Annotated in this window: 51 protein-coding genes and 6 pseudogenes (1 of these 57 only partly in view); 24 read left to right on the plus strand and 33 right to left on the minus strand. The window is 69.9% G+C overall.

What is annotated here, in order from left to right:
* Positions 1-31: 31 nt before the first annotated feature.
* From ACWDO5_RS07025 to zapE, 4 genes are all read right to left on the minus strand, one after another.
* A complete protein-coding gene (locus ACWDO5_RS07025) occupies positions 32-1,444 on the minus strand; it encodes a nucleobase:cation symporter-2 family protein (RefSeq protein ID WP_450529086.1) in 1,413 nt (470 codons plus the stop codon).
* Between the two features lie 84 nt (positions 1,445-1,528).
* Positions 1,529-2,890: an alkaline phosphatase PhoX gene (locus tag ACWDO5_RS07030; RefSeq protein WP_450529088.1), complete on the minus strand. Its 1,362-nt coding sequence runs from the start codon at positions 2,888-2,890 to the stop codon at positions 1,529-1,531.
* A 143-nt stretch (positions 2,891-3,033) separates the two neighbouring features.
* Positions 3,034-3,459 (minus strand): OsmC family protein, encoded by a 426-nt coding sequence (locus ACWDO5_RS07035; protein ID WP_450529089.1) that lies wholly within the window; start codon positions 3,457-3,459, stop codon positions 3,034-3,036.
* A gap of 41 nt (positions 3,460-3,500) precedes the next feature.
* Entirely contained in the window at positions 3,501-4,610 is a 1,110-nt protein-coding gene (gene zapE / locus ACWDO5_RS07040) for a cell division protein ZapE (protein WP_450529091.1), read from the minus strand.
* Here zapE and ACWDO5_RS07045 point away from each other — a divergent pair.
* The 4 genes from ACWDO5_RS07045 (at position 4,609) to msrB (ending at position 7,921) form a co-directional block, all read left to right on the plus strand.
* A complete protein-coding gene (locus tag ACWDO5_RS07045; protein WP_450529093.1) occupies positions 4,609-5,433 on the plus strand; it encodes a pyrimidine reductase family protein in 825 nt (274 codons plus the stop codon). The two genes, zapE and ACWDO5_RS07045, sit on opposite strands and share 2 nt — an antisense overlap.
* Positions 5,434-5,549: 116 nt before the next feature.
* Complete coding sequence (locus tag ACWDO5_RS07050; protein ID WP_450529095.1) at positions 5,550-6,020, plus strand: indole-3-glycerol phosphate synthase; 471 nt, start codon at positions 5,550-5,552, stop codon at positions 6,018-6,020.
* A 70-nt stretch (positions 6,021-6,090) separates the two neighbouring features.
* Entirely contained in the window at positions 6,091-7,500 is a 1,410-nt protein-coding gene (gene murC / locus ACWDO5_RS07055) for a UDP-N-acetylmuramate--L-alanine ligase (RefSeq protein WP_450529096.1), read from the plus strand.
* Positions 7,501-7,513: 13 nt separating this feature from the next.
* Entirely contained in the window at positions 7,514-7,921 is a 408-nt protein-coding gene (gene msrB, locus ACWDO5_RS07060) for a peptide-methionine (R)-S-oxide reductase MsrB (protein WP_450529098.1), read from the plus strand.
* Between the two features lie 398 nt (positions 7,922-8,319).
* On the opposite strand, the gene ACWDO5_RS07065 is transcribed toward msrB, so the two are convergent.
* Both ACWDO5_RS07065 and ACWDO5_RS07070 read right to left on the minus strand, forming a co-directional pair.
* Entirely contained in the window at positions 8,320-8,454 is a 135-nt protein-coding gene (locus ACWDO5_RS07065) for a hypothetical protein (RefSeq protein WP_450529100.1), read from the minus strand.
* An 11-nt stretch (positions 8,455-8,465) separates the two neighbouring features.
* Positions 8,466-8,855, minus strand: a complete 390-nt coding sequence (locus ACWDO5_RS07070) for a VOC family protein (protein ID WP_450529102.1) — start codon at positions 8,853-8,855, stop codon at positions 8,466-8,468.
* A gap of 135 nt (positions 8,856-8,990) precedes the next feature.
* Here ACWDO5_RS07070 and ACWDO5_RS07075 point away from each other — a divergent pair, with 135 nt between their 5' ends.
* Together ACWDO5_RS07075 and ACWDO5_RS07080 are read left to right on the plus strand one after the other, a co-directional pair.
* On the plus strand, positions 8,991-9,944 hold the full coding sequence (locus ACWDO5_RS07075; protein ID WP_450529103.1) for a hypothetical protein: 954 nt from the start codon (positions 8,991-8,993) through the stop codon (positions 9,942-9,944).
* Positions 9,945-9,981: 37 nt separating this feature from the next.
* Positions 9,982-11,103 (plus strand): aminopeptidase P family protein, encoded by a 1,122-nt coding sequence (locus tag ACWDO5_RS07080; RefSeq protein ID WP_450529104.1) that lies wholly within the window; start codon positions 9,982-9,984, stop codon positions 11,101-11,103.
* Here the strand turns inward: ACWDO5_RS07080 and ACWDO5_RS07085 are convergent.
* The 6 genes from ACWDO5_RS07085 to treZ form a co-directional block, all read right to left on the minus strand.
* Complete coding sequence (locus ACWDO5_RS07085; RefSeq protein WP_450529106.1) at positions 10,995-11,474, minus strand: hypothetical protein; 480 nt, start codon at positions 11,472-11,474, stop codon at positions 10,995-10,997. The genes ACWDO5_RS07080 and ACWDO5_RS07085 overlap by 109 nt on opposite strands.
* Positions 11,474-11,992: a hypothetical protein gene (locus ACWDO5_RS07090; RefSeq protein ID WP_450529108.1), complete on the minus strand. Its 519-nt coding sequence runs from the start codon at positions 11,990-11,992 to the stop codon at positions 11,474-11,476. The genes ACWDO5_RS07085 and ACWDO5_RS07090 overlap by 1 nt, the downstream gene beginning before the upstream one ends.
* On the minus strand, positions 11,989-14,286 hold the full coding sequence (locus ACWDO5_RS07095) for a hypothetical protein (protein ID WP_450529110.1): 2,298 nt from the start codon (positions 14,284-14,286) through the stop codon (positions 11,989-11,991). Before ACWDO5_RS07095 ends, ACWDO5_RS07090 begins: the two co-directional genes overlap by 4 nt.
* Before the next feature lie 14 nt (positions 14,287-14,300).
* Positions 14,301-14,780, minus strand: a complete 480-nt coding sequence (locus ACWDO5_RS07100; RefSeq protein ID WP_450529111.1) for a hypothetical protein — start codon at positions 14,778-14,780, stop codon at positions 14,301-14,303.
* A 218-nt stretch (positions 14,781-14,998) separates the two neighbouring features.
* On the minus strand, positions 14,999-16,003 hold the full coding sequence (locus ACWDO5_RS07105) for an aldo/keto reductase (protein WP_450529112.1): 1,005 nt from the start codon (positions 16,001-16,003) through the stop codon (positions 14,999-15,001).
* Positions 16,004-16,047: 44 nt separating this feature from the next.
* The gene (treZ, locus tag ACWDO5_RS07110) at positions 16,048-17,793 is read right to left on the minus strand and encodes a malto-oligosyltrehalose trehalohydrolase (RefSeq protein WP_450529114.1); all 1,746 of its coding nucleotides are present in this window, start codon (positions 17,791-17,793) and stop codon (positions 16,048-16,050) included.
* Positions 17,794-17,882: 89 nt separating this feature from the next.
* Here treZ and ACWDO5_RS07115 point away from each other — a divergent pair, with 89 nt between their 5' ends.
* Positions 17,883-19,244 (plus strand): GH1 family beta-glucosidase, encoded by a 1,362-nt coding sequence (locus ACWDO5_RS07115; protein WP_450529115.1) that lies wholly within the window; start codon positions 17,883-17,885, stop codon positions 19,242-19,244.
* A 27-nt stretch (positions 19,245-19,271) separates the two neighbouring features.
* Positions 19,272-19,442, plus strand: a complete 171-nt coding sequence (locus ACWDO5_RS07120; RefSeq protein ID WP_450529116.1) for a hypothetical protein — start codon at positions 19,272-19,274, stop codon at positions 19,440-19,442.
* Positions 19,443-19,457: 15 nt separating this feature from the next.
* Here the strand turns inward: ACWDO5_RS07120 and ACWDO5_RS07125 are convergent, their stop codons facing one another.
* The gene (locus ACWDO5_RS07125) at positions 19,458-20,354 is read right to left on the minus strand and encodes a GNAT family N-acetyltransferase (RefSeq protein WP_450529118.1); all 897 of its coding nucleotides are present in this window, start codon (positions 20,352-20,354) and stop codon (positions 19,458-19,460) included.
* A gap of 323 nt (positions 20,355-20,677) precedes the next feature.
* Between ACWDO5_RS07125 and ACWDO5_RS07130 the strand changes: the two genes are divergently transcribed.
* Both ACWDO5_RS07130 and ACWDO5_RS07135 read left to right on the plus strand, forming a co-directional pair.
* Positions 20,678-21,226, plus strand: coding sequence for a DUF1707 and FHA domain-containing protein (locus ACWDO5_RS07130; protein ID WP_450529119.1), 549 nt, complete (start codon positions 20,678-20,680; stop codon positions 21,224-21,226).
* 12 nt (positions 21,227-21,238) lie between these two features.
* Positions 21,239-21,457, plus strand: a pseudogene (locus ACWDO5_RS07135) (IS256 family transposase); the annotation flags it as partial.
* 150 nt (positions 21,458-21,607) lie between these two features.
* On the opposite strand, the gene treY reads toward ACWDO5_RS07135, so the two are convergent.
* Complete coding sequence (gene treY / locus ACWDO5_RS07140; protein ID WP_450529121.1) at positions 21,608-23,941, minus strand: malto-oligosyltrehalose synthase; 2,334 nt, start codon at positions 23,939-23,941, stop codon at positions 21,608-21,610.
* A 305-nt stretch (positions 23,942-24,246) separates the two neighbouring features.
* Positions 24,247-26,367, minus strand: coding sequence for a glycogen debranching protein GlgX (gene glgX / locus ACWDO5_RS07145; protein WP_450529123.1), 2,121 nt, complete (start codon positions 26,365-26,367; stop codon positions 24,247-24,249).
* A 298-nt stretch (positions 26,368-26,665) separates the two neighbouring features.
* Here glgX and ACWDO5_RS07150 point away from each other — a divergent pair, with 298 nt between their 5' ends.
* Both ACWDO5_RS07150 and ACWDO5_RS07155 read left to right on the plus strand, forming a co-directional pair.
* Positions 26,666-27,898 (plus strand): SAV2148 family HEPN domain-containing protein, encoded by a 1,233-nt coding sequence (locus ACWDO5_RS07150; RefSeq protein WP_450529125.1) that lies wholly within the window; start codon positions 26,666-26,668, stop codon positions 27,896-27,898.
* 178 nt (positions 27,899-28,076) lie between these two features.
* Positions 28,077-28,790 (plus strand): exonuclease domain-containing protein, encoded by a 714-nt coding sequence (locus tag ACWDO5_RS07155; protein ID WP_450529127.1) that lies wholly within the window; start codon positions 28,077-28,079, stop codon positions 28,788-28,790.
* A gap of 166 nt (positions 28,791-28,956) precedes the next feature.
* Here the strand turns inward: ACWDO5_RS07155 and ACWDO5_RS07160 are convergent, their stop codons facing one another.
* A complete protein-coding gene (locus ACWDO5_RS07160; RefSeq protein ID WP_450529129.1) occupies positions 28,957-29,808 on the minus strand; it encodes a phosphotransferase enzyme family protein in 852 nt (283 codons plus the stop codon).
* A 123-nt stretch (positions 29,809-29,931) separates the two neighbouring features.
* On the opposite strand from ACWDO5_RS07160, the gene ACWDO5_RS07165 reads away from it, so the two are divergent.
* From ACWDO5_RS07165 to ACWDO5_RS07195, 7 genes and pseudogenes are all read left to right on the plus strand, one after another.
* Positions 29,932-30,891, plus strand: a complete 960-nt coding sequence (locus tag ACWDO5_RS07165; protein WP_450529213.1) for a carbohydrate ABC transporter permease — start codon at positions 29,932-29,934, stop codon at positions 30,889-30,891.
* Entirely contained in the window at positions 30,888-31,730 is an 843-nt protein-coding gene (locus ACWDO5_RS07170) for a carbohydrate ABC transporter permease (protein WP_450529131.1), read from the plus strand. The genes ACWDO5_RS07165 and ACWDO5_RS07170 overlap by 4 nt, the downstream gene beginning before the upstream one ends.
* Positions 31,730-33,025 (plus strand): ABC transporter substrate-binding protein, encoded by a 1,296-nt coding sequence (locus tag ACWDO5_RS07175; RefSeq protein ID WP_450529132.1) that lies wholly within the window; start codon positions 31,730-31,732, stop codon positions 33,023-33,025. The genes ACWDO5_RS07170 and ACWDO5_RS07175 overlap by 1 nt, the downstream gene beginning before the upstream one ends.
* A 166-nt stretch (positions 33,026-33,191) precedes the next feature.
* A complete protein-coding gene (gene mgt / locus ACWDO5_RS07180) occupies positions 33,192-34,397 on the plus strand; it encodes a macrolide-inactivating glycosyltransferase (protein WP_450529134.1) in 1,206 nt (401 codons plus the stop codon).
* A 409-nt stretch (positions 34,398-34,806) separates the two neighbouring features.
* Positions 34,807-35,202: pseudogene (locus ACWDO5_RS07185) on the plus strand (S8 family serine peptidase); the annotation flags it as partial.
* A 77-nt stretch (positions 35,203-35,279) separates the two neighbouring features.
* Positions 35,280-35,828, plus strand: a complete 549-nt coding sequence (locus ACWDO5_RS07190) for a DUF1697 domain-containing protein (protein ID WP_450529136.1) — start codon at positions 35,280-35,282, stop codon at positions 35,826-35,828.
* Positions 35,821-36,209: pseudogene (locus ACWDO5_RS07195) on the plus strand (nuclear transport factor 2 family protein). Before ACWDO5_RS07190 ends, ACWDO5_RS07195 begins: the two are co-directional and overlap by 8 nt.
* A gap of 91 nt (positions 36,210-36,300) precedes the next feature.
* Here the strand turns inward: ACWDO5_RS07195 and ACWDO5_RS07200 are convergent.
* Positions 36,301-37,146 carry an aldo/keto reductase gene (locus tag ACWDO5_RS07200; protein WP_450529138.1) on the minus strand — a complete coding sequence of 282 codons (846 nt, stop codon included), beginning with the start codon at positions 37,144-37,146 and terminating at the stop codon, positions 36,301-36,303.
* A gap of 103 nt (positions 37,147-37,249) precedes the next feature.
* On the opposite strand from ACWDO5_RS07200, the gene ACWDO5_RS07205 reads away from it, so the two are divergent.
* Positions 37,250-37,834, plus strand: a complete 585-nt coding sequence (locus tag ACWDO5_RS07205; RefSeq protein WP_450529139.1) for a TIGR03086 family metal-binding protein — start codon at positions 37,250-37,252, stop codon at positions 37,832-37,834.
* Between the two features lie 7 nt (positions 37,835-37,841).
* Here ACWDO5_RS07205 and ACWDO5_RS07210 read toward each other — a convergent pair whose 3' ends face one another.
* The 14 genes from ACWDO5_RS07210 to ACWDO5_RS07275 all read right to left on the minus strand — a co-directional run bounded on the left by ACWDO5_RS07210 (position 37,842) and on the right by ACWDO5_RS07275 (position 51,333).
* A complete protein-coding gene (locus ACWDO5_RS07210; RefSeq protein ID WP_450529140.1) occupies positions 37,842-38,588 on the minus strand; it encodes a sirohydrochlorin chelatase in 747 nt (248 codons plus the stop codon).
* A gap of 8 nt (positions 38,589-38,596) precedes the next feature.
* The gene (locus ACWDO5_RS07215; protein WP_450529142.1) at positions 38,597-39,502 is read right to left on the minus strand and encodes an ABC transporter permease; all 906 of its coding nucleotides are present in this window, start codon (positions 39,500-39,502) and stop codon (positions 38,597-38,599) included.
* Positions 39,489-40,289: an ABC transporter ATP-binding protein gene (locus tag ACWDO5_RS07220; protein ID WP_450529144.1), complete on the minus strand. Its 801-nt coding sequence runs from the start codon at positions 40,287-40,289 to the stop codon at positions 39,489-39,491. Before ACWDO5_RS07220 ends, ACWDO5_RS07215 begins: the two co-directional genes overlap by 14 nt.
* A 33-nt stretch (positions 40,290-40,322) precedes the next feature.
* Complete coding sequence (locus tag ACWDO5_RS07225) at positions 40,323-41,438, minus strand: aliphatic sulfonate ABC transporter substrate-binding protein (RefSeq protein ID WP_450529146.1); 1,116 nt, start codon at positions 41,436-41,438, stop codon at positions 40,323-40,325.
* A 219-nt stretch (positions 41,439-41,657) separates the two neighbouring features.
* Complete coding sequence (locus ACWDO5_RS07230; protein ID WP_450529147.1) at positions 41,658-43,004, minus strand: sulfate adenylyltransferase subunit 1; 1,347 nt, start codon at positions 43,002-43,004, stop codon at positions 41,658-41,660.
* Between the two features lie 2 nt (positions 43,005-43,006).
* Positions 43,007-43,942, minus strand: coding sequence for a sulfate adenylyltransferase subunit CysD (cysD, locus tag ACWDO5_RS07235; protein WP_450529149.1), 936 nt, complete (start codon positions 43,940-43,942; stop codon positions 43,007-43,009).
* Positions 43,939-44,523: an adenylyl-sulfate kinase gene (gene cysC / locus ACWDO5_RS07240; RefSeq protein WP_450529151.1), complete on the minus strand. Its 585-nt coding sequence runs from the start codon at positions 44,521-44,523 to the stop codon at positions 43,939-43,941. The genes cysD and cysC overlap by 4 nt, the downstream gene beginning before the upstream one ends.
* The gene (locus ACWDO5_RS07245) at positions 44,505-45,200 is read right to left on the minus strand and encodes a phosphoadenylyl-sulfate reductase (protein ID WP_450529152.1); all 696 of its coding nucleotides are present in this window, start codon (positions 45,198-45,200) and stop codon (positions 44,505-44,507) included. Before ACWDO5_RS07245 ends, cysC begins: the two co-directional genes overlap by 19 nt.
* Complete coding sequence (locus tag ACWDO5_RS07250; protein ID WP_450529154.1) at positions 45,197-45,376, minus strand: hypothetical protein; 180 nt, start codon at positions 45,374-45,376, stop codon at positions 45,197-45,199. The genes ACWDO5_RS07245 and ACWDO5_RS07250 overlap by 4 nt, the downstream gene beginning before the upstream one ends.
* The gene (locus ACWDO5_RS07255; protein WP_450529156.1) at positions 45,373-47,070 is read right to left on the minus strand and encodes a nitrite/sulfite reductase; all 1,698 of its coding nucleotides are present in this window, start codon (positions 47,068-47,070) and stop codon (positions 45,373-45,375) included. Before ACWDO5_RS07255 ends, ACWDO5_RS07250 begins: the two co-directional genes overlap by 4 nt.
* Before the next feature lie 115 nt (positions 47,071-47,185).
* The gene (locus ACWDO5_RS07260) at positions 47,186-47,269 is read right to left on the minus strand and encodes a putative leader peptide (protein WP_450529215.1); all 84 of its coding nucleotides are present in this window, start codon (positions 47,267-47,269) and stop codon (positions 47,186-47,188) included.
* A gap of 96 nt (positions 47,270-47,365) precedes the next feature.
* A complete protein-coding gene (locus tag ACWDO5_RS07265; protein ID WP_450529157.1) occupies positions 47,366-47,932 on the minus strand; it encodes a GNAT family N-acetyltransferase in 567 nt (188 codons plus the stop codon).
* A gap of 51 nt (positions 47,933-47,983) precedes the next feature.
* On the minus strand, positions 47,984-49,246 hold the full coding sequence (locus ACWDO5_RS07270; RefSeq protein ID WP_450529217.1) for a GAF domain-containing protein: 1,263 nt from the start codon (positions 49,244-49,246) through the stop codon (positions 47,984-47,986).
* A 422-nt stretch (positions 49,247-49,668) separates the two neighbouring features.
* A complete protein-coding gene (locus tag ACWDO5_RS07275) occupies positions 49,669-51,333 on the minus strand; it encodes an acyl-CoA dehydrogenase family protein (RefSeq protein ID WP_450529159.1) in 1,665 nt (554 codons plus the stop codon).
* Positions 51,334-51,350: 17 nt separating this feature from the next.
* Here ACWDO5_RS07275 and ACWDO5_RS07280 point away from each other — a divergent pair, with 17 nt between their 5' ends.
* Both ACWDO5_RS07280 and ACWDO5_RS07285 read left to right on the plus strand, forming a co-directional pair.
* The gene (locus tag ACWDO5_RS07280) at positions 51,351-52,541 is read left to right on the plus strand and encodes a YihY/virulence factor BrkB family protein (protein WP_450529161.1); all 1,191 of its coding nucleotides are present in this window, start codon (positions 51,351-51,353) and stop codon (positions 52,539-52,541) included.
* A 157-nt stretch (positions 52,542-52,698) separates the two neighbouring features.
* Complete coding sequence (locus tag ACWDO5_RS07285; RefSeq protein WP_450529162.1) at positions 52,699-53,436, plus strand: DUF6597 domain-containing transcriptional factor; 738 nt, start codon at positions 52,699-52,701, stop codon at positions 53,434-53,436.
* Here the strand turns inward: ACWDO5_RS07285 and ACWDO5_RS07290 are convergent.
* Positions 53,376-53,818: pseudogene (locus tag ACWDO5_RS07290) on the minus strand (VOC family protein); the annotation flags it as partial. The gene ACWDO5_RS07285 and the pseudogene ACWDO5_RS07290 sit on opposite strands and share 61 nt — an antisense overlap.
* 96 nt (positions 53,819-53,914) lie before the next feature.
* Here ACWDO5_RS07290 and ACWDO5_RS07295 point away from each other — a divergent pair.
* A pseudogene (locus tag ACWDO5_RS07295) lies at positions 53,915-54,088 on the plus strand (DNA-binding response regulator); the annotation flags it as partial.
* On the opposite strand, the pseudogene ACWDO5_RS07300 reads toward ACWDO5_RS07295, so the two are convergent.
* Positions 54,020-54,298: pseudogene (locus ACWDO5_RS07300) on the minus strand (sensor histidine kinase); the annotation flags it as partial. The pseudogenes ACWDO5_RS07295 and ACWDO5_RS07300 sit on opposite strands and share 69 nt — an antisense overlap.
* Positions 54,299-54,398: 100 nt before the next feature.
* On the opposite strand from ACWDO5_RS07300, the gene ACWDO5_RS07305 reads away from it, so the two are divergent.
* Positions 54,399-54,876 carry the 5' portion of a helix-turn-helix transcriptional regulator gene (locus ACWDO5_RS07305; RefSeq protein WP_450529164.1) on the plus strand. 431 nt of this gene lie beyond the right edge of the window, so only the first 478 of its 909 coding nucleotides appear in the window; the start codon lies at positions 54,399-54,401; its stop codon lies off the right edge, out of view.

Here is a 54,876-nt window from a genome sequence, read left to right on the forward strand (position 1 = left end):
GCCGCTTCCCACATCGAAGTCGCCCAGCAGCTCACGGAGTTGAACGTGCTTCCTCCACCTCTTCGCCTTCTTCTTGGCCACCCCGCGCCCCTTCCGGGTCCGATCCGTTCCCCCGATCGTGCGACGGAACAGCTGCTCCCGCGAGCGTGCTGTGGTGGAAGAGGAGATTCAGCGCGAACGCCGTCACCGCGGCGCTGGTGATGCCGCTGCCGGTGCTGATCTGCGCCCAGGACGGGAAACCGTCGTAGATGCCGTTCGCGACCTCCGGCAGCAGGCCAACACCCAGCGAGACCGACGCGATGGTCAGGTTGTGGCCGTCGGTGAGGTCGACCCGGCGCAGCGTATTGATGCCGACCATCGTGACCGTGGCGAACAGCACGAGCCCGGCCGCGCCGACGACCGGCCCCGGCAGCGCGGCCACCACCTCGCCCAGCTTGGGGACCAGTCCGAGCGCGACCAGAATGCCGCCCGCCACGGCGGTGACGTACCGGCTGACGACCTTCGTCATGCCGATCAGCCCGACATTCTGGCTGAAGACGGTGTCCATGAAGGAGTTCATCGCCCCGCCGAGGACACCGGAGAGACCGTCGGCAGCCAGGCCCCGCGCCAGGTCCTTGTCGCTGACGGGCCGTCCGGCCGCCTCGCCCACCGCAAGCATCGACGCCGTCGACTCGGTGAAGATCACCAGCATCACCACGCACATCGCGATGACGGCGGTCGGCGGGAACTGCGGGGCCCCGAAGTGGAACGGCGCAGCCAACCCAAGCCAGTTCGCGTCCGAGACTCCGGAGAAGTCGGTCAGACCCATCGGTACGGCCGCCAGCGTGCCGACGACCAGCGCGAGCAGGACGCCTATCTGCCCCAGATAGCCGCGGGTGAACCTGGCGAAGATCACGATGAATGCCAGCACCCCGCCCGCCAGGGCGAGCCGTGAACCCGACGCGTAGTCCGCGGACTTGGGGTCGTTGCCGGTGATCAGCCCGGCGGCGACGCCGATCAGGGAGAGCCCGATGACCGTGATCACTGTGCCGCTCACCAGCGGTGGGAAGAACCGCACCAGCCGCGCGAACGGCACGGCTATGAGCAGTCCGAAGAACCCGGCCGCGAGCATGGAGCCGTACACGGCCTGCATGCCGTACTCCTGCTCGATCAGGATCATCGGGGTCACCCCGGCGAACGTCGCGCCGGTGACGATGGGGAGCCTGATGCCGAAGATCTTGCCGATGCCCAGGCTCTGGACCAGCGTGATCAGACCCGCGACGAGCAGATCCGCGTTGATGAGAAGGGCGATCGCCGAGGAGTCCAGACCGGCTGCCGCGCCGAAGATCAGCGGCACGGTGACACAGCCGGTGTACATGATCAGCACATGCTGGATGCCGAGCGCGGCCAGCCGGGCGGACGGCGGCCGGCTGTCGACGGGGTGGCGGGACACAGCGGCATCCATGGGCAGACCTTCCGGTGCGGGGACTGCCCAGCATTCACGCAGGTGATCTTTTGCTGAGCGCGGCGGGCGCGTTACGCGTGTGTATCAGCGCCAGGGGCCGGTCACCGCGAACGTCGTGCCTGGCGTATAGCAGTTGACGTACATGGTCTCCCCGTCCGGCGAGAAGGTGACTCCCGCGAACTCGCCCCACTCCGGGGCCTCTGGCGTGCCGATGTTCTGCCGCCCGCGCGCCATCGGATAGACCTCGCCGCGCTTGGTCAGCCCGTACACATGTTGCGCACCGCCGCCGTCCTCGCACACCATCAGCCCGCCGTCGGCCGCGAGGCAGATGTTGTCGGGGGACTCGCCGGGCAACTGGATGTCCGTACTCGGCCCGAAGGCGATCACCAGCGTGAGCCGGCGCCGGTGCGGCTCGTACTTCCACACCTGCCCGAAGTGGTCGGCCGCCGAGCCCTGCGCGCTGTGCGCGAAGCTGGAGACGAAGTACACCGAACTCCCGCCCCAGTAGCAGCCCTCCAGCTTCTGGGCGTGGGTGATGCCCTTCGGGCCGAAGTCCTGCAGCCTGATGGGCGTTTGCTTCGCCTGGCTGTTCGGTACGGGCGCCCACTCGATCCGGTCGAAGCTCGCGCCCGGCTCCTGGATCGCGGACAGGTCGGGCACGCCCGGTACCCGCATCGCCTCCAGCGTCCCGCCCGCGCGCAGCGAGCCCGTACCGCCGAGCGGCTTGCTGGGCAGGAAGCGGTAGAAGAGCCCGAAGGGCCGCTCGAAGGCGTCCTCTGTCTCGTACACGATCCCGCTGCGGGGATCGACGGCGATCGCCTCGTGCTGGAAGCGGCCCATCGCGGTGAGCGGCACGGCTCCGGTACGGCGCGGATCGGCGCCGTCCACCTCGAATATGAAGCCGTGGTCCTTGGTGTAGCCGTTGGTGCCGGCCTTGTCCTCGGTCTCCTCGCAGGTGAGCCAGGTGCGCCACGGGGTGGGCCCGCCGGCGCAGTTGACGGCGGTGCCGGCGATGGCTACCCGCTCGGACAGGACATTGCCCTGGCTGTCCAGCTCCAGCGCCGTACAGCCGCCCTTGCCCACCGGGTCGTAGGTGAGGCCCTCGACCGTGGGGACGCCGATCGCGGCGGTGACGCGGTTCTCGTGGTTGCGGACGAGATTGACGCGGCCGCGGCGGCCCGCGAAGGCCCCCATGCCGTCGTGGTTGCTGGGGACCCGGCCTTCGCCGGAGCTCAGCGGCTCGCCCTCCCGGGAGAGGACCCGGTAGCGAAAACCTTTCGGCAGATCGAGCAGTCCCGCGGGGTCGGGGACGAGCGGGCCGTACCCGCTGTGCCCGCCGGCGGCGGCGGCGGTGCCCGCGAAGAGTTCGGAGAAGGCGCCGGTGAAGGCGATCCCGGCGCTCAACGCACCGGTGCCGGCCAGGACTTGACGTCGTGTTGCGGACATGAGGCAACTCCCTGTTGGGGGCACCTCCCATGCCGAAGGCTATGGGGGGAGGACAGGAGATGTGACGTGACCCGCACGTGTGTATCACGCACACTGGTGACGCGTGAACCGTGCGGGCCACTATGCCTCAGGGGGTTTCTGTGTCAGGCGAGCGATGCGGTGAGCGTGATGCTCGTACCCGTAAGGGCCTGGCTGACGGGGCAGTTCGCCTTCGCGTCCTCGGCCGCCTTCACGAAGCCGGCCTCGTCGAGACCGGGGACCTCGCCCTGCACGGTGATGTGGATGCCGGTTATGCCCGTGCCCGGCTGGAAGGTCACTTCGGCCTGGGTGTTCAGCCTGGTCGGCGGGTTGCCGGCCTGGGCGAGCCCGTGCGAGAGAGCCATGGAGAAGCAGCTGGAATGAGCGGCGGCGATCAGCTCCTCCGGGCTGGTCTTGCCGTTCGCCTCCTCGGCACGCGACGGCCAGGAGACCGGGTACTCGCCAATGCCGGAGGAGTCGAGGGTGACAGCCCCCTTGCCCTCGAGCAGGTTGCCCTCCCAGACGGTGTGCGCCTGACGCGTGGTAGCCATGATGGGTCCCTTCAGATGGATTGGTACCAACCAGCCCCAACCTACTTGGACAACAAGCCCTTTGCGTCCCGGGCCAGCGCAGTGAGGCGGGAGATCGCCCGGAAGTACTTCTTGCGGTAACCGCCGTTCAGCATCTCTTCGCTGAACAGTTGGTCGAAAGGCATGCCCGAGGCGAGCACCGGAACCTCCCGGTCGTACAGCCGGTCGGCGAGCACGACCAGCCGCAGCGCCGTCGACTGATCCGCAATGGGCTGCACATCGGTGAGGCAGACGGCGCGCAGACCGTCGGTGAGCGCCCCGTACCGGCTCGGGTGCACCTTCGCGAGGTGCTCCAGCAGATGTGGGAAGTCGTCGAGGGACGCGCCGTCGGTCGCGTACGCGGTCTTGGCGACCTGTTCCTCGGAGTACGGGGGAGGGGCGTCGGGCAGCCCGCGGTGGCGGTAGTCCTCGCCGTCGATGCGCAGCGGACGGAAGTGCGCGGAGAGCCCCTGGATCTCGCGGAGGAAGTCGACGGCGGCGAACCGGCCCTCGCCGAGCTTGCCGGGCAGCGTGTTCGAGGTGGCCGCAAGCGCGACGCCCGCGTCGACCAGCTTGCCGAGCAGCGTCGAGACGAGGACGGTGTCGCCGGGGTCGTCGAGCTCGAACTCGTCGATGCAGAGCAGCCGGTGCCCGCTCAGGGTCTGCACGGTCTGCTGGAAGCCGAGCGCTCCGACGAGGTTCGTCAGCTCCACGAAGGTGCCGAAGGCCTTCAGCGACGGGTCGGCCGGGGTGGCGTGCCACAGAGAGGCAAGCAGATGCGTCTTGCCGACGCCGTAGCCGCCGTCGAGGTAGACGCCGCGCGGTCCGGTGGGCGCCGCGGGCTTCCTGGCGAACCACCTGCGCCGGCCCGAGCCGCTCGCGTGCGCCCCGCCGAGGCCCGCCGCGAACGAGGCGAGGACCGTGACCGCCTCGCTCTGGCTGGGCTGGTTCGGGTCGGGGACGTACGTATCGAAGCGCACCGAGTCGAAGCGCGGCGGCGGCACCATCTCGGCGACCAGTCGGTCGGCGGGGACATGCGGCTCGCGGGCGCACAGGGACAGCGGGGACGCTTCGGTTATGGCACTGGTCGACACAGTTCCCAACTGTAAGGGCCGTGCCAGACTGCACGACATGCGACGTCTGCTCCCTGTGACCGACCAGACAGCCGCCGTGGACCGGGAGTGGTCCCTGGACGAGCTGGCCGAGGCCTACGCGTATCCGGCGGACGGGACCGGATCCGGGGGCGGGGCGGGTGCCGGAGCCGGTCCTGGGGGCCGGGCCGGCGCCGCGGGCCGGGCCTGGCTGCGGGCGAACATGGTCTCCTCGCTGGACGGGGCCGCCCAGCACGAGGGCCGCTCGCAGCCCATCTCGTCCGACACCGACATGCGGATCTTCGGCATGCTGCGGGGGCTCGCCGATGCGGTGGTGGTGGGCGCGGAAACGGTACGCCTGGAGGGCTACCGCCCGGCCCGCGCCCGGGAGGCCTTCGCGGAGCGGCGGGCCGCGGCCGGCCAGGGCCCCGCGCCCGCGATCGCGGTGGTCAGCGCCTCGCTCGACCTCGACTACTCGCTCCCGCTGTTCGCCGAGCCGCTCGTCCCGACGATGGTGCTGACGGGGGCCGCGGCGCCGCCGGACCGTATCCGCGCGGCGGAGAAGGCGGGCGCGGAGGTGGTGATCGCTGGGGACGGCCCCGGGGTGGAGCCGGTCAGAGCGGTACGAGCACTGGCGCAGCGCGGTCTGGTGCGGCTGCTCACCGAGGGCGGGCCGCGGCTGCTGGGTCAATTCGTGGCGGCCGGGGTACTCGACGAGCTGTGCCTGACCCTGTCGCCGACGCTGACGGCGGGGGACGCGCAGCGGATCGCGGGCGGACCGGCGCCGGCCGTTCCTTCGAGGTTCGCCCTGGCTTCTGTACTGGAAGAGGCGGGGTTCCTTTTCACCCGCTACCGTCACATCTGACAATCAGCGGAATTTGTCGTTCCGGCTAGCCCCGGCCGGTGCTCCGGCTGGGACAATTGGTCTCGCAGACCCCGTGCGGTCACGGGGAAGGACGGTTCCGCAGAAGGGCTCCGGACGTGTTCACAAGCGTATTGATGATCGAGAAGCCCCTGACCTCCGAAGACGTGGAATTCGTCACCACCCTGCACGGTGATGACGCTGTCTCGTTCGTCGTGCTGATGCAGCCCCGCGGCGATCAGGCCGATCTGCTGCTGAGGGCCATCGACGACGTCGCGATCGGCGAACTGAAGGAAGCCGTCCGCGAGGGCGAGGAGCCGGAGGGCCACGCCGCCAAAGCTCCCGCCGAGCGCGCCCTGGACCACTCGCTCGCCGCGCTGAGAGCCGCCGGCTCCGAGGCTGTGGGCCAGGTCGTCGAGGACCACCCGCTGGACAGACTGAAGGCCGCCGTCGATGAGTCGGACGCCGACGAAGTGATCGTGCTCACCGCACCGCACTATGTGGAGGAGTTCTTCCACCGGGACTGGGCCTCAAGGGCCCGCCACAAGGTCGGCGTACCGGTGCTCAAGCTCTTCGCGCACAGCGAATAGGCTGGACCCTCGCACGTACTCGTGCGCCTCGCTCGCTGATCTTGCTCGTACATCTTGGGGAGAGACACGCATGGCACCCGCCGTCCCTAGCGCCATGGAACGCCCGCACTTCATCGGCATCGGCGGCGCCGGAATGTCGGGCATCGCGAAGATCCTCGCCCAGCGCGGAGCGAAGGTCGCGGGCAGCGACGCCAAGGAGTCTGCGACGGCCGAGGCCCTGCGGGCGCTGGGCGCCACCGTCCACATCGGGCACGCGGCCTCGCACCTCGCGGACGACGCGACCTGCGTGGTCGTCTCCAGCGCCATCCGCCCCGACAACCCGGAGCTGGCGCGCGCCGCCGAGCTGTCCGTCCCGGTCGTCCACCGTTCCGACGCGCTGGCCTCGCTGATGACGGGCCTGCGCTCGATCGCAGTCGCCGGCACGCACGGCAAGACGACCACCACCTCCATGCTGGCCGTGTCCCTGACCGAGCTGGGCCTCGATCCCGCGTACGCCATCGGCGGTGACCTCGCCGGACCGGGGACGAACGCCCGCCACGGCGAGGGCGACATCTTCGTGGCCGAGGCCGACGAGAGCGACCGCAGCTTCCAGAAGTACGACCCCGAGGTCGCGATCGTCCTCAATGTGGAGCTCGACCACCACGCCAACTACGCCTCGATGGACGAGATCTACGACTCCTTCGAGACGTTCGTCGGCAAGGTCGTTCCGGGCGGCACGCTGGTGATCTCCGCCGACCAGCCCGGCGCGGTCGAGCTCACGTCCCGTATCCGCGACCTGTCCACGCTGAAGGTCGTCACGTACGGAGAGTCGCAGACGGCCGACGTACGGGTCCACAAGGTCACCCCGCGCGGCCTCACCAGCGAGGTCACGGTCCTGCTGGGCGACCGCTTCCTGACCTTCACCGTCTCGGTCCCCGGCAACCACTACGCGCACAACGCCGTGGCCGCACTCGCCGCCGGCGTCGCTCTCGGCATTCCGGCGCACAACCTGGCGTCCGCGATCGGCAAGTACACCGGCGTCAAGCGGCGCCTCCAGCTCAAGGGCGAGGCCGCGGGCGTCCAGGTCATCGACTCGTACGCCCACCACCCCACCGAGATGACCGCCGACCTCGAAGCGATGCGCGGCGCGGCGGCGGACGCCCGGCTGCTGGTCGTCTTCCAGCCGCACCTCTTCTCCCGCACCCAGGAACTCGGCACGGAAATGGGCGAGGCTCTCGCACTGGCCGACGCGTCCGTGGTCCTCGACATCTACCCGGCCCGCGAGGACCCGATCCCGGGCATCACCAGCGCCCTGATCATCGACGCGGCGCGCGCGGCGGGCGCGGACGTGACGGCCGTCCACGACAAGGTGACCGTGCCCGACGTGGTCGCGGGAATGGCGAAGCCCGGTGATCTGGTTCTCACCATGGGCGCGGGCGACGTCACGGACCTCGGTCCGGACATCCTGAGGAAGCTCGGCCCGGCCCGCCTGTCGAACTGAGGGAGCCGTTCTCATGTCGTACGACATCGAAAAGCCGGACGAGCAGTGGCGCGCGGAGCTGTCCCCCGCGGAATACCAGGTCCTGCGGAAGGCCGGCACGGAGCCCGCCTTCGTCGGTGAGTACACGGACACCAAGACGGCGGGCGTGTACTCCTGCCGGGCGTGCGGCGCCGAGCTCTTCCGCTCGGACACGAAGTTCGAGTCGCACTGCGGCTGGCCGAGCTTCTACGACCCGAAGGACACGGACGCGGTCGAGCTGATCGAGGACCGCTCGCACGGGATGTCCCGCACGGAGGTGCGGTGCGCGAGGTGCGGGTCGCATCTGGGCCACGTCTTCGAGGGTGAGGGCTATCCGACCCCGACGGACCAGCGGTACTGCATCAACAGCATTTCGCTGCGGCTGACGCCGGACGAGGGCTGAGTCCGCCCAGCGTCAACCGATGCAATTCCGACTGCCGAGGCCCGCTATGACGAGTACCTGGCCGAGGTGCGACGCGTAGGCGAGGGCAGGGGTGCCTGATGAGCCGGCACACCAGCTGGGCCGATGTGAAGCGTCGGGTGCGCGAGGCTCACCCCGAGGTGTCCGACGCCGAGTGGGAGGCCCGCAAGCAGGCCGCCGCACGGCGACCGAGGCATACGTGCTCGGGACGCCAGGCCGGGGAGGCTCACGCGTGGTCGGGGGGACCTTCACACGGAAACCGAGCAACTGCGGCTGCGCGCCTACGAGTTGCTGGGCGCCTCGGCTGTTACGCGCTCGGTGGACGTGGGCTGCGGCAGGCGCCGCGCCGCACGGCCGCCCGACCAACTCGACGGCATCGCCTACAGCGCGGCGCCCGAGGCGAGCCGGACCTCCTCGCCGTGCCGGGCGCGCTCCAGGTCGAAGTCGAAGGCGAAAGCGGCGAGTTGCGCCAGTCGCGGCCGCCGGCGCAGGGCATCGAGGGCATGTTCGGTCATGCGCCCGGACGTTACTTGGGCTGCAGCAGGTCCCACCGGTTGCCGTACAGATCCTCGAAGACCGCGACCGAGCCGTACGTCTCGTGCCGCGGCTCCTCCAGGAAGCGCACGCCCGCCGCCGTCATCCTCGCGTGGTCGGCCGCGAAATCCTCGGTGTGGAGGAAGAAGCCGACCCGGCCGGCCGTCTGCGCGCCCACACTCGCGCGCTGGACCTCGTCCTTGGCGCGGGCCAGCAGCAGCGCGGTGCCGTCGCCCGACCCGCGCGGGCGGACCACCACCCAGCGGCCGCCGTCCCCGCGGTCGGTGTCCTCGATCAGCTCGCAGCCGAGCGCGTCGGTGTAGAAGGCGATTGCCTCGTCGTAGTCGCGGACAACGAGGGTGACCAGGGCGATGTACGACATGTGCTCCACGTTATACGTATGACGATGATCGATCAACGCGATGGAACAATCCGCCCCGGCCCGCGGTGAAGGAACCGGGCGGGGTCGGTACGCTCGGAGCCCTGGCACGCGAGCGAACGAGTGAAGGCGGTTGACGTGGGGTTGTTCCGGCGAGGGCCGAAGCGTGACGGACGCGATGCACCCCGGGACCCCGAGTTCTCCTTCTTCTCGGCCGACGAGGGCACACGCTTCCGCGCCCAGGTGCGGGAAGCCTTCGCCGAATCGGGCCTGGAGGTGACTGTCTACGCGGACGTGGTGTCCGACAGCGCGGGCCGCCAGTTCGGCCTCGCGAACCTCGCCGCCGTCTGCCACAACGACGAACGCGGGCCGCGGGGCTGGCCCGAACTCGTCCGCCAGCACGTAGGGATGGTGCTGCGCACCATGGACGCTCCCTCCGCGCTCGACACTCTGCCGACCGAGCAGATCCGTGCCCAGCTCTACCCTCGCGTCGTCGGCCGTGACGGCTTCAACCCGGAGAACTTCGGCTACGCCCGCAACCTTGCCCCCGGCCTGTACGAGATCATCGCGCTCGACCTCCCGGAGAGCGTCATGATGCTGACCGACGAGGCCCTGGAACCCCTCGGCGACCTCCAGTACCTGCGCGACCAGGCGCTCTACAACCTCAGGGGGCTGCCCCTCGAGGGACACGAGACCGTCAAGGACGCCGAGGGCATGCGCTTCGAAGTGGTCCTCGGCGACTCGTTCTACACCGCCAGCCAGGTCCTGGCGCTGGACAACGTCGTATGGCAGGTCACCGGGCAGCAGCTCACCGCCGACGGCGCGCTGGTGGCCATGCCCTTCCGGCACCAGCTCGCCTTCCACGCCATCCACGATGCCGGCATGATCCCCACCCTCAACGCCATGGCCTCCTTCGCCGCCTCCAGCTACGCCGACACCCCCGGCGCCATCAGCCCGTACGTCTACTGGTGGCGCGACGGCACGCTCACCCAGCTCAGCGACCACGACGAGGACGGCGAGGGCCTGCGGATCGTGGTCGGCGACGAATTCCAGGAACTCCTCGAGCGGCTGGTGGCCAAGGGCCAGGACTGAGCTCGCGCGCCCCACGAGCTGCGGGCAGGATGGCCCCATGTCCACGACGCCCGCGCCCTTCACCGCCGCTGACTACCAGGCCCGGATGGTCCGCGCCGCCGACTCCGCAGCCGACGCGGGGCTCGCCGGAGTGCTCGTCGCGCCCGGCCCCGACCTCACATACCTCACCGGCTACCGGCCCGCGGTCACCGAGCGGCTGACCCTCCTCGTCCTCGCCGCGGGCCAGGACCCGGTCCTCGTCGTCCCCACCCTGGAGGCCCCGGACGCCGAGCGGGCCCCGGGCGCGGCCACGCTGACCCTGCGGGACTGGACCGACGGCAAGGATCCGTACGGCGTCACCGCGCCGCTGCTCGATGTGGACGGTCGTTTCGGCATCAGCGACAACGCCTGGGCGATGCATCTGCTCGGCCTGCAGAAGGAGCTGCCGGGAACCTCGTACGTATCGCTCACCGAAGCGCTGCCGATGCTGCGGGCGGTCAAGGACGAGGCCGAGCTGGAGCGGCTGGCCGCGGCGGGCGCGGCCGCCGACGCGGCGTACGAGGAGATCCTCAAGGTCCGCTTCTCGGGGCGGAAGGAGACGGACGTCGCGGCTGATCTCGGCGCGCTGCTCAAGCACTTCGGCCACTCCCAGGTCGACTTCACCGTCGTCGGCTCCGGGCCGAACGGCGCCAATCCGCACCACGAGGCCGGCGACCGCACCATCGAGCGCGGCGACATGGTCGTCCTCGACTTCGGCGGCCTCAAGCACGGCTACGGCTCCGACACCTCCCGTACCGTCCATGTCGGCGAGCCGGGCCCTGCCGAGCAGCACATCCACGATGTCGTACAGGAGGCGCAGCGGGCCGGGGTCGAGGCCGTAGAACCGGGCGTGGCCTGCCAGGAGATCGACCGCGCCGCCCGCGAGATCATCGACGAGGCCGGGTACGGCGATCTGTTCATCCACCGCACCGGCCACGGCATCGGCGTCACCACGCATGAACCGCCGTACATGATCGAGGGCGAGGGGCGGCCGCTGGTGCCGGGGATGTGCTTCTCGGTGGAGCCGGGGATCTATCTCCCCGGGCGCTTCGGCGTCCGCATCGAGGACATCGTCACGGTCACCGAGGACGGGGGCCGCCGCCTGAACACCACATCGCGCGAGATGGCGATCGTGGAGTAGCCGGCGTACGTGATCGTGCGGTTCGCCGCGGTCTTCGGCTGCTTGACGGAGATCTGGTTGACAGCGATGTCTCGTGCCGAGGCGCCCGCCTCGCGGCGTTCACGTTCGATGGTGAGCACCTGATCGCCGTCCACGGTCAGCTTGCAGGTCGTGATCGCGTCCGGGACCGGGGTGTCCTCCTGCGTGGTGAGGTCCTTGCCGGGCGGCAGGAGCGGCGAGAGGGACTTCTCCGGGACCGAGACTCCGCACAGGGCCTTCGGCACGGCGTACTCCCGCTTCGGATCGTCCGAGCAGCCCGCCGCCGTGACGGCGATCGCGGTCGCGGCGGCGGTGATGCAGACGATGCGCGGCAGACGCCTCCGGCTCGTCATTACTCGCAGGGCAGGGTGCTGCGATAGGACTCGGAGAACGCGTCGAGGAAGCGCTCCATCTTGTCGCCCATCCCCTCCTGCTCGTCGGCCATTTCCAAATCGATGGAGAACCGCTCGGCTTTGTACTTCGAATTCTTGCAGTCGACCACGGTGATGGCGTGCTGGTTTCCGATGGCGAACCGGCCGCTCTGCGTGGACTGTGTGTTGAACACCAGGCTCTTCTCGGCGGCGTCCTTCGCGCTGACTCCGCTTGGCTGCCAGCGGCCTTCGGTCATGAGCTCGATGTTCCCGTCGACGATCAGCGTGCAGAACTGGCGTGGGGACGAACTGTTGGACTCCGACTCGTTGACTTCAAGTTTGTTCCCCCCAGGCAGCAGATCCTTGGTGAGTTCCGGCTTCACGGATGCGCCGCACAGTTTGGCGGGAATCGCATAGTTCTGCTCCTTGCCGTCGGAGCAGCTCGCCAGTGCCAGCAGGGTGAGGGCGCCGACGGCGCCGGCGAGGACTCGCTTGATCATGACCCGTCCCCCGAGCTCTCCATCGCAGCGCCTGCTGTGTGGCCGTCGTCGGCACCGTTCGCCGCCGAGTCCTTGAGGTCGTTGATGGTGTCGAGACTCAAGTCACCGCTGCGTGTGGCGGCCTCCACGGCTGTCCGTGCGGACTCCATGAGAGCTGAACGTCCTTCGTGGTATGAGCGGGTCGCCTCGCCCTCGGCTTGGTTCGCGGAGTCCTGTTCGATGCTCTTCATGATGCTGTCCTGGATGTCCTCGGAGGCCCACCCCACGACATCACCCACAATCGGAACCTTTCCGGCCGTGTTGTCGATGCCGACGCTCAGGATGCGATCAACCCACTTCTGTTTGTCGGCGGCGGCTTCATTGAATTCCTTGTCGGCCGCGGAGTGGTAGTCCAGTACGGCATCTGCTCGCGATTCGCTCATGATGCCCGCGACGATGCCACCGGGGCGGGTGGCGTTTCGCAGCCTTTCGGCGTCCGACACGGTGGACGTGCTGTCTCCATTGACCACGTCGTTCACGACATTCGCTGTGTACGCCTGCTGTGCGCTGGTGATCGAAGCGTAGGCGTCCGGGTCCTGGCCCACCTCGGCGAGGAAGCGGTGTGCGGTGTCCGCCCGGAGATCTGCTGATGCACCGAAAGATGAGAACTGATCTCCATCGGACTTGGCGAAGGCGCTCTGGAAGTCGGCCATGTACTCGGCCGTGATGTCGCCGAGGCTGCCACGCATCGCATAAAGAGGGCCGCTTTCCGTGTCGAGAGCACCATTCTCGTTGTGCCGGATCAGCTCAGGATGCTGACCGAACTTGTCGACGATGGCGTTGACCAGCTCCGCACGCTCCGGTGTGTGACGAATCGCCTCGGCCGTGTCGTCACTGTCGTACGGCCGCCCGGTCGTCGCGGCCTCCAGCGCATGCCCGAGAGCCTCGGGGCCGTACCCCAGTGCCCTCTTGGTCTTGTCCTCGTCGGCGAGGACGTTGGTGTCGTTCGTGTCGATCGTCCACTCGAAGTCCTCTTTGGTGAAGAGGTCGAGGTAGGAGCCGAAGTCCACCTTGCCGTCAGACTTGACCGTGCCGTCCTCGTTGTACGCGGTCGGCGGCTGCGTGAAGAACTTCTCCGAGGACTCCGGGCTGTGGCCCAGGGCCTCCAGGACGCTGTTGAGCGGGTCATTGCCCGTGCCGAGCTTCCCGGAGGGGTTGAAGCCGTAGATGTCCTCGCTGCCCGCGGGCTTGTTCGTCAGGAAGCGCCACGGGTCTTCCTTGTGGAGCTGGGTGACGTGCTCCGCAATGGGGGTGAGGAAGCGCGGGTCGTAGTTCCCGTACCGCAGCAGGCCGCCGAGGACCTGATAGCCGTACGGCTTGCTCCACTGGCCCTTCTCCCACCCGATCTCCTGGGTGCCGAGGCGGCGGAAGTCCGAGCCCCAGCTGGCAGGGAGATGGTGCCTGGTGTCCGGGTCGGTGGCGTTGGCGAGCGCCAGGCCCATGGTGCGCTGGAGGTCCTTGACGCCGTCCAGACGGGTCTGCGTGTGGTCCGTGCCGGTGCCGTTGATGGACATCTCGGCGTAGAACTCGAGCGTCTTCTCCGGGCCGCCGAGGCCCTCGTAGAACTCGGTCGCGAACTCGCCGTCCTTCTCGGTGCCGTTGTAGCGCAGCAGCCGGTTGAGCTCGCCCAGCTCCTGGTCGGACATCTCCTTGCCCTTTTTCGCGAGCTCCAGGGCCCGCTCGACCTGGGCGTCGTTGAGGGATTCGTACGAGCTGTGGCCGGCGTTGTGGGGGTCGCTGCCGTGGCTCTTGCCGAGGGCCCGGGCCACCGAGGCGTCGATCTCGTCCGCGTGGGCCAGGATCCCGTTGATCCGGCCCTCCAGCTCGTTCTTGGCATCGAGCTGATCCTGGGTGCGCTCGTCGGTGTCGCCCCTGATGTGCGGGAAGAAGCAGCGGACCTTGCCATCGCCGATGTCGTCGACGCGGACGCCGAGGCTCCTGGCATCGGTCTCCACCGCCGTCTGCAGTTGCTTCTGCAGCGCGGTGAGCTCCGTGTGGCCGTCCTCGAGGACCTGGAAGATGCTGTTCGCCTCGGTGTGGAGGTCCGCGAACTCCTTCGTCGTCTTCGTGACGAAGCCACGGGTGACCGTGGCGTTGAGACCGGCCCAGCGCGCGTGGTCGGACTTGGCCTTCATGCCATCGCGGGCGTCGTCGGCCAGGGTCTTGAGATCGTCGACCGTCTTCTTCCAGTCGGATACGGCAGTGCCGAGCTTGCCGAAATCGATCTGCAGGAGGTCCGTGTACTCAAAGCTCACCGCGTTCGCTCCGTCTACTTGAACAGCTCGTTGAGCCTGGAAACCGAAATGGCGGAACCAGTACGGGTGTGGACCTCGACGCCGAGCTTGGCGTCGTCCTCGGCGTGCAGCTTCTTGCTGTAGTCCAGGTGGTTGGAGATGTGCGCGCAGGCCTGGAGGACGGACTTGACCTGGGACGTCCAGATCTCGACCGTCGTCTCCAGGGCGCTACCCGTCGCGAAGTTGCGGCTCTTGAGCGCGGCAGCGGCCTGCATGGTCGAGCCGGCGCCCTCCTTGTTCGCGCCGGCGCCCGCGATGTCGGCCTGCTTGCGGAGGCGGTCCTGGAGGATGAAAGCGTCGTGGCCGACCGCGCCGAGGTCGTCCTGCTGGACCACGAGATCGCCGTCGCCGCCTCCGCCGCCGCCCGGGTCGGCGGGGTACTGGTTCAGCTGCATCCGCGTCGATTGCCTGTCGGCCGCCTGACCCTTCAGCTGCTCCCACTCGTCCCACGCCATGCCCGGATCCCTTCCCCCCGTCGCCCCGCCACCGGTTCGGGCGGGAACACTCCGTCAACTTACCAACCCGCCATAATCGTCCCGCCGGATCAAGAGGGTTCACCGGATCTGCACACCGGGGACCAACTGCATACTCAGTTGCCCCGGCTGACGTGCAGGGGCAACGGACCGCTACGCGTCAGTACACTCGGCACCTTTTTCCACCGACTCACACCCGTCTAGCGCGGGTCGTGGTGGTTGTGGCGCGCCAGCATGTCGTACGGATACGGCAGCGGGCGCGCGCTCGCCGTGTCCAGCTTCCCGGTCTGGTCCGCTGTCAGCTCCCAGCCGACCGCGCCCAGATTGTCCGTCAGCTGCTCGGCCGTCCGCGGCCCGATGATGGGCGCGGTTACCGCCGGCCGCTCCGCCAGCCAGCGCAGCGCCACCTGCGACGGCGTACGGCCCGCCTCGTCGGCCACCTCGTGCAGCGCGTCCAGCACTCGCCAGGTGTCCTCGGTGTCCCGCTCGCGCCAGCCCTCGTTCCCCGACCGCTCCTGGAACCGGGCCTCCCGGGAGTCGGCCGGCACGGACTCCATGCCGCGCCGGTACTTGCCGGTCAGCCAGCCGCCGGACAGTGGGCTCCACGGAATGACGCCGACGCCCTCGGCCTCGCACAGCGGCGCCAGCTCCCACTCCAGCTCACGGCGCAGCAGGTTGTAGAGCGGCTGGAGACACACATAGGGCTCCCACCCACTGTGCCGGGCCGTATCGAGGGAGCGCTGCAACTGCGAGGCGGACACATTGCTGGCGCCCACGTAGCGGACCTTGCCGGCCTTCACCAGGGTGTCGAGCGTGGCGAGGGTCTCCTCGATCGGAGTCGTCGGATCCCACACATGCGTCTGGTACAGATCGATGTAGTCCGTGCCGAGACGGCGCAGGCTCGCCTCCACCGCCGCGACGATGTGCTTGCGGCTCAGTCCGCCGTCGTTGGGCGCGTCGCCCATCCGCCCCCACACCTTGGTCGCGACGACCAGGTCGTCGCGCCTGCGCCTCTTGAGCCAGCGGCCCAGGATCTCCTCCGAGCCGCCGCGCCCGTACATGTCGGCGGTGTCGATGAAGGTGCCGCCCGCCTCGGTGAAGGCGTCGAGGACGCTATGTCCGCTCGCGTCGTCGGCGAAGCTCATCGTGCCGAGGCAGAGCTCGCTGACGCGCAGACCTGTCCTGCCCAGATTCCGTTGCCTCATAGCAGCGACAGTAGGAGCTTGAGCGCGCTCGAGGACAAGGGTTTTCAGTCGTCTGCCAGGACGACGCAGGACTCCGGCGGCAGGTGCAACAGGCCATCGGCGCCCGGCGCCTCGACCGGCTCCCAGGCCGCCAGTACCCGGCCGCCGCCGCCCAGCGGGATCGCGGCCGGATCCTTGGCGAGATTGACCGCGACCCGCAGATCGCCGCGCCGGAAGGCCAGCCAGCGCGCCTGTTCGTCGTACGCCACCTTCACCGCGGCCAGATCGGGGTCGGCCAGGTCGGACTGCGTACGGCGCAGCGCGATCAGTTCGCGGTGCCAGGCCAGCAGCCGGGCGTGCGGCTCCCGCTCCCGCTCGGCCCGGTCCAGACAGGAGTGCTCCCTGGTCAGCGGAGACTGCGGGTCGGGGATCTGTTCGGCCGCCCAGCCGTGCGCCGCGAACTCCCGCCGCCTGCCGACCCGTACGGCATCGGCGAGCTCAGGGTCGGTGTGGTCGGTGAAGAACTGCCAGGGCGTGCGGGCACCCCACTCCTCGCCCATGAAAAGCATCGGCGTGAAGGGCCCGGTCAGCACCAGCGCGGCCGCGCACGCCAGCAGCCCGGGGGAGAGGGTGGCCGAGAGCCGGTCGCCCAGCGCCCGGTTGCCGATCTGGTCGTGCGTCTGCGCATAGCCGAGGAAGCGAAGTGCGGGGGTGCTTGTCACATCGACCGGACGGCCGTGCGTACGGCCGCGGAAGGACGAGTACGTGCCGTCGTGGAAGAAGACGCGGGTGAGGGTCTTGGCGAGGGCCGCGAGGGGGGCGGCGGCGAAGTCGGCGTAGTAGCCCTGGGACTCGCCGGTCAGCATGGTGTGCAGGGCGTGGTGGAAGTCGTCGTTCCACTGCGCGTGCAGACCGAGGCCGCCCGCCTCGATCGGACTCGTCGTCCGCGGGTCGCACAGATCCGACTCGGCGATCAGGAACAGCGGCCGTCCGATCTCGCCGGAGATCTCGTCGACCGCGGTCGAGAGTTCCTCCAGGAAGGTCAGCGCTCGGCTGTCGGCGAGGGCGTGTACCGCGTCCAGACGCAGCCCGTCCAGACGGTGGTCGAGCAGCCAGGCCAGCGCGCTGCCCAGCAGATACGCACGCACCTCGTCCGAGCCCGGGGCGTCGAGGTTGACGGCCGAACCCCACGGAGTGTGGTGGGTGTCGGTGAAGTACGGGCCGAAGGCGGGCAGATAGTTCCCGGACGGGCCGAGGTGGTTGTGGACCACGTCCAGTACCACCCCGAGGCCGTGCCCGTGCGCCGTGTCGACAAAGCGCTTGAGCGCCTCGGGGCCGCCATACGGCTCGTGCACAGCCCACGGCGACACGCCCTCGTAGCCCCAGCCGTGCACCCCGGGGAAGGGGCACAGTGGCATCAGCTCGACATGGGTGATTCCCAACTCGGCCAGCTCGCCCAGCCGTTCGGCCGCCGCGTCCAGGGTGCCCTCGCGGGTGTACGTGCCGATGTGCATCTCGTACAGCACCGCGCCGCCGAGCCCACGCCCCGCCCACGCGTGCCGCCACTCGTACGCACCCTGGTCGACCACCGCGCTCGGCCCGTCCGGCCCTTCCGGCTGGCGCCGCGAGCGCGGATCGGGCAGCACGGGACCGCCGTCCAGCGCGAAGCCGTACCGCGCGCCGTCGCCCGCGTCGGCCTCCGCGTGCCACCAGCCCGCACGCCCCTCGGCGCGCACCATCGAGCGCTCCTCGCCCTCCAGCCACAGCGCCACCCGGTCCTTGGCCTGCGGCGCCCACACCTCGAACAGCACTGGCGGTCCCCTCGTCGTCTCTGCCGACCTCCATCCTGGCAAGATCGGGGTCTAGAGGCGGTGACGTTGGGGCTTTAAGGTCACGAACCATGTCGCTGCCGCCGCTGCCCGAGTTCCCGCCCGGCTTCCTCTGGGGCGCGTCCGCCTCCGCCTTCCAGACCGAGGGGGCAGCCGACACCGACGGCAAGGGCCCCTCCGGATGGGACGCCTTCGCCGCCCAGGGCCGGATCAAGGACGGCGCCGACGCCTCGCGCGGCACCGGCTTCCACGCCCGCTACCGCGAGGACGTAGCCCTGCTCGCCGGGCTCGGCGCGGACGCCTTCCGCTTCTCGGTCAGCTGGCCGCGCGTCGTCCCCGGCGGCACCGGACAGGTGAGCGCCGCCGGGCTCGACTTCTACGACCGGCTCGTCGACGAACTGTGCGCCCACGGCATCACGCCCGCGCCCACCCTCTACCACTGGGACACCCCGCTCCCGCTGGACGAGGCGGGCGGCTGGCTCAATCGCGACACGGCGGCCCGGTTCGCCGAGTACGCGTCCGTGGTCGCCGAACGGCTCACCGACCGCGTACCGATGTGGATCACCATCAACGAGCCGGCCGAGGTCACCCTGCTCGGCTACGCCCTCGGTGAGCACGCGCCCGGCAAGCAGCTCCTCTTCGACGCGCTGCCGGCAGCCCACCACCAGCTGCTCGCCCACGGCCTCGCCGTCCAGGCACTGCGCGCGGCGGGCGTGGCGAACATCGGCATCGCAGTCTCCCACTCGCCCGTGCGGACCGCGGGGACGAGCGAGGAGGACCGATTCGGCGCGGAGCTGTACGACACGATCACCAACTGGATGTTCGCCGACCCGATCCTTACCGGCCGTTACCCCGACGAGAACTTCGCCGCCCTGATGCCGGGACCGGTCGCCGACGATCTCGCCGTCATCTCCGCTCCCCTCGACTGGTACGGAGTGAACTACTACCACCCGATGCTCGTCGGCGCCCCTTCGAACGACGCCCTCGGGGACTTCGCGGGCGTCGGCATGCCCGCCGAACTCCCCTTCGGGGTACGGGACATCGAGAGCGACGAGCGCACCGACTTCGGCTGGCCGGTCGTCCCCGACGGGCTCCGCGAGCTGCTCGTGCAGCTGAAGGACCGGTTCGGCGACGGCCTGCCGCCGCTGTACATCACCGAGAACGGCTGCTCGTACGACGGCCTTGACGACCCTCGTCGTATCGCCTTCCTCGACGCCCATCTGCGCTCGCTGCACGAGGCGATCGGCGCGGGAGTCGACGTACGCGGCTATTTCACCTGGTCGCTCACCGACAACATCGAGTGGGTCGAAGGCGCGTCCCAGCGCTTCGGTCTTGTCCACGTCGACTACGAGACGCTCAAGCGCACGCCGAAGGCCTCGTATGCCTGGTACCGGGACGCCATCGCCGCCCAGCGCTCAGCGCCGGAGAAGTGAACTCGCGGCACTGAGCGGATCTTCCAGATGAGCACCCCGCCGAGGACCGTCACCACCGTAGAGGTCGGATACAGCCCGGCGTACACGACGGTCAGCGGATATCCACCCGCCGCCGACGCGGATCCGTGGCTCGAAGTGCAGCTCTTCCGTCGTCATGGGCGGCTCGCCGTCAGCTCGGGGGTGTCCGGAGCTTTCTGACACCCCCGAGCTTGCTCAACGCTGCGAACCGGGAAGGAAGTGGATCCGCTCCTGGACCACCGGATGCCCGGCCTTGGCGAAGTTCGCGGCCATCGGGACGTTGCCCTGATCGGTCGCGCCCGCGATGAACTCCGTGCCCTGCTCCGCCAGGAAGTTGGTGCACTCCACGAGCAGGTCGTACGCATAGCCGTTGCCGCGCTGCTCCGGCACGACACCGATGAAGCCGACGCACGGTCCCGATGGGTTGTGCGCCGGGACCTGGATGCCGACCAGATCACCGGCCGGCGTGTACGCCAGCTGCAACCACTCGCGCGGCGACGGGCACCAGTGGAAGAAGTCCAGCTCCTCCTGCGCGGCCTGGTCCAGGCCTCCCTCGGCGATGGCGAGCAGCGCGTGCGCGTCGAGCGTCGCGGAGTGGACTCGGCGCAGGACGTCGAGGATCACTGCGTCATCGGGCTCCGGCCGGAACTCGAGCCGCCCGGGCCGCTCGGGCAGCCCGCACTCCGGCGTCCAGCGGTACTGGTACCGCTCCACCAGGACCTTCATTCCCGCCGCCGTCGCGGCCCGGATCCTGGCCTCACCGGCCGCCAGGGCGGCCGGGTCATCGCGCCAGCCGGCGGGCAGGATCAGTACGTACTCGACCTGGAACGGGGAGGTGCGCAGCAGCTCGGCGCCTGCCTCCTCCTCGCCTTCGGCGACGTCGAACCAGTTGACGTTGATGGGGGATTCGTCATTGGGGCCGCCCCACCAGGCGGCCCGCGCGACGGGCTTGCCTTCGCGCAGCGCGACCCGCTTCCAGCCGGGCCGGTGCGTGGAACGGGCCAGCGCGCGGCCCACGCCGAGCGGGTCGGGCAGGGCGTCGAAGAGATGTGCGTCGCTCTCGGTGAGCGCGCGGATGACCAGTTCGGTCATGGGAGAAGCCTCCGGGAAGATGTGCGGCATGCGCTCCCGGTCAGACAGCGAACGCGCGGTGGACGGGGCGGGAGCGCGGGAGTTGTGTGGTCTGCACTGCTCTCGCCTCCTTCCGTCGGTCCGTGGCGTCGCGATGACGCTAGACGGCTGGATGGGGAGGCGTCCAGCGCTTTTCCGTCCCCGAGGGATGATCGGCTGCGGCCGGGCAGTAGCGGCCGCCCAACGGAACGAAAGCTTCCGCGCAGGTCAGCAATGTCGCGACAACGTTCGGGAAAGCCGCTTCATCTGGACACCCCGGGGTCTTCGGCCCGACAATCTCGTATGTGACGTCCTCCTACGAGTTCCACACGTATCCCGCTCGGCTCTCGGATGCCGAGCGCGACCGTGTCCTCGGTGTGCTCAGAGAGGGCGCGGTCCAGGGCAAGTTGTCGCACGACACCTTCATGCGGCGGATGGAACTCGCCCTGGTCGCCCGCCGTCCCGACGAACTTCAGGCGCTCACCGCCGACCTCGGCAGCGAGAGCCGCTGGTCGCGGCGGCTGTACGCCGCGGTGGGCCGCGTATCGGCCTTCTCCGTACGGCTGCGCAGGGCCTGGCAGGCCGAGAAGCTGCCACCGCTGCTGCTGCCCGAACCCGGCCCGTACCCCCTGCGGATAGGCCGTGACCCGGCCAACGGACTGCGGCTGAGCCATGACACGGTCTCGCGACTGCACGCGGAACTGAGCATGCAGGGCAGCCTGTGGATCCTGCGCGACCTCGGCTCGACGAACGGCACCACTGTCAACGGGCAGCGGGTCACCGGCTCGGTCGTCGTGCACGACGGGGACATGGTGGGCTTTGGCCGGATGAGTTTCCGGCTCACCGCGCGCTGATCCTCCCCGAAGAACACGCGCAGCAGCACAAGCGTGACCCCGATATGGCGGACCAAGGTGACCAAGGGGCCCGGCAGTCGGGCCGCCGGCCTGGCCATGGCCTTCAGACTGATCCAGTCCGCACAGACCCGCCGGCGCGCGGTCAACGCAGCCCACCAGGTCGCCCTCGTCCGCGCCGGCGCCCGCTTCGAGGCCGGACGACTCGTCGAGCGATCCGACGCGGTGGCCTGAGCGCCAGGACTGAAGCGTGGGACGGTCTCCCCGGCCCCGGCGTGTCCGCGGCGCGGCCGCGGTGGCGGGGCTCGACCAGGTCAGTCGGACGTCTGACGCAGGACCATACCGGAGCTTCCGCCAGTCTCCTTTTGTACTGGGTGGTGGAGCTCATGCCGCCGCGCGGCCCAGCAGCGCCACCGGGCGGTCCGCGAACAGTTCGGCCAGCAGCACAGGCCCGCTTCCGAACTCCCGTTCCGGGGCCAGCAGATCAGCCCAACGGCCCTCCGGCAGCGTCAGCTCCGTACCCGCCCAGCCGCCCGTCTGAGCCAGTCGCAGCGACAGCCGGGTGACCGCCGTGACCACTTCGCCCGTACGGCAGAACGCCACGCAGTGGCCGGCCGCGGGACCGCTCGCGGTCAGCGGTGTGTACGTCCCCGACTCGCCGAAGACCTCCGGCCGCTCCCGCCGCAGCCGGAGCGCCGCCTGCGTGACCGCCGTCTTCTCGTCCGGCGGGCCCTGGCGGAAGGGCCCCCGGTTGTCCGGGTCCACCAGGGCCAAGTACTGGCGCTCCGTGCCCTGGTACACGTCAGGCACCCCCGGCATCGTCAACTGCACCAGCGTCGCCCCCAGCGCGTTGGCGCGTACATACGGATCCAGCTCGCGGGTGAAGAGCGCCACCGAGTACAGCGGCGGCCCCGCCGGACCCGCGCCCACGAACGCGGTGACCGCCCGCTCGTACGCCGGATCCGGCTCCGTCCAGCTGGTGTGCAGCCCGGCTTCCCGCACCGCCTTCAGCAGCGCCGTCCCAAGCCTGTCCTGGTAGGGGATGCCGAAGCCGACCGCGGTCTGCCAGGCCACCCACGCCAGGTGCGCATCGGGTGCGTGCCCGCCCTCGAGACGGGCCGCCTCCTCCGTGATCCGCGCCAGGAAGTCCGCCCACTTGTCCGGGCATTGGGACAGAACGGCGATCCGGGCCCGTACATCCGCGCTGCGCTTGGTGTCGTGCGTGGTCAGCACGGTGCCGGTGGCGGGCCAGTCGCGCGCGAGCCGTGCGCAGTACGCATGGAAGTCCTCCGGATCCACCGCCGGCCGCCCCGGATCCCCGCCCACTTCGTTCGCCGAGATCAGCGGCGCGTAGCGGTAGAACGCCGTGTCCTCAACGGACTTGGCGCGCAGCGCGGCCGACGTCTGGGCGAAGCGCGCACGGAACGCGGCATGGTCGGGCCCCTCGCCGAGCCGCCCGAGCGCCAGGTCCCGCACCACGTCGACGGCCGCGGCCTCCTCGGCCACCGCGAAAGCCCCCTTCGCCGCGGCCGCCGCCCCCACCGGCAGTGCCTCCTCGCCACCGATGCGGTAGGGGCGGTAGAAGGGCACCCGCACCAGCAGCTCGCGGACCGCCGCCCGCAGCGCCCATGGGGCGTGGTCGCGCAGCGCGGGGTCCGCCGCGCACACCCGCTCCGCCAGGCGGGTCAGCGCCGCGGTCTCGGCGGCCAGCTCATGCGTGACCACCCTGTACGCGGCGCGGCGCGCCGTCGCCTCCCAGTAGCCGCCACGGTCCCCCGCCGGTCCCGTGAACTCCCGGTACTGACCGACGAGTTCGGCCGCGCCCGCCGGATCGGTGAACAGCCCGTCGACCTGCCGCAGCGCGTCGTACCCCGTCGTCCCCGCCACCGGCCAGCCGGCCGGCAGCCGCTCGTCCCCGGTGAGGATCTTCTCGACGACCGTCCAGCACGCCCCGCCCGTCGCCTTGTCGAGCCGCCGCAGATACGCCTCGGGGTCGGCGAGCCCGTCCGGGTGGTCGATGCGCAGGCCCTCGACGACCCCGTCCCGCACCAGCTCGATGATCTTGCCGTGGGTGGCGTCGAAGACCTCCGGGTCCTCCACCCGTACCCCGATCAGATCCGAAATGGTGAAGAACCGCCGGTAGTTGAGCTCGGTACGGGCAAGCCGCCACCAGCCCAGCCGGTACCACTGCGCGTCCAGCAGCTCGGGCAGCGGCAGTTTCGAGGTGGACTCGCGCAGCGGGAAGCGCTGCTCGCCGTAGTGCAGCACGTCCCCCTCGACCCGCATCGCGCCCAGCTCGTCCCCGATCCGCCCCGCGAGCACCGGCAGCAGCACCTTCCCGCCGCCCGCCTCCCAGTCGATGTCGAACCAGCGGGCGTACGGCGACAGGGGACCCTCGCGCAGCACCTCCCACAGGGCCCGGTTGTGCCGCGGCACCGCCGCCATATGGTTCGGGACGATGTCCAGGACGAGTCCGATGCCGTGCTCGCGCGCCGTACGGGACAGCTCCCGCAGGCCCGCTTCGCCGCCGAGCTCCTCCCGCACCCGCGCGGGGTCGACGACGTCGTAGCCGTGTGTCGACCCGGGGACCGCCTCGAGCACCGGCGACAGATGCAGATGCGAGACGCCGAGCTCGGCGAGGTACGGCACGGCTTCCGCGGCCGCCGAGAACGGGAAGTCGGGCTGGATCTGCAGCCGGTACGTGGCGGTGGGCGTCATGCGAACGTACGTACCCACCTTGAGCGCTTCTGTGACATCGGCCCACGCGCCGGTATCGGCCGATCGGGCTACGTCCGCCCCGCTGCCCCGCGTGGTCCGCACCTACCGTGAAGCATCGGCTCTCACCGGCCCGGTGCTTCACGTCGCCTCCTTCCTCGGCCGGCTGCCCATCGCGAGGTGCCAGGTCGGCAGTGCGCTCCGTGCCGACCACCCGACTGGCCGAGTCCATGGCCTCCCTGACGGGCACCGTCGCGGAGAGTCCGGCAGCCCACGACGCCGAGCTCAGCCGGCCCTTGCCGCGGCGGCTATGCGGGCCGCCGCAGCACCGTCAGGCTCCGCCCCACCAGCCGCACCCGCTCCCCGGCAGCCACCTTCGGGCCCTCGCCCGGCGGGACCCCCTCCTTGCGTGCCGTGTCCACGACCACCTGCCACTGCCTTCCGTGGTTCACCGGCACCGCGAAGTCCAGATCCTCGGCACTCGCGTTGAACATCAGCAGGAACGAGTCGTCGGCGATCCGCTCACCCCGCGGCCCCGGCTCCGAGATCGCGTGGCCGTTCAGGAACACCGACAGTGCCTTTGCATGCACCGCCTGCCAGTCCCGCTGGACCATCTCCTCGCCCTCGGGGGTGAACCACGCGATGTCCGACAGCTCGTCGTGCGTCCCCTCCACCGGCCGCCCGTGGAAGAACCTGCGCCGCCGGAACACCGGATGGTCCCGCCGCAGCCACACCATCGCCCGGGTGAAGGCCAGCAGTGTGCCGTCCTGGTCCGTGCCGGCCTCCGGCCAGCGCACCCAGGAAACCTCGTTGTCCTGGCAGTACGCGTTGTTGTTGCCGCCCTGCGTACGCGCGAACTCGTCGCCGTGGCTGAGCATCGGCACACCCTGCGAGAGCATCAGCGTCGCGATGAAGTTGCGCATCTGCCGCTCGCGCAGATCGAGTACCTCGGGGTCGTTCGTATCGCCCTCGGCCCCGCAGTTCCACGACCGGTTATGGCTTTCGCCGTCGCGGTTGCCCTCGCCGTTCGCCTCGTTGCGCTTCTCGTTGTACGAGACCAGATCGTGCAGGGTGAACCCGTCGTGGCAGGTGGTGAAGTTGATGGAGGCCAGCGGCCGCCGCCCGTCGTCCTGGTAGAGATCGGACGAGCCGGTCAGCCGGGAGGCGAACTCCGCCAGCGTCCGCGGCTCGCCCCGCCACAGGTCCCGTACACAGTCCCGGTACATGCCGTTCCACTCGGTCCACAGCGGCGGGAAGTTCCCCACCTGATAGCCGCCCTCGCCCACGTCCCACGGCTCGGCGATCAGCTTCACCTGGCTGACCACCGGATCCTGCTGCACCAGGTCGAAGAACGACGACAGCCGGTCCACCTCGTGGAACTGCCGGGCCAGCGTCGCCGCGAGGTCGAAGCGGAAACCGTCGACATGCATCTCGGTCACCCAGTAGCGCAGCGAGTCCATGATCAGCTGAAGCACATGGGGGCTGCGCATCAGCAGCGAGTTTCCGGTCCCCGTCGTGTCGGTGTAGTAGCGCGGATCGTCGGACAGCCGGTAGTACGAGGCGTTGTCCAGGCCCCGGAAGGAGAGGGTGGGGCCGAGGTGGTTGCCCTCCGCCGTGTGGTTGTAGACGACGTCGAGGATGACCTCGATGCCCGCCTGGTGCAGCGCCCGCACCGCCTGCTTGAACTCCAGCACCTGCTCGCCCCGGTCGCCCCAGGAGGCGTAGGCGTTGTGCGGCGCGAAGAACCCGATGGTGTTGTAGCCCCAGTAGTTGTTCAGCTTCGAGTCCACCAGCCGGTGGTCGTTGACGAACTGGTGCACCGGCATCAATTCGAGCGTCGTGACGCCCAGTTCCGTCAGATGCGAGATCACCGCGGGATGCGCGAGCCCGGCGTACGTACCACGCAGCTCCTGCGGCAGCTCCGGATGCAGCATCGTGAGACCCTTCACATGGGCCTCGTAGATCACCGTCCGGTGGTAGTCGATACGCGGCGGCCGGTCGTCGCCCCAGTCGAAGTACGGGTTGACCACGACCGATGTCATCGTGTGCGGCGCCGAGTCGAGGTCGTTGCGGGAGTCCGGCTTGCCGAAGTGGTAGCCGTACACGGTCTCGCCCCAGTCGATGCTGCCGCTGATCGCACGTGCGTACGGATCGAGGAGTAGTTTCGCGGAGTTGCAGCGCTGCCCGCGCTCGGGCGCGTACGGACCGTGGACCCGAAATCCGTACCGCTGACCCGGCATCACGCCCGGCAGATACGCGTGCCGTACGAACGCGTCGGTCTCGCGGAGCTCCACCGCGGTCTCCGAGCCGTCGTCGTGCAACAGACACAGCTCAATGCGTCGGGCGGCTTCGGAGTACACCGCGAAGTTGGTGCCGGCGCCGTCGTACGTGGCACCGAGGGGATACGCCTGTCCCGGCCAGACCTGCATAGATATGACTCTTCCACTTCTGTTCCGGGTGCTGGGGGGCACTTGGCCCAGATCCTTCCCGAAAGTATCGCGGGTGAGGGGCCCCTACGGCGGTGGACGACGCGGTCAACATCGGGTTCCTTGTGTCGCCCCTGGACGCAACCGCTATGAATCCGCTCACTACGGCAGATGTCGCCTGGCAGAACGGCCGGATTGGACACGGGAGTTGGGAAAGTACAGTGCCGATCCGGCTGCACCGTGTCCCGCAGGCGGAGTAGTCTTCCTTGATCTTTGAAGGGGCTGGGAAGGCGGTGCGCGGGTGAGCTCGGGAGGGCTGGAGCTACCCCCCGGTGACGCAGGTCACGAGGGGGACTCCACCGACGTCCCGCCCGGAGCGGTCTCCCTCGCCAGACCTATGGAGATCGGGGCGGAACTGGACTGGGGCGCGGACGCCTGGAGCGAAGTGCGTACGCGCGCCCAGCGTGCCGGGCGGGCCTACATCTGGCTGAACCTGGTGGAGCAGCGGCTGCGGGCCGTGGTGGCCGCCGTGCTGCGCCCCATCTACGAACCCGTACACGGCGACGACTGGGTGGTGGCTGCGGCGGGGCCCGCCGGGCAGGAGTGGGTGCAGCGCGCGGTCGCGGTGCGGGAGGTCTCCCGCCGCAAGGGGTATCTCCTCGATCCGGCGGACGACAATGTCCTGTCCTTCCTCACCCTTCCTCAGCTGCGCGAACTGATGGTTCAGCACTGGCCCTGCTTCGAGCCGTACTTCGACGACCGGCGCGACGTCGAGCTGGCGCTGGACGAGCTGGAGGTCGCGCGCAACGTCGTCTCCCGCAACCGGGCGCTGAACGAGGCGGTCCTCGCCCAGGCCGAGCGCGCCTCCGCCCGTCTGCTGGAGATACTCGACAGTGGTGCGGGTGTCCCCTCCGCCGACCGCCTGCCGGTCGACGCGGTCGAGGAACTTGTCGGCGACCGCTACGCGGACGTGGTCTCCGTCCACCCCGACCGGGTCCGGCTCCAGCGCCAGCTCCCGGCCGAAGACCTCTTCGGCGGCGCGCGCCGCCTCGACGCGATCGGCATAGGCCTGAACCTCCTGGTCCAGAACTTCTCCGGACGCCGCCTGGTCCGGCTGGCCGAATCGGGCTGCCGGGTCCGCCTTGTCTTCCTGAACCCGGCGAGCAGTGCGGTCAGGCGCCGGGAGCGCGAACTGGGCCTCAAGAAGGGAGAGTTGAGCCGCACGGTGGAGATGAACATCCTCCATATGCGCCGCGTACGCTCCCGTCTGCGCGACCCGGGAGCGTTCGAGATCCAGGTCTTCGACGAGACCCCCCGTTTCACGGCCTACCTGGTCGACGGCGACGGTCCGGACGGTCTGGCCGTCGTGCAGTCGTATCTGCGCAGCGCGCGGGGCATGGAGGCGCCGGTGCTGGTGCTGCGGGGCGGCGGGCGCGCGGTCGTGCGTGCGGGGCACGACAGTGAGAACGGACTCTTCCAGACATACCGTGAGGAGTTCGAGTCCGTATGGGCGGACTCACGTCCCGTCTCCTGAGTTGTCAGTGGCGCGTGGCAGGGTGAGTACCCACTGGGGGAAAGCACCACGCACCACGAAGGAGGGCCACGATGGCTTGGCACGGGGAACCGCTGGTCGGCAGGGAGAGCGGAGCTCTCTTGCGTCATTTCCCAGCGAGCGGCCGGTTGATGGCCGGTCCCGGAACAGGCGGCCGGTGATGAGCTGGGCCGGCGAGCCGATGGCCGCATTCGACCTTGAGACCACGGGCACCGACATCGAGACCGATCGCATCGTCACCGCGGCACTCGTCAGGCTGGAGCCGGATGGGCACCTCTCGGAGGAACGGACCTGGTTGCTTGACCCGGGAGTGGTGATTCCTGAGCAGGCTGCGGCGATCCACGGCATCTCTACGAATCGTGCCCGCAAGGACGGCGCCTCGGCTGCTCCCGCGATCGAAGAGATCACGCAGGCCGTTGCTGAGGTTCTCCGCTCCGGGACGCCGCTGGTGGTGATGAACGCGCGTTACGACCTGTCCCTTCTGGACCGGGAGGGCCGACGGTACAAGATCAAGCCGCTCTCGGAGCGGCTGGGTGCAACGCCTTCGCCAGTCATTGATCCCCTGGTGCTGGACAAGCATGCGGATCAGTACCGGAGGGGGAGGCGCACTCTTCAAGCGCTGTGTGCCCACTACGGGGTGCCGCTCGATGATGCGCATGACGCGCGAGCCGACGCGGTAGCCGCGGCCCATACCGCGCGTCGAATGGGCGAGAAGCACCAGTCCATAGGTTCTGTGCCGCTGGCGGATCTGCATGAACTTCAAGTCCGGGCGGCAGCTGAGCAGTCTGCCTCGCTGCAGAGATACTTGCGGCGCACGTCGAACCCGACTGCGTATATCGAGCCTGCGTGGCCCGTCATCCCGCACAGGGGCTGACAGCAGGCCGCCGGGCGTCAGGCGTCAGACTCGGCCTCGACGGAACTTTCCTCCTGCGCCGCGAGAGCATTCGCCAAGCCGAGGTGGCCGGCGTTCCGCCGACCCTGACGACAGGGTCGGAGATTCATCCGCAGGGAACTGGTGCGGACGACGGGCTGAGCCGGGGTCAGAACGCGTACCAGCGGACCCCGCGCGCGTCCTGGCGCAGGGAGGCGACCCGGCGGGCGAACTCCTCGCGCGCCTTCGGGTTTGTTGGGGCGTGCTGCGCCACCCACGCGCAGCTCGCCGTTTCGCGGGCGCCGCGCAGGACGTCGCAGCCTTCCCACTCGCGCACGTCCCAGCCGTACTCCGCGGTGAAGGACTCGTACGCGTCGGGCGCGAGGCCGTACCGGTCGAGGGTCAGGGCCATGACCACCAGGTCGTGTTCGCGCAGGTCCCCCGAGAACGTCTCCAGGTCCACCAGGACCGGGCCGTCCGGGCCCACATGGACGTTGCGCGGGAGCGCGTCGCCGTGGATCGGGCCGGGGGGCAGGTAGGGGGTGAGCGCGGACGCCGCCGCGGCGAATCCGGCCCGGCGCTCGCGCAAGTACGCCGCGTCCGCCGGGTCGATCGCGTCGCCCGCCAGTCGCAGCCAGCGCTCGATGCCGCCGAGCAACTCCCGCCGCGGAAGCGTGAACGACGGCGAGGGCAGCGCATGGATCTGGCGCAGCAGCCGCGCCAGATCCGCGGGCTCCGCCGGGCGCACCGAAGCCGGCAGCCGGTGCCACACCGTCACCGGGTGGCCCTCCACCAGGCGCGCCTTCGGCTCAGCCGGCCGGACCGCGGGCACGCCCGCCTCCGACAGCCATGCCCCGACGGCCAGTTCGCGTTCCGCCCGCGCCAGCAGCTCCGCGTCCCGGCCGATCTTGACGACCACATCGCCCGCCCCGAACACCGCGTTCTCGCCAAGCGCCAGCAGCGTCGCATCGGCGGGGAGCCCCGCGGCCGTCAGTATCTCGCGCGCCCGTGTCTCGTCCATGGGGGCAAAGTCTCGCATCCATGCAAGCTGCCTTGACGAACCGACGGGCCGTCAGCACGATGACGGGGGCCGCCGGGGCGGCCGGACCAGGTCGAGCCGCCCGAAGGAGTCGAATCCGTGACATTGGCGAGCGCAGCGCCGCGGCCCGGAGAGCCGGGACCCAGCAGGCCACGGTCCGGGAGGCCGCGGCCCGGCAAGCCGCGGCCCGTCAGGCACCTGGACCACGGGGCCTGGTTCCTGGTGCTGCCTGCCCTGATACCGATCCTGGTGCTCAGCGTCGGGCCGCTGCTCTACGGCGTCGCGCTGGCCTTCACCGATTCCCAGGCCGGCCGCACCGAGCCCACCGAGTGGATCGGCACGCTCAACTTCCAGGACCTTATCCACGACACGCTCTTCTGGGACTCGTTCCGCATCGGCCTGCTCTGGGCCGTCGGCGTGAGTGTTCCGCAGTTCGTGCTCGCCCTCGGCCTCGCCCTGCTGCTCAACCAGAACCTCCGCTTCCGCTGGCTGACGCGCGCCCTCGCGATCATTCCCTGGGCCATGCCCGAGGTCGTCGTCGCCATCATGTGGCGGCTCGTCTACAACCCCGACGCGGGCATCCTCAACGAGACCATCCGCGACCTGGGCCTCGGAGACGGCCGGGACTGGCTGACCGGCCTCGCCACCGCCCTGCCCGCCGTGATCGTCGTCGGCATCTGGGCCGGCATGCCGCAGACCACCGTCGCGCTCCTCGCCGGGCTCCAGAACACCCCGTACGAACTCCATGAAGCCGCGGCCCTCGACGGCGCGGGCGCCTGGCGCCGGTTCCGCACAGTCACCTGGCCCGCCCTCAAGCCCGTCGCTCTCGCCATCACCGCGCTCAACTTCATCTGGAACTTCAACTCCTTCGCCCTGGTGTACGTGCTCACCAACGGCGGCCCCGGCGGACGCACCCGCCTCCCCATGCTCTTCGCCTACGAAGAGGCATTCCGCTACGGCCAGTTCGGGTACGCCGCCGCGATGGGCTGCGTCATGGTCGCGGTGATCTCGGTGATGCTCGCCCTCTATCTCGTAGGACGGCTCAAGGGAGGCGATGAGAAGTGACGGCACTGCGCACCAGCAGGTCCGGCCGCGCCGGCCAGTACCTCGCGCTCCTGTGCTACCTCGTTTTCCTCGCGTTCCCTTTCCTGTGGCTGATCTCCACCGCCTTCAAGCCGCCGCGCGAACTGGGCTCCCTGCACCCCACCTGGATCCCCGAGGACCCGACCCTCGACAACTTCCGGCAGGCCTTCGACGAACAGCCCCTCCTCCAGGCCGCCGCCAACAGCCTGATCGCGGCGCTCGCCGCAGCCCTGATCGCCGTGGTGATCGCCACGCCCATGGCGTACGTCATGGCCCGGCACCGCAGCAGGCTCTCCACCGCCGCCACCGGCTGGGTGGTGGTCAGCCAGGCGTTCCCGTTCGTCCTGGTGATCATTCCGCTGTTCCTGATCCTGAAGAACCTGCATCTGATCAACACCCTGTTCGGACTGATCATGGTGTACGTCGTGTGGGCGCTGCCGTTCGCGCTCTGGATGCTGGTCGGATACGTACGGGCCGTGCCGCGCGAGCTGGAGGAGGCCGCGGCCGTCGACGGCGCGGGCAGGCTCCGCACGCTCGTCTCGGTCACCGCTCCGCTGCTCGCGCCCGGGATCGTCGCCACCGCGCTGTTCGCCTTCATCACCGCATGGAACGAGTTCTTCTTCGCGCTCGTCCTGCTCAAGACCCCGGAGAAGCAGACCTTGCCGGTCGTCCTCACACACTTCCTTGGCGCGGAAGGCGTCGCCGACCTGGGCCCGCTCGCCGCGGCCGCGTTCCTCGCGACGATCCCCTCGCTCGTCATCTTCGCGATCATCCAGAAGCGGATCACCGGCGGAATGCTGGCAGGGGCGGTGAAGTCGTGATGCGCGTACGACTGCTGACGGCGGTCACCGCCGCCCTCGCGCTGCTGCTGACCGGCTGCACGGACGGCGACGGCTCCGGCGCCGACGGGAAGATCACGCTCCGTTTCCAGTCCCTGGCCTGGCAGAAGGAGTCCGTCGACGCCAACAAGGAGCTGGTGAAGGAGTGGAACGCGAGCCACCCCGACGTCCAGGTCCAGTACGTCCAGGGCAGCTGGGACAGCGTCCATGACCAGCTGCTGACCTCCTTCGAGGGCGGCGAGGCGCCGGACATCGTCCATGACGCCTCCGACGATCTCGCAGACTTCGCGTACGGCGGCTATCTCGCCGATCTGAGCGGGCTGCTGCCCGAGCGACTCAAGTCCGACATCCCACAACGGAGTTGGGAGACGACGACATTCGGCAAGGGGATCTACGGCGTTCCCTTCCTGCAGGAGCCGCGCGTCCTGATCGCCAACAAGAAGATCCTCGATTCCTCCGGGATCCGCGTCCCGACCGCCCGGCATCCCTGGAGCTGGGAGGAGTTCAGGCAGGTCACAAAGGCTCTGACCGAGAAGATGGGACCGGGGAAGTACGGCGTGGCCTGGCCGCTCAAGGAGCCGGTCTCTCTCACCCTCAACCTGGGTCTGTCGGCCGGCGGTCAGCTCTTCCACCGCGGCGACGACGGCAAGGTCACGATCAGATTCACGGACGGCGACGCGGTGGTGCCAGGCACCGTCCACGACCAGGTCAACGCCGACAGGAGCGCGTCACGCAGCACCCTCGGCATGGGCGGTTCGGACACCCTGCCCGGCTTCTTCGGCGGCAAGTACGCGATGGTCCCGCTCGGCTTCTCGTACCGGCAGCAGATCGTGCAGCAGGCGCCCAAGGGCTTCGAATGGACGGTGCTGCCCGCCCCGGCCGGACCCGGTGGCCCGGCCCAGGGAGTAAGCCCGCAGACCCTCTCGGTCGCCGAGGACAGTCCGTACAAGAAGGAGGCGGCGCAGTTCATCGACTTCATGCTGGGGCCGCAGAACATGGTGCGGCTGGCGAAGGGTGACTGGATGCTGCCGACGGGTACGCAGGCACTGGCCGACCCGTCGCTGCACACCGGGAAGGACGGCTGGGCCACCGGCGCGGCGCTCGCGCGGGATCTGCGGTCTGCGCCCGCGCAGTCGGTGCGAGGCTATCCGGAGTGGAAGGACAAGGTGGCGACGCCGGCGCTGCAGGAGTACTACAGCGGCGCGATCGACGCCGATGAGCTGGAGAAACGGCTGGTGAAGGACGGGAATCCGGTGCTGGCTCGCTATCAGCGCTAGGCGTTCGCGCCGGGAGCGCGCTCCCGGCCGGCCCGGCGGGCCACGGCGTCACCCGCACTCTGGCCCGCGACGAGGGTGCGCAGGAATTCCGGCACCCCGTCCAGGTCGTGCCACCACTGAGTGAATTAGGTTGCACGAGACGTATCGTCTCGCTTACGGTTGCGGTATGACGGAACCCCAGCGTGCCCATATCGCCATGTTCTCCATCGCCGCCCCCGGGCATGTGAACCCCAGCATCGAGGTCATCCGGGAGCTCGTCGCCCGCGGGCACCGCGTCAGTTACGCGATCCCCGCGTCCTACGCCGACAAGATCGCCGCGACCGGCGCCGAGCCGGTGATCTACACCTCCACGCTCCCCACGGAGGAGGAGCCGGAGCTGTGGGGCACGGAACTGATCGACAACATCGAGCCGTTCCTGAACGACGCGATCCAAGTGCTGCCGCAGCTGGCGGCGGCATTCGAGGGGGACGAGCCGGATCTGGTCATCCATGACATCACCTCGTACCCGGCGATCGTCCTCGCCCACCGGTGGGGCGTGCCCGCGATCTCGCTCTCGCCGAACCTCGTCGCCTGGGAGGGGTACGAGGAGGAGGTGGCCGAGCCGATGTTCGCGGAGCTGAAGGCCTCCGAGCGGGGCCAGGCGTACTACGCGCGCTTTGGCGCCTGGCTCGCCGAGAACGGCATCGACACCCATCCCGACCCCTTCGTCGGCCGCCCCCCGCGGTCGATCGTGCTGATCCCGAAGGCGTTCCAGCCGCACGCCGACCGGGTCGACGATTCCGTCTACTCCTTCGTCGGCGCCTGCCAGGGCGACCGCGAGGAGCAGGGGGAGTGGCAGCGGCCGGCCGGTGCGGACAAGGTGCTGCTGATCTCGCTCGGCTCGACCTTCACCAAGCAACCCGCCTTCTACCGCGAGTGCGTGAAGGCTTTCGGCGATCTGCCGGGCTGGCATGTGGTGCTGCAGATCGGCCGGTACGTCGACGCGTCGGAGCTGGGTGAGGTTCCGGCCAATGTCGAGGTGCACCGATGGGTGCCGCAACTGGCGATCCTGCGCCAGGCGGACGCCTTCATCACCCATGCGGGCGCGGGCGGCAGCCAGGAGGGCCTGGCGACGGCCACCCCGATGGTCGCGGTCCCGCAGGCGGTCGACCAGTTCGGCAACGCCGACATGCTCGTCGGCCTGGGCGTGGCCTGCCGGCTCGACTCCAAGACGGCGACGGCGGATGAGATCAGGGAAGCGGTGCTGGGTCTGACGGGCGATCCCGAAGTGGCCCGGAAGCTGAAGGAGATCGGCCTTCAGATGGCCTCAGAGGGCGGCACGATGCGTGCGGCTGACTTGATCGAGGCGGAGCTCGGCGACCGGCACGGCTGACGTTACTGCTTTGGCCGCAACGCCGGACGGGCTGATCTACCTGCCTGCCCTCAGCGTCGGACGGGCTTGAATTTGCCGACCGTCTCCCGGCATTCAGCCGTCCGGAGCCGACCCGGTACGCCCCCCGGGCGTGTCCTCAATCTCTCCGAGACTTCGTCCGGGGGACTCCCAACGGGCTGAATCTCAGCCCGTTGGGCGATTGAGGACTGCAGGTCCCCCCATGCCCGTCAGGGACATAGGGGGCGGCCCTGGGGCGGAGCCCCGGCCAGAGGCCCGATCCCCGTGCGTAGTCGCGAACAGGAACAGCGGCAGCCAGGCGATGATCGCGCCCACGCCCTCCGCGCCGAACACCGAGGCGCACCCCAGCCATGCGGGAAGACTGCCGTCAGGATGCCGTAAGCAGCACTTCGCCTCCGGCGTCACCTTCGCCGTCGCGGCCGGCAACGAGTCCACCGACGCCGGTCAGGGCTCCCCGGCGCGCGTCAAGGAAGCCATCACCGTGGCCTCCTCGACCAAGGACGACGCGCAGTCGGAGTTCTCCAACTTCGGACAGATCGTCGACATCTACGCCCCGGGCTCGGACATCACCTCGGCGTGGAACGACAGCGACGAGGGTACGAAGACCATCTCCGGCACCTCCATGGCGACGCCGCACGTCGTCGGCGCCGCGGCGGTCTACCTCGGCGCCCACCAGGACGCCACCCCGGAGCAGGTGACCACGGCGCTGACCGGCGGCGCCACGGCCGACAAGATCACAAATCCCAGCGAGGGAACGCCCAACAAGCTGCTGAAGGTCGTCGAGTAACCGACGCTCTCCATCGCTGAGCCGGCGGTCGCCGTGCCCTCCCCCACGGGGTGCGGCGGCCGTCCTATGGTGTGCCCATGACCACGAGGTATGCGGCACTCCTGCGCGGAATCAACGTGGGCGGGCACAAGAAGGTGCCGATGGCCGACCTCCGCGAACTGCTCACGGAACTGGGCCACAGCGACGTCGCCACATATCTGCAGAGCGGCAACGCCGTCTTGACCAGCGACTCGGACGACGAGAAGGCCATCCGTGCCGCGCTGGAACGGGCCATCGAGAAGCGCTTCGGCTTCGGCGTCGACTGCCTGGTGCGCAGCGGTCCGTATCTGAATGCGGTGGCCGAGGCGTGCCCCTTTCCCGCCGCATCGCTGGAGGGCAAGCAACTGCACGTCATCTATTTCTCGGAGCCGGTCGGCCCCCAGCGGCTCGCGTCGATCGACGCGGCGGCGTATCTGCCGGAGGAGTTCCGGCTCGGTGACCGGGCGCTGTATCTGTACGCGCCGGACGGGCTCGGCCGCTCCAAACTTGCCGCAGCGCTCGGAAAGCCGAGCCTGTTCAGGGGCACCGTCGCCACCAGCCGCAACTGGAACACCGTCGTCAAACTCGTGGAGCTGACGCGTGGCTGACCCTACGGAAGCAGTCAACGCCGCCATGGAAGGGGAACTCCGCCTCCTCGACCCGGCAGGGGGATCCTCGCCGGAGCGGCTCGCGGAACTGCTTCATCCGGACTACCAGGAGTTCGGCACATCGGGCCGGCTCTGGGCCGGGACTCGATCATCGCCGCCCTCACGGCGCGGGACGCGCCCACGCCGCGGCCGGTCACCACCACGCGGAAGCAGGGCGTGCAGCTCGCCCCCCGACGTGGTGCATCTGACCTTCGACACCGAATCGGGCACGCACCGCGCTCACGCAGTTCGCTGTGGCGGCTGACCGGCGACGGCTGGCTGCTCTACTTTCACCAGGGCACGCCGTTCAGTGACGACCGGAGTGCCGGCGACGCCGGCTGACGGCCGATCACCGACGGCCGATCACCGACGGCCGATCACCGACGGCCGATCACCGACGGCCGATCACCGACGGCCGATCACCGACGGCCGATCACCGAAGGGCGGCGAGATCCTGCTCCGAGAGCCGGATCGCGGCCGCGTCCAAGTTCTCCTCCAGATGCGCGAGCGAGCCGGTCCCCGGCGTCGGGCACAGCACCGGGGAACGGTGCAGCAGCCAGGCCAGCGCGATCTGCCCCCTGCTCGCGCCATGCCGAGCGGCGACCGCGTCGAGCGCCGCCGCGGCCTCGCCCGCCAGCGCCCCGTTGGCGAGCGGAAACCACGGCAGGAACGCCAGGCCGTGCGCTTCGCACACCTCAAGCACCGCCTCCGACTCGCGGTCGATCAGATTGAAGCGGTTCTGCACCGAGGCGATCGAGTCGGTCTCGGCAAGGCGCAGCGCCTCCTTCAGCTGCTCGACGGTCACGGTGTCCAGACCGATGTGCCGGATCTTGCCCTCGCGCCTCAACTCGCCCAGCGCACCAAGCTGTTCGGCAAGCGGTACCTCGGGATCCAGCCGGTGCAGCTGATACAGACCGATCGTCTCCGTACGCAGCCGACGCAGACTCGCCTCGCACATCGCGCGCAGCTGCTCGGGCCGCCCCGCGATGTGCCAGGCGCTGTCGCTCGTACGCACCACCCCGCCTTTCGTCGCGACGACCAGGTCCGCGGGGTACGGGTGCAGCGCCTCGGCGACGAGCTCCTCCGCGAGACCCGGGCCGTAGTTGTCGGCGGTGTCGATGAGCGTGACACCCCGCTCGGCCGCCCGCCGCAGCACGGCGACGGCGTCCGCACGCTCGCCGCGCGGCCCCCAGTAGCCGGGACCGGTCAGCTGGGCAGTTCCGTAACCGAGTCTTCGCAGTGCCGGCTCCCCGCCGAGCCGGAGATTGTCCGCGATCATGGCTGGACGGTATCCGACTGTGCGAGTCTCGTACGCGGACCCCCCGGCCGGCCGTCGCGTTTGTTCAAGACCCGGCCCCGCGCCCGTCCCTAGGGTGCCGGGCATGGATATGGACAGCGTGTACCCCTGCCTGACCGAGTGCGCGAGCGAAGCCGCCCGCATTGCCCGTGGCGTCAGTGCCGACCAGCTCTCCGCGCCGACGCCCTGCAAGGAGTGGGACGTCCGCGGACTCGTCAGCCATCTCCTCCTGTACACCTCCCACGGCCTCGAACACCGCGCGCTGCGCAAGCAACTCCCCGACGAGCTCACCAGTCGCGACTTCACCGCCGACGCCGACTGGGCCGAGCAGTACGCGGCCCAGCTGGACCGTGCCGTCGCCGCCTGGTCCGACCCGGCCGTCTGGGAGGGCGAGGTGGACCTGGGCTTCACCTCGATGCCCGCACCCGAGATCGCCTCGCTGATCACCAAGGAACTGGCCGTCCACGGTTGGGATCTGGCCCGCGCGACCGGGCAGCAGTACCGGGTCTCCCACGACGCAACGGCGCTGGTCCTGACCGTCGTCGAGGAGCACGCCGAGGTCTACCGCCAGTACGGCGGCTTCACCGATCCCGTACCGCTGCCGGACTCGGCCCCTGCCTTCGAGCGCGCCTTGGCCGGCTCCGGCCGCGACCCGCGCTGGAGGGCCTAGGCCACGCTCAGCCCGCCGCCGCGACCCGCTCCTCGATCCGCGCCTCGTCGAGGCGCCGCAGCAGCAGTCGCGCCAACTCCGGTGCCGCGCCGAGGACATCAGCGATGACGTCCGCCTCGCGCGCCCCAGCGGCGATACGGTCCGGGAGGCGGCCGGGAGCGATGACGTACGGAGCCACCGCCACCCGGCACACGCCCTCGGCCCGCAGTTCCCGCACCGCGTCCTCGGTGCGGGGAAGGGATGCGGAGGCGAACGCAGGCCGCACGGCGCACCAACCGGTGTGCCGCAGCTCCCGCGCAATTTCAGCGATCACTGCGATCGCCTCCGGGTCTGTGGAGCCCGCCGAGGCAAGCACCAGGCCTGTCGAGCGCTTCACGGACGGGTCGAGCCCCGCCTCGTACAGCCGTCGCTCCAGGGCGGACAGCAGCAGCGGCGACGGGCCGAGGACCTCGGCCTGGCGGATCCGCAGGCGCGGCAGACGCGCCTGCGCCTCGTGCAGTACGGCGGGGATGTCGGCCTTGGCGTGGAAGGCGCGGGTCAGCAGCAGCGGCAGCGCGACCACATCCTCGACGCCCTCGGCGGCCAGCCGCTCCAGCACCCGCGGTACGGCAGGGGCGTTGAAGTCCAGGAAGCCCGTCTCCACGCGCAGCCCCGGCCGCAGCGACCTGGCGCGCTCCACCAGGGCGTGCACGGTCGCCGCATGCCGCGGGTCGCGGCTGCCGTGGGCGATGACGAGGAGGACAGGGCTGCGCATGACGGTGCTCAGTTCCTGACGAGGAGACCGCGGGTGCGCAGCATCCACCGCTCCATCGGGCTGAAGATCAGCAGGTCGATGGCGATGCCGACGATCAGGATGAGGATGATGGCGAGGAGTACGCCGGGCATGTCGGCGTTGTTGCGCCCGTTCTCCAGCAACTGGCCGAGCCCCAGGCCCAGATCGGGCGAGGACGCGATGATCTCGGCGGCCATCAGTGAGCGCCAGGAGAACGCCCAGCCCTGCTTGAGGCCCGCCAGATAGCCGGGCAGCGCGGCCGGCATGACCACGTGCCAGATGCCCCGGAACCCGGTGGCGCCCAGGGTCCGGCCCGCCCGCAGGAACAGCGGCGGCACCTGGTCCACTCCGGAGACCAGCCCGTTGGCGATCGAGGGGACCGCGCCGAGCAGGATCACCGCGTACATCATCTTGTCGTTGAGGCCGAGCCAGAGCACCGCCGGAGCCACCCAGGCGACCGAGGGCAGCGACTGGAGGCCGGAGAGGATCGGTCCGATCGCCGCACGGACGAACTTCACCCGGGCGACGAGCAGTCCGAGCGGGGTGCCGATGGCGAGTGCCAGCAGAAAGCCGAACAGGCCACGCGAGACGCTGGTCCAGACGACGTCGAGCAGAGTGCCCTGAGCCCACTGCTCGGCCAGGCTGTCCCACACCGCGGACGGGGCGGGCAGCTTGTAGTCCTCGGTGACCTTCGCCCAGACCAGCACCTGCCAGACGACGAGCACGAGGGCCACGGCCAGGATGGGCGGCAGGACCTTCTGCACCAGCACCTGGCGCACCGGGGTGCGACTGACCTGTACGGCGTCCAGGGCGTCCAGGCCGGCTTCGAGGCCGGCGAGGTCATCGGCCTTCGTGGCTGCCTTTGCGACGTTGTCGCGAACCTCAGTGCTGGCCATGGCGGCGGATCTCCCCACGCAGTTGTTCAGTGATCTCGACGGACAGCTCCGCGACGTCGGCGTCCTCAATACGGCGCGGCTGCGGGATGTCCACGGTCCACTCGTGCGCGATCCGGCCCGGCCTGGAGGACAGCAGCACCACACGCTCGGCGAGCCGCACGGCCTCGCGGACGTTGTGGGTGACGAACAGGACCGAGACGTTCGTCTCGCGCCAGATCCGCGTCAGCTCTTCGTGCAGGACGTCCCGGGTGATGGCGTCGAGCGCGGCGAACGGCTCGTCCATCAGCAGCAGGTTGCTGTCCTGAGCCAGCGCACGGGCCAGCGCCACGCGCTGGCGCATGCCGCCGGAGAGCTCGTGCACCCGCTTGCCGTACGCGCCCTGGAGCCGTACCAGCTCAAGGAGGCGCTCCGCCTCCGCGCGCCGCTCGGACTTGGCGACGCCGCGCAGCCGCAGCGCCAGTTCGATGTTCTTGCCCGCGGTCAGCCACGGGAAGAGGGCGTGCTCCTGGAACATCAGGGAGGGCCGCCCGCCCGGGGTCTCGATGGACCCCGCGGTCGGGCGGTCAAGCCCCGCGACCAGGTTGAGCAAGGTCGACTTACCGCACCCCGATGCCCCCAGGAGGGTGACGAACTCGCCCGGCGCGACATCAAGGGTGATGTCGTCCAGCACAAGCTGCCGCCCGGACGGACCGCTGAAGGACTTCGAGACATGCTCGATTCGGGCGGCGTGCGTCACCGCTGCACGGTCGTCGGCCTGGGCCTTGTCCTTGGTGAGGGTGGTAGCCATGGTCGTCACCTCCTGGGAACGTGGGCGGGTGGACTACTTGACGCCGAGACCGGCGTCGGCGACCTCGGGCTGCCCTGCGGCCTTGAGCACCTTGTTGAGGAGCGTCAGGTCGTAGATCCCATTCAGGTCGGGCTTCTGCAGCAGACCGGACGCGACCGAGTGCTGCGCCTGCGCGTTCAGCGTGGCGGCCAGCGGGTCATTGGTGATCTGGATGCTCGGCCAGGCCAGGTCGATGACCTCGGCGGGCAGCTCCTTGCCGGTCTCTTCCTTGAGGGCGGCGTTGGCCGAGGCCTTCGCCTCGTCCGGGTTGGCGTTGATCCACTCGTTGGTCTTCACGGTGCCGCGCAGGACGGCCTCGACGACGTCCGGGTGCTCCTTGAGGAAGCTCTGCTTCACGATGATGTTCGTGATCACGAACATCTTGTCGGGCCACAGGGTGGACTCGTCGAGCAGAACCTTCGCGCCCTCGGAGACCAGCTTGGACGCGGTCGGCTCCGGCACCCAGGCGCCGTCGATGGCGCCGGACTTGTAGGCGTCCGGGGTCACCTTGTTGTCCGTGCGAACGACGGAGACGTCGCCCTTGCCGCTCTGGGCGTCGACCTTCCAGCCCTTCTCGGAGATCCAGTTGAGGAAGGCGACATCCTGGGTGTTGCCGAGCTGCGGGGTGGCGATCTTCTTGCCCTTGACGTCGTCCAGGGTCTTGATCTTGTCCGGGTTGACGACGAGCTTCACACCACCCGATGCGGAGCCGGAGATGATCCGCAGGTTCTGGCCCTTGGCCTTCGTGTAGCCGTTGATGGCGGGGGAGGGGCCGATGAAGCCGATGTCGATGCTGCCCCCATTGAGCGCCTCGATCTCGGAGGGACCGGCGTTGAACGCCTGGGGGGCCACCTTGGTACCGCCCAGCTCCTTCGCGATGAGGCCTTCCTGGAGGCCCACCAGAGCGGTGGCGTGCGTGAGGTTCGGGAAGTAGCCGATCTTCACGGTGTCGGCGGAGAGCTTCTTACCGCCGGCGGCGACGTTGGCCTTCGTGCCGTTGTCCTTCTTGGCCGCGGAGCCGTAGCCGCAAGAGGCGAGCGCGCCGATCAGCAGCGGCAGGGCGGCGGCCGCGGCGAGGCTGCGGCGCAGGGTGGTACGGGTGGGAGGCACGGGAGGGTTTCCTCTCGGAGGCCCGGTTCTTACGTCACTTCGGACGCGGCCGGGAAGTCGGCAGGTCTTCGTTTGTGCAGGGTGCGGGGGGCGCGGGCGCGCAGGCAGTGCGCGTACGTCATCGCCCACATCGCGCCACCCCGCCGGTTCCCGCGCCGAGGGCGCCGCTGCCGACGCGGCCGCCCTCCTTCGCGAACGTCGCGTAGTAGTCGATGGTCATCAGAAGTCCCACCCGTCCTGACCGGCGTCGGTCGCCTGTACGGCCTCGGCGGTCGCGGTGAACGAGTCGCCCGCCATGCCGGCCGCGAGCGTGGTGCCGTCCGCGGGGTCGATCAGCAGGAAGGACCCGGTGCGGCGGGAGTCGGCGTACGAGTCGAGCGCGAGCGGCTCGGCGGTACGGATCTTGACCCGGCCGATGTCATTGGCGACCAGCTGCCCGGGGTTCGGGTGCTGGGACAGGTCGTCGAGGGTCAGCCGGGACGGGATCTCCTTGACGATCGCCTTGACCGTGCGGGTGGTGTGCTTGAGCAGCACCCGCTGGCCGACGGCGAGCGGCTGGTCGGCGACATGGCAGACGGTCGCCTCGACGTCCTGCGTGGTCGCGGGCGCGTCGCCGCTCGGCACGATCAGGTCGCCCCGCGAGATGTCGATGTCGTCCTCGAGCAGGAGGGTGACGGACTGCGGGGTCCAGGCGATGTCCACCGACTCGCCGAGCAGGTCGATCCCGGCGATCTTCGACGTGTGGCCCGCCGGCAGGACGGTCACCTGCTCGCCGACCCGGAACGTGCCCGCGGCGATCTGGCCCGCGTAGCCCCGGTAGTCGGGGTGCTCGGCGGTCTGCGGACGGATCACGTACTGCACCGGCAGCCGGGCGTGACAGCTCGTCAGATCGTGGCTGACCGGGACCGTCTCCAGGTGCTCCAGCACGGTCGGGCCGCCGTACCAGTCCATGTTCGCGGACGGCTCCACCACATTGTCACCGGCCAGCGCCGAGATCGGGATCGCGGTGATCTCAGGGACGCCCAGGGAGGCGGCGTACGCGGTGAACTCCTCGGCGATCGCGGCGAAGACGGGCTCGGCGTAGCCGACGAGGTCCATCTTGTTGACGGCGAGGACGACATGAGGGACGCGCAGCAGAGCGGCGACCGCGGCATGGCGGCGGGTCTGCTCGACCACGCCGTTACGGGCGTCGACCAGCACGACGGCCAGCTCGGCCGTGGACGCGCCGGTCACCATGTTGCGGGTGTACTGCACATGGCCCGGGGTGTCGGCGAGGATGAACCGCCTGCGCGGGGTGGCGAAGTAGCGGTACGCGACATCGATGGTGATGCCCTGCTCCCGCTCGGCCCGCAGACCGTCGGTGAGCAGCGCCAGGTCCGGGGCCTCCTGGCCACGCGAGCGGGAGGCGTGCTCGACGGCCTCCAACTGGTCGGTGAGGACCGACTTGGAGTCGTGCAGCAGCCGCCCGACGAGGGTGGACTTGCCGTCGTCGACGGACCCGGCAGTGGCGAAACGCAGCAGGGTGGTGGCTGAGATCCCGGCGAGTTGCTCGGTCGAGGTGGTCATGGCTAGAAGTACCCTTCGCGCTTGCGGTCTTCCATCGCGGCCTCGGACATCTTGTCGTCGGCGCGGGTCGCGCCCCGCTCGGTGAGCCGGGATGCGGCGATCTCGGTGATCACGGCGTCCAGCGTGGTGGCGTCGGAGTCGACGGCGCCGGTGCAGGACATGTCGCCGACGGTGCGGTAGCGCACCAGCCGCGTCTCGACGCTCTCGGACTCCTTCGGGCCGCCCCACTCACCGGCGGTCAGCCACATGCCGGAGCGCTGGAAGACCTCACGCTCGTGCGCGAAGTAGATCTCGGGCAGCTCGATCTTCTCGAGCTTGATGTACTGCCAGACGTCCAGTTCGGTCCAGTTGGACAGCGGGAAGACACGCACATGCTCGCCGGGCGCGTGGCGGCCGTTGTAGAGCTGCCACAGCTCGGGTCGCTGCCGGCGCGGGTCCCACTGTGAGAACTCGTCCCGCAGCGAGAACACCCGCTCCTTGGCGCGGGCTTTCTCCTCGTCCCGGCGGCCACCGCCGAACACCGCGTCGAAACGGTGCTCCTGGATGGCCTCGGTCAGCGGCACGGTCTGCAGCGGGTTACGCGTCCCGTCGGGGCGATCGCGGAGCACCCCACGGTCGATGTAGTCCTGTACGGAGGCGACATGCAGGCGCAGCCCGTGCTCGGCGACGGTGCGGTCGCGGTACTCGAGGACCTCGGGGAAGTTGTGCCCGGTGTCCACGTGCAGCAGCGTGAAGGGGACCGCGGCCGGCGCGAACGCCTTCAGCGCCAGATGCAGCATGACGATCGAGTCCTTGCCGCCCGAGAAGAGGATCACCGGCCGCTCGAACTCGCCCGCCACCTCGCGGAAGATGTGCACCGCCTCGGACTCCAGCGCGTCCAGGTGCGACAGGGCGTACGGGCTGTCAGTGCCCTCGTGAACAGTGGCGGCGGTCGTCATGCCAGGCCCCTCTCGGTGAGCAGCGCGTGAAGTGCCGCCGCGGACTCCTGCACGGTCTGGGTGTGCGACTCGATCCGCAGATCCGGACTCTGCGGCTCCTCGTACGGGTCGTCGACGCCGGTGAGACCACTGATCTCGCCGGCCGCCTGCTTGGCGTACAGACCCTTCACATCGCGTACGGAGCACACCTCCACCGGAGTGGCGACATGCACCTCCAGATACGCGGTGCCCTCGGCCTGGTGGCGCTTGCGGACGGACTCGCGGCTGTCCTCGTACGGAGCGATCACCGGCACCAGCGCCTTGATGCCGTTGGACGCGAGGAGTTCGGCGACGAAACCGATCCGCTGGACGTTGGTGTGACGGTCCTCGCGAGTGAAGCCGAGGCCGGCCGAGAGGAATTCGCGGATCTCGTCGCCGTCGAGCACCTCCGTCCGGTGGCCGTCGGCGCGCAGCCGGTCGGCCAGCTCGTAGGCGATGGTGGTCTTGCCCGCGCTCGGCAGACCGGTGAGCCAGATGGTGGCCCCAGTCACGTGCTTCTCCCGCTGCTTCTCGTCGTTGTTCATCAGCCGTGCAGCCCGCATTCGGTCTTTCCCCGGCCGGCCCAGCGGCCGGCGCGCGCGTCCTCGCCCTCCAGCACCCGGCGGGTGCAGGGCGCGCAGCCAACGGAGGCGTAACCGTCCATCAGCAGCGGGTTGGTGAGGACGCCGTGCTCGGCGACGTACGCGTCCACGTCGTCCTGTGTCCAGCGGGCGATCGGCGAGATCTTGACCTTCTGCCGCTTCTCGTCCCAGCCGACGACCGGAGTGTTCGCCCGGGTCGGGGACTCGTCGCGGCGCAGGCCCGTCGCCCACGCGTCGTACTCGGTCAGGCCCTCTTCGAGTGGTTTGACCTTGCGCAGCGCGCAGCACAGGTCGGGGTCGCGGTCGTGCAGCCTGGGGCCGTACTCGGCGTCCTGCTCGGCCACGGTCTGCCGCGGGGTGAGCGTGATGACGTTGACGTCCATCACCGCGTCCACGGCGTCCCGGGTCCCGATCGTCTCGGGGAAGTGGTAGCCCGTGTCGAGGAAGACGACGTCAACGCCCGGGAAGGCACGGGAGGCGAGGTGGGCCACCACCGCGTCCTCCATCGAGGACGTGACGCAGAAGCGCGGCCCGAAGGTGTCGGCCGCCCACTTCAGAATGTCCAGCGCGGAGGCCTCTTCGAGGTCCCGCCCGGCCTGCTCCGCGAGATCTTTGAGATTGGTCTGAACCGTCGTCATATCTCGTCCCCTCCACCGTTGGTGCGCCGAAACCCACTGGCCAGCAGCCCGAGGAACTTCAACTGGAAGGCCCGATTGCATGCCGCGCATTCCCACGCGCCGTGGCCCTGCTCGTTCGGACGCAGGTCCTCGTCGCCGCAGTACGGGCAGTAGAAGGGGGCAGCCCTCTCACTCATGACAGCGCCTCCTCGGACGCGCGCGCTGCCCAGGTCGCGAAGCGCTCGCCGTCCTCGCGCTCCTCCTGGAAGCGCCGCAGAACGCGCTCGACGTAGTCCGGGAGCTCGTCCGAGGTGACCTTCAGGCCGCGCACCTTGCGGCCGAACCCGGCCTCCAGGCCGAGCGCGCCGCCCAGGTGTACCTGGAAGCCCTCGACCTGGTTGCCCGCGGCGTCGCGGACCAACTGGCCCTTGAGACCGATGTCCGCGACCTGGATACGGGCGCAGGCGTTCGGGCAGCCGTTGATGTTGATGGTGATCGGCTCGTCGAACTCGGGCATGCGGCTTTCGAGTTCGTCGATCAGCGAGGAACCGCGGGCCTTGGTCTCGACGAATGCCAGCTTGCAGAACTGGATGCCGGTGCAGGACATCGTGCCGCGCCGGAACGGCGACGGGTTGACCCTCAGGTCCAGCGCCTCAAGACCGGCCACCAGCGACTCGACCTGCGACTCCTCGACATCGAGCACGATCATCTTCTGCTCGACCGTAGTGCGCAGCCGGCCCGAGCCGTGCGCGTCCGCCACCTCGGCGATCTTGGTGAGCGTGGCGCCGTCGACCCGGCCGACGCGCGGCGCGAACCCGACGTAGAAAAGTCCGTCCTTCTGCCGGTGCACACCGATGTGGTCGCGCCACTGCTGTACGGGCTGCGTCGGGGCGGGCCCGTCGATCAGCTTGCGCTTGAGGTACTCGTCCTCGAGGATCTGGCGGAACTTCTCCACGCCCCAGTCGGCGACCAGGAACTTCAGGCGGGCGCGGGTGCGCAGCCTGCGGTAGCCGTAGTCGCGGAAGATCGAGATGACGCCCTCGTAGACGTCCGGGACCTCGTCCAGCGGGACCCAGGCGCCGAGCCGCTGGCCGATCTTGGGGTTGGTGGAGAGGCCGCCGCCGACCCACACGTCGAAGCCGGGGCCGTGCTCGGGGTGGTTCACGCCGACGAAGGAGATGTCGTTGATCTCGTGCGCCACGTCGAGCAGCGGCGAACCGGAGAGCGCCGACTTGAACTTGCGCGGCAGGTTCGAGAAGTCCTTGTTGCCGATGATCCGACGGTGGATCTCGTCGATGGCGGGAGTGCCGTCGATGATCTCGTCGGCGGCGATACCGGCGACCGGCGAGCCGAGGATCACACGCGGGGTGTCGCCGCAGGCCTCGGTCGTGGACAGGCCGACGGCCTCAAGACGGTTCCAGATCTCCGGGACGTCCTCGATGCGGATCCAGTGGAGCTGGATGTTCTGCCGGTCCGTGATGTCGGCGGTGCCGCGCGCGAACTCCTGGGAGATCTCGCCGATGACGCGCAGCTGTTCCGTGGTCAGCCGACCGCCGTCGATGCGGACGCGCAGCATGAAGTACTTGTCGTCAAGCTCCTCCGGCTCGAGGATGCCGGTCTTGCTGCCGTCGAGCCCGGGCTTGCGCTGGGTGTAGAGCCCCCACCAGCGCATCCGGCCGCGCAGGTCGGCGCCGTCGATCGAGTCGAAGCCGCGGTGGGCGTAGATCGTCTCAATGCGTGTCCGCACATTGAGACCGTCGTCGTCCTTCTTGGTCTGCTCGTTGGCGTTCAGCGGGGTCAGATGGCCAGCGGCCCACTGGCCTTCGCCGCGGTGGCGTCCGGCCTTGCGGCGGGGCTCGGCGGGGGCGGGCTTTTCAGGGGTGGCGGCCATGGCGATATGTCCTTCGAGACTGCAGGAGGGCGGCTCTGAGCTGCACACTCGCGCGGGGGCGCGGCAGTGCGCAGGAGGTTCTAAGGGGTGCGGAATGCTCGGCTGTGCTGGTCTTTCAGCAGACCGGACACATGGCGCTGGACATGCGGCCGAGGTCGACGTGCCGCCGACTCACCAAGGCAATTCCAGCTCGAGACATGACGGAAGCGTGGCACGGCGATCCGACGACAGTCCACCGATGTCCAGGATGTGGACAACACCGTCCCGCATCGCGAGACGGTGTGTTGCCCGTCACTCAGCTGTGAGTGCCGGGCCAGGGACCGGGGGTGGCCGTTTCGGGCTCCTCGCCGACCGAGGTGTCGAAGAGAGCGAAGCCACGCCGCAGATAGTTGTCCATGGCGTGCGGGCCGTCCTTGGAGCAGGTGTGCAGCCAGACCCGCTTCGTCGGAGTCAGCCTCGGCCACCGCTCCGCCAGGTCCCAGGCCCTGGCGACCGCGTACGACAGGAGATGGCCACCGATCCGCCGGCCCCGGAACGACGGGATCAGGCCGAAGTAGACGATCTCGACCGAGCCGCCGTCCTGCGCCTGAAGCTCCGCATAGCCGGCCGGGGTGCCCTTCTCGTACGCCACCCAGGTCTCGGTCCCCGGCCTGGCGAGCAGCTCCTCCCACTGTGCGTACGTCATGCCGAGCCGGTCGTTCCATTGGACGTCACCGCCGACAGCCGTGTACAGAAAGCGGCTGAACTCCGGGGACGGCACCTCGGCGTGGACGATCCGCACATCCCCTTCGGGCGTGGCGGCCGGCCGCAGATCCGCGGGCGAGGTCTGTTCCAGGGACCAGGTGGTCACGGTGATGCTCATGCCCGCCAGGGAATCACGACGCCCTGATGAGGCCAAAGTCGCGTCCGCGGATCATTGGGGATCGCGGTGGGCGCCGCGCACGGCCGGGGCCGTGGAGTGCGGCAGCAGCTCGGCCGACTGCTCCGGCCGCACCAGCTCCACCTCGATGTCCTCGGCGAAGCGGTACGGGCGGTGTGCGAGAACCGGCGCCAGATGCCGCCGCAGCCGCGACATCTCGGCCCGTACCGTCCCCGTCCGCGTGCCGTCCCCGAAGATGTCCTGCGCCAGCTGCGCGGCGCTGCGCCCGTCCCGGTGCAGCGCCAGTACATACAGCAGCTCGGCGTGGCGCGGGCTGAGCTCCTGCACCCAGCTGCCCGCATCGCCCGAGACGGTGACCGAGGGCCGCCGGGGTCTGCTCAGATCCACCACCACGCGGGCCGGCGGCGCCGCGGAACGCTCCTCGTTCACCCGCACCAGCCAGCCGCCGGGCAGCGGATCGACCGTGCACATGCCGAGCGAGGGAAGCCAGAGCCGGCTGCCGTCGATGGACTTCGGAAGCGGTAGCCGGCCGGTCTGTGGCATGCCGGTGACCGCGGCGGGCCAGCCGTTCACGTCCACGGCCAGTGCCCGGCCGGCCAGCCTCGCGAGCAGCGGGGCCGCCACACCGCGCAGCCGGTCCAGCGCCGCGAAATGCCGGTTGCGCAGCTCGGCCTCGGCGAGCCGGGTGACCGAGGTGACCAGCGAGAGGGTCGCCGGATGCATGGTGTTCAGCGGTCCGCTGATGTCGACGACACCGATCAGCCTGCCGTCGCGCGGATCGGTGACCGGTGCTCCCGCGCAGGTCCAGCCGTGGTGGGCGGAGACGAAGTGCTCGGCGGAGTGCACCTGGACCGGCCGCCGGGAGACAAGGGGGGTGCCGATGCCGTTGGTGCCGACGAGACCCTCGTTCCAGTCGGCGCCCAGTACGAAGCCGTGCGAGTCGCCCTTGCGCAGCACGGTCGCCTTGCCCTCGCGCCAGAGCAGCTTTCCCTCGGCGTCCGCGACGACCATGATGTGCTGCGCCGCGTCGGCGATCGACACCAGACCGTCCCGCAGGACGGGCAGCACCTCCCGCAGCGGCGAGGCGTGCCGACGGCGTTCCAACTCCTCCAGCGGCAGCAGCCCGGCCCTTCGGCCCCGGTCGGGATCCACGCCCCCGCGCAGCATCCGCTGCCAGGACTCTTCGATGTCCGCCCGCGGGCCGACCCGCGTCGGGCGGCCGTTGAGCGTGGCGTCCCGCACTCCCTTCAGCAGCCGGGTGGCCTTCGCGGTGTCCATGGCGGCGAGTCTGGCCATGTCGAGTGATGTCGTGTGCACTGGAGTCCTCCTGGGCGAGGCCGCGTCCGAGTGCGGGGGGCTGGCACAATCGTGCCCCTCTTGACCGAGAGCCGTGGCAAATACGGCGCACAAAGCTGCAACCTTCTGCAACCCTCGCGAATAGGCGTGCGTGTGTACGAAGCTGACGCAGCACCGGTTCGTTCCGGTGGTCCCTCATGCACCGCACCGCTTTGCTGTGGGCGTATGACGGAGCGCGGGGTGGTGCCGTGTCGGCGCAGCACCACCCCGACAATCTTCCCAGGACGCGGCGGACCGCGGCTCGCGCCGCTCCGGCCCGCCGGACCGCGGCTCGCGCCGCTCGACGATCGTGACCCGGCCGAGCGGGTGCGGCCCGAGGCGGTCAGCCGCGGCTCGCGCCCGCTCCGCTTCACGGCCGGCCGTCAGACCACCGCTCGTGCCCGGTCCACGACGGACGCCAGATCCAGCGTGTGCGGCAGCGTGCCGAAGGCCGCGCCCCAGTCCCCGCCAAGCCGCGACGCGCAGAACGCGTCCGCCACCTCCGGCGGCGCCCACCGCACCAGTAGCGACCCCTGAAGCACCAGCGCCATCCGCTCCACCAGCCGGCGCGCCCGCGCCTCGATGCCGTTCAGATCGGCCAGCTCGGTCAGCAGGTCCTTGATCGCCCCGTCCAGCCGGTGGTCCGCGCCCCGCGCCGTGCCGACCTCCTGCAGGAACGCGTTCAGCGCCTGCGGCTCGCTCCCCTTACGCCCTGCGGCGTGGGGGGACCCCCAGAGCGCCCGCAGGACGTCCAGCGCCTGTACGTTGCCCGAGCCCTCCCAGATCGAGTTGAGCGGCGACTCGCGCAGCAGCCGCGGCAGCCCCGACTCCTCGACGTAGCCATTGCCGCCCAGACACTCCAGGGCCTCGGCGACCGTCGGCGTACACCGCTTGGTCACCCAGTACTTGGCCGCGGGCACCGCCAGGCGCAAAAACGCCCGCTCCTCCTCCGTATCGGCGTCGTACGCCGCGGCGAGCCGCAGCGCCAGCGTTGTGGCCGCCTCCGACTCCAGCGCCAGATCGGCCAGCACGTTGCGCATCAGCGGCTTGTCGATCAGCAGCCCGCCGAACGCGCTGCGGTACGCGCTGTGGTGGATCGCCTGCGCCACCGACTGCCGCATCAGCGCGGCCGATCCGACGACGCAGTCGAGCCGGGTCGCCGCCACCATCTCGATGATCGTGCGCACCCCGCGCCCCTCGTCGCCCACCCGGCGCGCCCACGTCCCGTCGAACTCGACCTCGCTCGACGCATTGGACCTGTTGCCCAGCTTGTCCTTGAGCCGCTGGATCCGGAACACGTTCCTCGTTCCGTCCTCCAGCACCCGAGGCACCAGGAAACAGGTCAAGCCCCCGGCCGCCTGGGCGAGTACCAGAAAACCGTCACTCATCGGAGCCGAGCAGAACCACTTGTGACCGGTGAGCACATACTCCCCGTCACCGGCGACCGGCTCGGCCCGCGTCGTATTGGCTCTGACGTCGCTGCCGCCCTGCTTCTCCGTCATCCCCATCCCGAACACCGACCCCGCCTTCAGCGAGGCCGGCCGCAGCCCCTCCTCGTACACCTGCGAGGTCAGCCGCGGCTCCCACTCGGCTGCCAGCGCCGGGTCCGTACGCAGCGCGGGGACGGAGGCGTGCGTCATCGACAGCGGACAGCCGTTCCCGGCCTCGGCCTGCGTCCACACCAGGAACCCGGCCGCGCGCCGCACATGCCCGGCCGGCCGGCCCCAGGCGTTCGTCAGACCCGCGGAGACGCCGTGGCCCAGCAGCCGGTGCCAGGCCGGATGGAACTCGACCTCGTCGATCCGGTTTCCGTACCGGTCGTGCGTCCGCAGTTTCGGCGGATTCTCGTTGGCCTGCACCCCCCACTCCTGGGCCTGCGCGGAGCCCGCGGTGCGGCCGAGCTCTGTGAGCTGTTCGCGTGCCTCGTCGAGGAGCTCCGGAGCGATATGCCGCTCCACGCCCTCGGTGAGCGCCCGGTCGGCGGTGTAGACGTCGTACCCCACCAGGGGCGGAGCCTGGTTGGTCACTGTGTGGGTGGTAGCTGCCATGCCGATACGGTAAGGAGGTGCAGGCAGCAAATGAAACACCCGAGCGGCCATCGGGCCGACTCCACCGGGCCCGAGTCCTCTACCGCAACGTCTCCAAGCGGAAGATGGCATGGCTGCTGCTGAAAGACACGGTCAATTCGTGCATCGAATACCGCATCCTGGGCCTCGCCGCCGAGGCGGCGTTCTTCACGTTGCTGTCCCTGCCGCCGCTGATGCTCGGCCTGATCGGTCTCCTCGGCTATATCGACAACTGGACCAACACCACCACCGTCGCCTCGATCGAGGAGAACATCCTGGGCGCGGTCGGCACGGTGCTGTCCGACCGGGGCGTCAACGAGATCGCCAAGCCCCTGCTGGAGGACGTCACCCACGGCGGCCGTCCCGACGTCATCTCCATCGGCTTCGCGATCGCCCTCTGGTCGGGATCGCGGGCGGTGAACGTCTTCATCGACACCATCACCGTGATGTACGGCCTCGACGGCCAGCGCGGCATCGTCGCCACCCGGCTGCTCGCCTTCCTGCTCTACATCGTGGCCCTGCTGATCGGCGCGGTGGTTCTGCCGCTGGCGGTGGTGGGCCCGGACCGGGTGGTGGAGCTCATCCCATGGGGCACGGAAGTCGTCAGCGTCCTGTACTGGCCGGTGGTCAGCCTGCTCTCGATCGCCTTCCTGACCACGCTCTACCATGTGTCCGTCCCCGTCCGGTCCCCGTGGATCGAGGACGTCCCCGGAGCGCTGGTGGCGCTCGGAATGGGAGTGTTCGGCAGCTTCTTGCTGCGCATCTACCTCACCAGCACGGTTGAGGGCCCCACGATCTACGGCTCCCTCGCCGCCCCCATCGCCGTCCTGCTGTGGATCGGCCTCACCGCCTTCGCGGTCCTGGTGGGCGCGGCGGTCAATGCCGCGATCGACCGCGTCTGGCCGTCGGTGGCCACGGCCGCGGCCCGCGCGGCCAACGAACGCGTCCGCGCCGCCCAGGCGGCGGAGGTCCTGGCCCGGGCGAAGGCGGCCCACGTCTTCGCGGACGAGGACGACGACGAGGACGACGACGAGGACGACGCGGACAACGGGGAGATGCCCTCGGAGTTCCCGGAGCGGTGGTCGCGGTTCCTCCCGCCGGACGATGTGAAGTCCCGGCTGCACAGCACCCGGGAGCCCCGTGAGAAGGAGCACCGCGACAACGGCCGTGACAAGGAGCCCAAGGAGTAGCGGCGGCCTGCGGGGCGGGCGGCGGGGTCCGTGCCGGCGTCCACGCCGGTCAACTGGCGGGACGCGCCCCGGAGTTCGCTCCGGACGCCCTCGTCGCGTTCCGGGCGACCATTCTTGATCAACACCGCGGCGTTCGGGAGGGACTAGCCTCGTTGTCATGTACGAGGAACGGGCGTCGCGACTCGCCGGCGCCGTCGTCTGGACGCGGACCGTGGACCTCCGCGCCGGTGCCAGGTACCCGGTGCTGCCCGACGGCTGCATGGACCTGCTGTGGGCCGATGGCCGCCTCCTCGTGGCGGGACCCGACACCCACGCCCACACCGCCGAGGGTGATCTCACCCTTCTCTACGCGGGAGTGCGCTTCGCGCCCGGGACCGCGCCCGCGCTGCTCGGCGTACCGGCGCACGAGCTGCGCGACCAGCGGGTCGAGCTCGCCGACGTGTGGGGCGCGGCCGAGGCGCGCCGGCTCACGGAGCGGATCGACGAGGCCGCGGACCCGGTGGCGGAGCTGGAGGCCGTGGCGCTGCGCCGCGCGGCCGCGGCCGGCCCGCCCGATCCGCTGCTGAGCGAGGTGGTGCGCCGCCTGGGGGCGGGTGGCACGGTCGCGGGCGCGGCGGACGCCATCGGCCTCGGCGCGCGCCAGCTGCACCGCCGCTCCCTGGACGCCTTTGGCTACGGGCCCAAAACGCTGGCCCGGGTGCTGCGGCTGCAGCGTGCGCTGACCCTCGTACGGGAAGGTGTGCCGTACGCCGGAGCGGCACTCGCCGCGGGCTGCGCCGACCAGGCGCACCTCGCCCGCGAGATGCGCGATCTGGCCGGAATCACCCTGGGGGCCTACGAGGCGTTGGCGAACAGCGAGACGGCACAGCCGTCGGGGTCCAGGACGACCGCGTAACGCTGCCCCCAGACGGCGTCCCAGGGCTTGAGGTGCCCCTGGTAGCCGGCCTCGATCAGCTCGGCGTACACCGAGTCCACCTCGGCGGGGCTGTCACAGACAAAGGCGAGACCGAGACGCTCGCCGCCGCCGGTGGGCCGGGTCCAACCGGGGTCGAAGGAGCGGACGGTCTCCTCGGTGTCCCACAGCACGCGCAGCCCGCTCGACAGCGTCGCCTCGGCGTGGGGCGCGGAGTCGGCTTCGGCGGGGATGTCCAGGCCGAGCCGTCGGTAGAAGGCGAGCGAGGCGGCCATGTAGGCGACGACGAGGCCGATCGCATCGAGTCGTGGAGTCATGACCTCACCGTAGGCGGGGCCCGGGCCCGGGTCTTGAACGAATCGGACGTCTGCTGTTTCGCACGCCGGTCTTTCTCTGGGCGTCATGGTTTCGTAAGGCGGCGCGTGCCGTGGACCGTCCTGCGTACGAGGACACTGGCGGTATGCACAACATTCTGGTCGTCGACGACGATCCGACCGTCGCCGAGGTCGTCGCCGGCTATCTGGAGCGCGCGGGCTTCACCGTGGACCGGGCCGCCGACGGGCCCGACGGACAGCACAACCCACTCCTCGCGGCGCTCGGCGGCGACGGCGACCGTGCCGTCGGCCGGGGTCCGGCGGATCGCGTTGACCAGGAGGTTCGCCAGTACGCGGGTCATCTCCTTGCCGTCCACCTCGACCGGGACCGGCTCGACACGGTCGCCGACGAGGCGTACGCCGTACTCGCGGGCGAGCGGGTCCGCCCCGGCGAGCGCCTCGCCGACCAGGTCGTACACCGACATCCGGGTGGGTGTGAGGGCCGGCGTGCCCGCGTGGATTTCGGTGACTCCGGTTTCCGGCTCGGACGTGCTCGGCGGGCGCCGCCTGGGTCTGGCAGACCTACCCTGGGCGCTGTCCCGGTCAGTCGGTCCGCTAATACTGGAAGGCATGGACCAAAGCGCCGAGCTCAGGGAGTTCCTGCGGTCGCGCCGGGCGAGACTGAGCCCGGCGGACGCGGGAATTCCGACGACCGCGACCACCCGCCGGGTACCGGGGCTGCGGCGTGAGGAGTTGGCACAGCTGGCCGGGGTGAGTACCGACTATTACACCCGGCTGGAACAGGGTCGGCTTATGAACGTGTCGGAGACGGTGCTGGACGCCGTGGCCAGGGCTCTGCAACTGGACGCCACCGAGCGGGCCTACCTCTTCGAGCTGTCCCGGCCCAAGCAGCGCCGCGCGGCACGCTTCCGCCCGCAGCGCCCACAGCGGGTGAGGCCGGGAGTGCACAGCATGCTGCGGATGCTGGACGACCGGTCTCCGGCCTTCGTGATCGGGCGCCGGATGGACGTACTGGCATCCAACCGGCTGGCGCGGGCGCTGATCACTGACTTCGACGCGCTGCCGCACCGGGAGCGCAATCTGCTGC

This window comes from Streptomyces sp. NPDC000880, from assembly GCF_053599675.1.

What these genes read in the sequence shown, in the direction of transcription:
- treY (WP_450529121.1), bottom strand. Translation starts at nt 23,941, where the DNA reads ATGACGCCCACCGCCACGTACCGGCTGCAGATCCAGCCCGACTTCCCG.
- ACWDO5_RS07065 (WP_450529100.1), bottom strand. Translation starts at nt 8,454, where the DNA reads ATGACCGAACATGCCCTCGATGCCCTGCGCCGGCGGCCGCGACTGGCG.
- ACWDO5_RS07190 (WP_450529136.1), top strand. Translation starts at nt 35,280, where the DNA reads ATGACCACGAGGTATGCGGCACTCCTGCGCGGAATCAACGTGGGCGGG.
- ACWDO5_RS07215 (WP_450529142.1), bottom strand. Translation starts at nt 39,502, where the DNA reads ATGGCCAGCACTGAGGTTCGCGACAACGTCGCAAAGGCAGCCACGAAG.
- ACWDO5_RS07080 (WP_450529104.1), top strand. Translation starts at nt 9,982, where the DNA reads ATGTCCACGACGCCCGCGCCCTTCACCGCCGCTGACTACCAGGCCCGG.
- ACWDO5_RS07105 (WP_450529112.1), bottom strand. Translation starts at nt 16,003, where the DNA reads ATGAGGCAACGGAATCTGGGCAGGACAGGTCTGCGCGTCAGCGAGCTC.
- ACWDO5_RS07250 (WP_450529154.1), bottom strand. Translation starts at nt 45,376, where the DNA reads ATGAGTGAGAGGGCTGCCCCCTTCTACTGCCCGTACTGCGGCGACGAG.
- ACWDO5_RS07100 (WP_450529111.1), bottom strand. Translation starts at nt 14,780, where the DNA reads ATGGCGTGGGACGAGTGGGAGCAGCTGAAGGGTCAGGCGGCCGACAGG.
- ACWDO5_RS07045 (WP_450529093.1), top strand. Translation starts at nt 4,609, where the DNA reads ATGCGACGTCTGCTCCCTGTGACCGACCAGACAGCCGCCGTGGACCGG.
- zapE (WP_450529091.1), bottom strand. Translation starts at nt 4,610, where the DNA reads ATGTCGTGCAGTCTGGCACGGCCCTTACAGTTGGGAACTGTGTCGACC.
- murC (WP_450529096.1), top strand. Translation starts at nt 6,091, where the DNA reads ATGGCACCCGCCGTCCCTAGCGCCATGGAACGCCCGCACTTCATCGGC.
- cysD (WP_450529149.1), bottom strand. Translation starts at nt 43,942, where the DNA reads ATGACGACCGCCGCCACTGTTCACGAGGGCACTGACAGCCCGTACGCC.
- ACWDO5_RS07115 (WP_450529115.1), top strand. Translation starts at nt 17,883, where the DNA reads ATGTCGCTGCCGCCGCTGCCCGAGTTCCCGCCCGGCTTCCTCTGGGGC.
- ACWDO5_RS07230 (WP_450529147.1), bottom strand. Translation starts at nt 43,004, where the DNA reads ATGACCACCTCGACCGAGCAACTCGCCGGGATCTCAGCCACCACCCTG.
- ACWDO5_RS07090 (WP_450529108.1), bottom strand. Translation starts at nt 11,992, where the DNA reads ATGATCAAGCGAGTCCTCGCCGGCGCCGTCGGCGCCCTCACCCTGCTG.
- glgX (WP_450529123.1), bottom strand. Translation starts at nt 26,367, where the DNA reads ATGCAGGTCTGGCCGGGACAGGCGTATCCCCTCGGTGCCACGTACGAC.
- ACWDO5_RS07275 (WP_450529159.1), bottom strand. Translation starts at nt 51,333, where the DNA reads ATGGCAGCTACCACCCACACAGTGACCAACCAGGCTCCGCCCCTGGTG.
- ACWDO5_RS07210 (WP_450529140.1), bottom strand. Translation starts at nt 38,588, where the DNA reads ATGCGCAGCCCTGTCCTCCTCGTCATCGCCCACGGCAGCCGCGACCCG.
- ACWDO5_RS07255 (WP_450529156.1), bottom strand. Translation starts at nt 47,070, where the DNA reads ATGGCCGCCACCCCTGAAAAGCCCGCCCCCGCCGAGCCCCGCCGCAAG.
- ACWDO5_RS07285 (WP_450529162.1), top strand. Translation starts at nt 52,699, where the DNA reads ATGTACGAGGAACGGGCGTCGCGACTCGCCGGCGCCGTCGTCTGGACG.
- ACWDO5_RS07155 (WP_450529127.1), top strand. Translation starts at nt 28,077, where the DNA reads ATGAGCTGGGCCGGCGAGCCGATGGCCGCATTCGACCTTGAGACCACG.
- ACWDO5_RS07120 (WP_450529116.1), top strand. Translation starts at nt 19,272, where the DNA reads ATGAGCACCCCGCCGAGGACCGTCACCACCGTAGAGGTCGGATACAGC.
- ACWDO5_RS07160 (WP_450529129.1), bottom strand. Translation starts at nt 29,808, where the DNA reads ATGGACGAGACACGGGCGCGCGAGATACTGACGGCCGCGGGGCTCCCC.
- ACWDO5_RS07175 (WP_450529132.1), top strand. Translation starts at nt 31,730, where the DNA reads ATGCGCGTACGACTGCTGACGGCGGTCACCGCCGCCCTCGCGCTGCTG.
- ACWDO5_RS07245 (WP_450529152.1), bottom strand. Translation starts at nt 45,200, where the DNA reads ATGACGACGGTTCAGACCAATCTCAAAGATCTCGCGGAGCAGGCCGGG.
- ACWDO5_RS07270 (WP_450529217.1), bottom strand. Translation starts at nt 49,246, where the DNA reads ATGGCCAGACTCGCCGCCATGGACACCGCGAAGGCCACCCGGCTGCTG.
- ACWDO5_RS07125 (WP_450529118.1), bottom strand. Translation starts at nt 20,354, where the DNA reads ATGACCGAACTGGTCATCCGCGCGCTCACCGAGAGCGACGCACATCTC.
- ACWDO5_RS07260 (WP_450529215.1), bottom strand. Translation starts at nt 47,269, where the DNA reads ATGTCTCGAGCTGGAATTGCCTTGGTGAGTCGGCGGCACGTCGACCTC.
- ACWDO5_RS07070 (WP_450529102.1), bottom strand. Translation starts at nt 8,855, where the DNA reads ATGTCGTACATCGCCCTGGTCACCCTCGTTGTCCGCGACTACGACGAG.
- ACWDO5_RS07220 (WP_450529144.1), bottom strand. Translation starts at nt 40,289, where the DNA reads ATGGCTACCACCCTCACCAAGGACAAGGCCCAGGCCGACGACCGTGCA.
- ACWDO5_RS07030 (WP_450529088.1), bottom strand. Translation starts at nt 2,890, where the DNA reads ATGTCCGCAACACGACGTCAAGTCCTGGCCGGCACCGGTGCGTTGAGC.
- ACWDO5_RS07205 (WP_450529139.1), top strand. Translation starts at nt 37,250, where the DNA reads ATGGATATGGACAGCGTGTACCCCTGCCTGACCGAGTGCGCGAGCGAA.
- ACWDO5_RS07035 (WP_450529089.1), bottom strand. Translation starts at nt 3,459, where the DNA reads ATGGCTACCACGCGTCAGGCGCACACCGTCTGGGAGGGCAACCTGCTC.
- ACWDO5_RS07265 (WP_450529157.1), bottom strand. Translation starts at nt 47,932, where the DNA reads ATGAGCATCACCGTGACCACCTGGTCCCTGGAACAGACCTCGCCCGCG.
- msrB (WP_450529098.1), top strand. Translation starts at nt 7,514, where the DNA reads ATGTCGTACGACATCGAAAAGCCGGACGAGCAGTGGCGCGCGGAGCTG.
- ACWDO5_RS07200 (WP_450529138.1), bottom strand. Translation starts at nt 37,146, where the DNA reads ATGATCGCGGACAATCTCCGGCTCGGCGGGGAGCCGGCACTGCGAAGA.
- mgt (WP_450529134.1), top strand. Translation starts at nt 33,192, where the DNA reads ATGACGGAACCCCAGCGTGCCCATATCGCCATGTTCTCCATCGCCGCC.
- ACWDO5_RS07025 (WP_450529086.1), bottom strand. Translation starts at nt 1,444, where the DNA reads ATGGATGCCGCTGTGTCCCGCCACCCCGTCGACAGCCGGCCGCCGTCC.
- cysC (WP_450529151.1), bottom strand. Translation starts at nt 44,523, where the DNA reads ATGCGGGCTGCACGGCTGATGAACAACGACGAGAAGCAGCGGGAGAAG.
- ACWDO5_RS07085 (WP_450529106.1), bottom strand. Translation starts at nt 11,474, where the DNA reads ATGACGAGCCGGAGGCGTCTGCCGCGCATCGTCTGCATCACCGCCGCC.